General features: G+C 40.6%; 53 protein-coding genes, 2 tRNA genes and 1 pseudogene (2 of these 56 only partly in view). 52 read left to right on the top strand and 4 right to left on the bottom strand.

Annotation, left to right across the window (positions count from 1 at the left end; translation table 11 throughout):
* Positions 1-198, top strand: the end of a protein-coding gene (locus RB604_RS01260) for an aldo/keto reductase (protein ID WP_055295339.1). 1197 nt of this gene lie to the left of the window's left edge; 198 of the gene's 1395 nt are visible here — the last part of the coding sequence; the start codon falls outside the window, past its left edge; the stop codon is at positions 196-198.
* Positions 199-247: 49 nt separating this feature from the next.
* Here RB604_RS01260 and RB604_RS01255 read toward each other — a convergent pair whose 3' ends face one another.
* Positions 248-700, bottom strand: a complete 453-nt coding sequence (locus RB604_RS01255; RefSeq protein WP_007482579.1) for a copper resistance protein NlpE — start codon at positions 698-700, stop codon at positions 248-250.
* Between the two features lie 104 nt (positions 701-804).
* On the opposite strand from RB604_RS01255, the gene yaaA reads away from it, so the two are divergent.
* From yaaA to RB604_RS01240, 3 genes and pseudogenes are all read left to right on the top strand, one after another.
* The gene (yaaA, locus tag RB604_RS01250; RefSeq protein WP_007482576.1) at positions 805-1578 is read left to right on the top strand and encodes a peroxide stress protein YaaA; all 774 of its coding nucleotides are present in this window, start codon (positions 805-807) and stop codon (positions 1576-1578) included.
* A 9-nt stretch (positions 1579-1587) separates the two neighbouring features.
* Positions 1588-2139: a sugar O-acetyltransferase gene (locus tag RB604_RS01245; RefSeq protein WP_005934174.1), complete on the top strand. Its 552-nt coding sequence runs from the start codon at positions 1588-1590 to the stop codon at positions 2137-2139.
* Positions 2140-2219: 80 nt separating this feature from the next.
* Positions 2220-2324, top strand: a pseudogene (locus RB604_RS01240) (AAA family ATPase); the annotation flags it as partial.
* A gap of 96 nt (positions 2325-2420) precedes the next feature.
* On the opposite strand, the gene RB604_RS01235 reads toward RB604_RS01240, so the two are convergent.
* Positions 2421-2915, bottom strand: coding sequence for a hypothetical protein (locus RB604_RS01235; protein ID WP_005934170.1), 495 nt, complete (start codon positions 2913-2915; stop codon positions 2421-2423).
* 1065 nt (positions 2916-3980) lie between these two features.
* On the opposite strand from RB604_RS01235, the gene RB604_RS01230 reads away from it, so the two are divergent.
* From RB604_RS01230 to tsf, 39 genes are all read left to right on the top strand, one after another.
* Positions 3981-4532, top strand: coding sequence for a UpxY family transcription antiterminator (locus RB604_RS01230; protein WP_005934164.1), 552 nt, complete (start codon positions 3981-3983; stop codon positions 4530-4532).
* A gap of 58 nt (positions 4533-4590) precedes the next feature.
* Positions 4591-5076, top strand: coding sequence for a UpxZ family transcription anti-terminator antagonist (locus RB604_RS01225; RefSeq protein ID WP_055295337.1), 486 nt, complete (start codon positions 4591-4593; stop codon positions 5074-5076).
* A 42-nt stretch (positions 5077-5118) separates the two neighbouring features.
* Complete coding sequence (locus RB604_RS01220) at positions 5119-5910, top strand: polysaccharide biosynthesis/export family protein (RefSeq protein ID WP_055295334.1); 792 nt, start codon at positions 5119-5121, stop codon at positions 5908-5910.
* A 21-nt stretch (positions 5911-5931) separates the two neighbouring features.
* On the top strand, positions 5932-8379 hold the full coding sequence (locus tag RB604_RS01215) for a GumC family protein (protein ID WP_122282099.1): 2448 nt from the start codon (positions 5932-5934) through the stop codon (positions 8377-8379).
* A gap of 674 nt (positions 8380-9053) precedes the next feature.
* Positions 9054-10103, top strand: a complete 1050-nt coding sequence (locus tag RB604_RS01210; protein ID WP_055295330.1) for a polysaccharide biosynthesis protein — start codon at positions 9054-9056, stop codon at positions 10101-10103.
* 4 nt (positions 10104-10107) lie between these two features.
* Positions 10108-10491: a WbuC family cupin fold metalloprotein gene (locus RB604_RS01205; RefSeq protein WP_055295393.1), complete on the top strand. Its 384-nt coding sequence runs from the start codon at positions 10108-10110 to the stop codon at positions 10489-10491.
* Between the two features lie 6 nt (positions 10492-10497).
* On the top strand, positions 10498-11712 hold the full coding sequence (locus tag RB604_RS01200; protein WP_055295327.1) for a polysaccharide biosynthesis C-terminal domain-containing protein: 1215 nt from the start codon (positions 10498-10500) through the stop codon (positions 11710-11712).
* Positions 11713-11716: 4 nt separating this feature from the next.
* A complete protein-coding gene (locus RB604_RS01195) occupies positions 11717-12910 on the top strand; it encodes a UDP-N-acetyl glucosamine 2-epimerase (protein WP_055295325.1) in 1194 nt (397 codons plus the stop codon).
* A 143-nt stretch (positions 12911-13053) separates the two neighbouring features.
* The gene (locus tag RB604_RS01190; RefSeq protein ID WP_055295322.1) at positions 13054-14028 is read left to right on the top strand and encodes an NAD-dependent epimerase/dehydratase family protein; all 975 of its coding nucleotides are present in this window, start codon (positions 13054-13056) and stop codon (positions 14026-14028) included.
* A gap of 39 nt (positions 14029-14067) precedes the next feature.
* Positions 14068-15336: a nucleotide sugar dehydrogenase gene (locus RB604_RS01185; protein WP_055295318.1), complete on the top strand. Its 1269-nt coding sequence runs from the start codon at positions 14068-14070 to the stop codon at positions 15334-15336.
* Between the two features lie 85 nt (positions 15337-15421).
* On the top strand, positions 15422-16285 hold the full coding sequence (locus RB604_RS01180; protein WP_070102091.1) for a glycosyltransferase family 2 protein: 864 nt from the start codon (positions 15422-15424) through the stop codon (positions 16283-16285).
* A gap of 16 nt (positions 16286-16301) precedes the next feature.
* The gene (locus RB604_RS01175; protein ID WP_055295313.1) at positions 16302-16865 is read left to right on the top strand and encodes an acyltransferase; all 564 of its coding nucleotides are present in this window, start codon (positions 16302-16304) and stop codon (positions 16863-16865) included.
* A complete protein-coding gene (locus RB604_RS01170) occupies positions 16865-17407 on the top strand; it encodes an acyltransferase (RefSeq protein WP_055295311.1) in 543 nt (180 codons plus the stop codon). The genes RB604_RS01175 and RB604_RS01170 overlap by 1 nt, the downstream gene beginning before the upstream one ends.
* A 6-nt stretch (positions 17408-17413) precedes the next feature.
* A complete protein-coding gene (rfbA, locus tag RB604_RS01165) occupies positions 17414-18337 on the top strand; it encodes a glucose-1-phosphate thymidylyltransferase RfbA (RefSeq protein ID WP_055295309.1) in 924 nt (307 codons plus the stop codon).
* The gene (locus tag RB604_RS01160) at positions 18337-19485 is read left to right on the top strand and encodes a dTDP-glucose 4,6-dehydratase (protein WP_055295307.1); all 1149 of its coding nucleotides are present in this window, start codon (positions 18337-18339) and stop codon (positions 19483-19485) included. Before rfbA ends, RB604_RS01160 begins: the two co-directional genes overlap by 1 nt.
* 517 nt (positions 19486-20002) lie before the next feature.
* Positions 20003-21151 carry a DegT/DnrJ/EryC1/StrS family aminotransferase gene (locus RB604_RS01155; protein WP_055295304.1) on the top strand — a complete coding sequence of 383 codons (1149 nt, stop codon included), beginning with the start codon at positions 20003-20005 and terminating at the stop codon, positions 21149-21151.
* Positions 21148-21696 (top strand): acyltransferase, encoded by a 549-nt coding sequence (locus tag RB604_RS01150; RefSeq protein ID WP_229103625.1) that lies wholly within the window; start codon positions 21148-21150, stop codon positions 21694-21696. Before RB604_RS01155 ends, RB604_RS01150 begins: the two co-directional genes overlap by 4 nt.
* A gap of 3 nt (positions 21697-21699) precedes the next feature.
* Positions 21700-22710, top strand: coding sequence for a glycosyltransferase family 2 protein (locus RB604_RS01145; RefSeq protein ID WP_147398887.1), 1011 nt, complete (start codon positions 21700-21702; stop codon positions 22708-22710).
* Complete coding sequence (locus tag RB604_RS01140) at positions 22711-23856, top strand: EpsG family protein (RefSeq protein WP_055295300.1); 1146 nt, start codon at positions 22711-22713, stop codon at positions 23854-23856.
* Between the two features lie 4 nt (positions 23857-23860).
* Positions 23861-25363: an oligosaccharide flippase family protein gene (locus RB604_RS01135; protein WP_055295298.1), complete on the top strand. Its 1503-nt coding sequence runs from the start codon at positions 23861-23863 to the stop codon at positions 25361-25363.
* Complete coding sequence (locus RB604_RS01130; protein ID WP_055295296.1) at positions 25363-26571, top strand: glycosyltransferase; 1209 nt, start codon at positions 25363-25365, stop codon at positions 26569-26571. Before RB604_RS01135 ends, RB604_RS01130 begins: the two co-directional genes overlap by 1 nt.
* A 24-nt stretch (positions 26572-26595) precedes the next feature.
* A complete protein-coding gene (locus tag RB604_RS01125; protein WP_055295293.1) occupies positions 26596-27579 on the top strand; it encodes a glycosyltransferase family 2 protein in 984 nt (327 codons plus the stop codon).
* 3 nt (positions 27580-27582) lie between these two features.
* Positions 27583-28857, top strand: a complete 1275-nt coding sequence (locus tag RB604_RS01120) for a glycosyltransferase family protein (RefSeq protein ID WP_055295290.1) — start codon at positions 27583-27585, stop codon at positions 28855-28857.
* Positions 28858-28865: 8 nt separating this feature from the next.
* Complete coding sequence (locus RB604_RS01115; protein ID WP_172680697.1) at positions 28866-29315, top strand: hypothetical protein; 450 nt, start codon at positions 28866-28868, stop codon at positions 29313-29315.
* A 50-nt stretch (positions 29316-29365) separates the two neighbouring features.
* Positions 29366-30478 (top strand): glycosyltransferase family 4 protein, encoded by a 1113-nt coding sequence (locus RB604_RS01110; protein WP_055295286.1) that lies wholly within the window; start codon positions 29366-29368, stop codon positions 30476-30478.
* A gap of 368 nt (positions 30479-30846) precedes the next feature.
* The gene (locus RB604_RS01105) at positions 30847-31836 is read left to right on the top strand and encodes an MraY family glycosyltransferase (protein WP_055295284.1); all 990 of its coding nucleotides are present in this window, start codon (positions 30847-30849) and stop codon (positions 31834-31836) included.
* A gap of 782 nt (positions 31837-32618) precedes the next feature.
* Positions 32619-33098 carry an HU family DNA-binding protein gene (locus RB604_RS01100; RefSeq protein WP_005934105.1) on the top strand — a complete coding sequence of 160 codons (480 nt, stop codon included), beginning with the start codon at positions 32619-32621 and terminating at the stop codon, positions 33096-33098.
* 9 nt (positions 33099-33107) lie between these two features.
* Positions 33108-33458, top strand: coding sequence for a hypothetical protein (locus RB604_RS01095; RefSeq protein WP_007482533.1), 351 nt, complete (start codon positions 33108-33110; stop codon positions 33456-33458).
* A gap of 23 nt (positions 33459-33481) precedes the next feature.
* On the top strand, positions 33482-34408 hold the full coding sequence (locus RB604_RS01090; RefSeq protein WP_055295389.1) for an N-acetylmuramoyl-L-alanine amidase: 927 nt from the start codon (positions 33482-33484) through the stop codon (positions 34406-34408).
* Between the two features lie 103 nt (positions 34409-34511).
* Positions 34512-34586: transfer RNA gene (locus tag RB604_RS01085), tRNA-Val, on the top strand.
* 31 nt (positions 34587-34617) lie between these two features.
* Positions 34618-34692: transfer RNA gene (locus RB604_RS01080), tRNA-Val, on the top strand.
* 149 nt (positions 34693-34841) lie between these two features.
* Positions 34842-36188 carry an adenylosuccinate lyase gene (purB, locus tag RB604_RS01075; protein WP_005934100.1) on the top strand — a complete coding sequence of 449 codons (1347 nt, stop codon included), beginning with the start codon at positions 34842-34844 and terminating at the stop codon, positions 36186-36188.
* 56 nt (positions 36189-36244) lie between these two features.
* Positions 36245-37666 carry a pseudouridine synthase gene (locus RB604_RS01070; protein ID WP_055295282.1) on the top strand — a complete coding sequence of 474 codons (1422 nt, stop codon included), beginning with the start codon at positions 36245-36247 and terminating at the stop codon, positions 37664-37666.
* 115 nt (positions 37667-37781) lie between these two features.
* A complete protein-coding gene (gene asnS / locus RB604_RS01065) occupies positions 37782-39185 on the top strand; it encodes an asparagine--tRNA ligase (RefSeq protein ID WP_005934095.1) in 1404 nt (467 codons plus the stop codon).
* A gap of 144 nt (positions 39186-39329) precedes the next feature.
* Complete coding sequence (locus RB604_RS01060) at positions 39330-39821, top strand: DUF4488 domain-containing protein (RefSeq protein ID WP_005934092.1); 492 nt, start codon at positions 39330-39332, stop codon at positions 39819-39821.
* A gap of 314 nt (positions 39822-40135) precedes the next feature.
* Positions 40136-40597: a 50S ribosomal protein L13 gene (gene rplM, locus RB604_RS01055; protein ID WP_005934089.1), complete on the top strand. Its 462-nt coding sequence runs from the start codon at positions 40136-40138 to the stop codon at positions 40595-40597.
* Between the two features lie 6 nt (positions 40598-40603).
* Complete coding sequence (gene rpsI, locus RB604_RS01050) at positions 40604-40990, top strand: 30S ribosomal protein S9 (RefSeq protein ID WP_005934085.1); 387 nt, start codon at positions 40604-40606, stop codon at positions 40988-40990.
* 123 nt (positions 40991-41113) lie between these two features.
* Entirely contained in the window at positions 41114-41950 is an 837-nt protein-coding gene (rpsB, locus tag RB604_RS01045; RefSeq protein WP_005934084.1) for a 30S ribosomal protein S2, read from the top strand.
* 144 nt (positions 41951-42094) lie between these two features.
* Entirely contained in the window at positions 42095-42919 is an 825-nt protein-coding gene (tsf, locus tag RB604_RS01040; protein ID WP_055295280.1) for a translation elongation factor Ts, read from the top strand.
* 115 nt (positions 42920-43034) lie between these two features.
* On the opposite strand, the gene RB604_RS01035 is transcribed toward tsf, so the two are convergent.
* Positions 43035-43385: a translation initiation factor gene (locus RB604_RS01035; RefSeq protein ID WP_021936175.1), complete on the bottom strand. Its 351-nt coding sequence runs from the start codon at positions 43383-43385 to the stop codon at positions 43035-43037.
* Positions 43386-43623: 238 nt separating this feature from the next.
* On the opposite strand from RB604_RS01035, the gene RB604_RS01030 reads away from it, so the two are divergent.
* The 6 genes from RB604_RS01030 (at position 43624) to ispF (ending at position 53250) form a co-directional block, all read left to right on the top strand.
* Positions 43624-46257: a DUF5686 and carboxypeptidase regulatory-like domain-containing protein gene (locus RB604_RS01030; RefSeq protein WP_055295278.1), complete on the top strand. Its 2634-nt coding sequence runs from the start codon at positions 43624-43626 to the stop codon at positions 46255-46257.
* A gap of 101 nt (positions 46258-46358) precedes the next feature.
* A complete protein-coding gene (locus tag RB604_RS01025) occupies positions 46359-47021 on the top strand; it encodes a redox-sensing transcriptional repressor Rex (RefSeq protein ID WP_025819308.1) in 663 nt (220 codons plus the stop codon).
* Positions 47021-47635 carry a fumarylacetoacetate hydrolase family protein gene (locus RB604_RS01020; protein WP_005934072.1) on the top strand — a complete coding sequence of 205 codons (615 nt, stop codon included), beginning with the start codon at positions 47021-47023 and terminating at the stop codon, positions 47633-47635. The genes RB604_RS01025 and RB604_RS01020 overlap by 1 nt, the downstream gene beginning before the upstream one ends.
* A gap of 81 nt (positions 47636-47716) precedes the next feature.
* On the top strand, positions 47717-51457 hold the full coding sequence (porU, locus tag RB604_RS01015; RefSeq protein WP_055295276.1) for a type IX secretion system sortase PorU: 3741 nt from the start codon (positions 47717-47719) through the stop codon (positions 51455-51457).
* A 45-nt stretch (positions 51458-51502) separates the two neighbouring features.
* Entirely contained in the window at positions 51503-52693 is a 1191-nt protein-coding gene (porV, locus tag RB604_RS01010; RefSeq protein WP_005934069.1) for a type IX secretion system outer membrane channel protein PorV, read from the top strand.
* Between the two features lie 77 nt (positions 52694-52770).
* A complete protein-coding gene (ispF, locus tag RB604_RS01005; RefSeq protein ID WP_055295273.1) occupies positions 52771-53250 on the top strand; it encodes a 2-C-methyl-D-erythritol 2,4-cyclodiphosphate synthase in 480 nt (159 codons plus the stop codon).
* A gap of 112 nt (positions 53251-53362) precedes the next feature.
* Here ispF and RB604_RS01000 read toward each other — a convergent pair whose 3' ends face one another.
* Positions 53363-54241 (bottom strand): exodeoxyribonuclease X C-terminal domain-containing protein, encoded by an 879-nt coding sequence (locus RB604_RS01000; RefSeq protein WP_055295271.1) that lies wholly within the window; start codon positions 54239-54241, stop codon positions 53363-53365.
* A 586-nt stretch (positions 54242-54827) separates the two neighbouring features.
* On the opposite strand from RB604_RS01000, the gene RB604_RS00995 reads away from it, so the two are divergent.
* From RB604_RS00995 to mnmA, 3 genes are all read left to right on the top strand, one after another.
* Positions 54828-55544, top strand: a complete 717-nt coding sequence (locus tag RB604_RS00995) for a hypothetical protein (protein WP_055295269.1) — start codon at positions 54828-54830, stop codon at positions 55542-55544.
* A 13-nt stretch (positions 55545-55557) separates the two neighbouring features.
* Positions 55558-56547, top strand: a complete 990-nt coding sequence (locus tag RB604_RS00990; protein WP_005934057.1) for an agmatine deiminase family protein — start codon at positions 55558-55560, stop codon at positions 56545-56547.
* 101 nt (positions 56548-56648) lie between these two features.
* Positions 56649-57671, top strand: partial view of a tRNA 2-thiouridine(34) synthase MnmA gene (gene mnmA / locus RB604_RS00985; protein ID WP_005934054.1) — the 5' portion only. The gene runs 63 nt beyond the window's last position; 1023 of the gene's 1086 nt are visible here — the first part of the coding sequence; its start codon is at positions 56649-56651; its stop codon lies beyond the right edge, outside the window.

Below are 57671 nucleotides of genomic sequence, written 5' to 3'. Positions count from 1 at the left end.
AGTCAGGACGAGAATTATCGTAAGGCCCGTCGTGCTTTTTTGGTAGGTTATGACCGCAGTGTGCCGCGTTTGCGTCAGGCGAACCATTGCATCGGATGCAACCAGTGTGTGCATCATTGCCCGCAAAATATAAAGATTCCCGAAGTATTACATCGCATCGACCGGTTTGCAGAGCAATTGAAGCAAGGTACATTGTAATAAATCCGGGAAAGTTGGCGGGCACACATCAGGTGGCGTAGCCTGGATGTCAGAATACTTTTTCCTGTTTCAATACGTACATGTCGGCAAGTGCCCCGGTAATGGGTTGTTTGTCGGCATCGAGTATCACTATCCGGCCTTCCTCTACTTTATAATACGACTTTTCGCCGTTTTTGGAAGTAGCGGTCAGGATATTGCCTTCTACCTTGAAAGTTCCTGTTTCATTGAACTCTCCGTCTTTCCGTTCAAGGTAGATGTATTTTTGTGTATAGGTACGGTCTTTATTAAAAATTAAGGTGACTTCTATTCCCGGGCAGTCTGCGGCCGGGATGGTTCCTTTGTATTCTCCGAAATAGTCGAGTGAGGTTTCTGCATTGTGCATGTCTGCCACCTGCATGGTATTTGCAACTACGTTGTCACTGTTAGCTGACTTTTTGTTGTTTGTGCATCCTGTTGCAATGATCATGCAAAATGCTGCTGCCAGATAAAGCTTCTTCTTCATGTTATTGTTATTTTTGTATAAGTAAAAAACAAAGATACAATTAAAAAGTTTAACTTTGTTCAAAAGTAATATTCGTAGTAAATCGTAAAATTGTAAATTTTCCCATGCTTATACTTCTATCTTGTGCCAAAACCATGAGTGATGTTTCGAAAGTAAAGGTTCCCTTTATTACACTTCCCCGTTTTCAGAAGGAGGCTTCGGAAGTTGCATTACGGATGTCTCAGTTTTCTGTGGAAGAACTGGAACGGCTGTTGCGGGTCAATTCGAAAATTGCCGTGGAGAATTACAAGCGTTATCAGGCTTTTCATGCGGAAGACACCCGTGAACTTCCGGCGTTGCTGGCCTACACCGGTATTGTGTTCAAACGTCTGAATCCTAAAGATTTCTCGGAAGCTGATTTCCGGTATGCCCAGGATCATCTGCGGCTGACTTCATTCTGTTACGGGCTGCTTCGTCCGCTGGATGCCATCCGCCCGTATCGTTTGGAAGGTGATGTGAAACTGCCTGAGCAGGGAGACCAAACGATGTTTTCTTATTGGCAATCGCGTCTGACGGATGAATTTTTAGAGGAGATCAAAGCCCATGGAGGAATTCTTTGCAATCTGGCCAGTGATGAAATGCGTGGTTTGTTCGATTGGAAACGTATAGAAAAGGAGGTTACGGTTATCACCCCGGAATTCCATGTATGGAAAAATGGTAAACTTGCTACTGTCGTTGTCTATACCAAAATGTCACGTGGCGAAATGACGCGTTTTATTTTGAAGAACCGGATAGAGTCTCCGCAGGATTTGAAATCTTTTCAGTGGGAAGGATTTGAATTTAATGAACGGTTGTCTGATGACAGAAAATTAATATTCACTAATGGAGTAATGGAATAATATCATCCTATGAATGAAGTAGAAAAAATGCGCAGTGGGCAGTTGGCCGACATGTCTGTGCCTGAGATGCAGGTACGTTTTGAAAGAGCGAAGAAATTATTGGCCCGTATGCGTGGGCTGAGTACCTATGACGGCGAATACCGGCCTTTGCTCGAGTCGCTTGTGCCGGGTATTCCTGCCACATCCGTTATTTGTCCTCCTTTCTATTGTGATCATGGTGACGGTATCCGGTTGGGCGAACATGTGTTTGTTAATGCCAATTGTACATTCTTGGATGGCGGGTATATCACTATCGGAGCACATACTTTGATCGGGCCTTGCGTGCAGATCTATACCCCCCATCACCCGGTGGATTATGTGGAGCGGCGTGAACCGAAAGAATATGCTTATCCGGTGACGATCGGGGAAGATTGCTGGATTGGAGGCGGGGCGGTCATCTGTCCCGGAGTGACTATTGGGGATCGTTGCATTATCGGAGCCGGCAGTGTAGTGACCAAGGACATACCGGCTGACAGTGTTGCAGTGGGGAATCCGGCACGGGTGATAAAGAAGTCGAAGTAATGCATTATTTGGTCACAGGGGTATCTTAAGTGAAAATTATCCTGTATATTTGTTGTAGAATAACTAATTGCGAATGAATTATGGCTAAGCTTTATCCGATTGGTATACAGAATTTTGAGAGTTTGAGGAATGATGGATACTTTTATGTCGATAAGACACGTCTGATCTACAAACTTGCGTGGACAAAGCACCCTATTCTTCACCTTGATTTTATAAAAGATAAGAATCTGTCAAGAGGTGCACATGTCTCCTTACATAACGGACATGTGCACCTTTTGACTTTACCGTTGCGTCACCATATTTTCATTCATTCTCTTTTTTCCTTCTTCCTCTATTTTCTTTCTCCATCTCTGAAATGCTTTCATGAGAGCATCTTCGTGTTTGTCGTCGATGTGATATTTATCCATAAATGATAGCAATGATTTTTTATACATGATGCCGTTCCGGAATTTATTTTTCAGCATCATGCTGTGTAGCTCTGTTTTCAGCATTGTTTCTATTTCTTCTTCAATGATAATGATGCTGTCGTGTCCCAGGTAATTGTATGTTTCAGGATCTTTCCCATATCTTGGGTCGGGGATTATGAGGGTCAGGTTTCCGGTTTCTCGCCACGACACATTCCTTGGTCGTTTAGCTGTGAGGTTTTTGATTACGTGATACAGGTTTTCGATACTTTTTAGCCTGATGGCATTGAACTCCGTGACTACGCTGTTTTGGTAGCGTACATACATGTAAGCCGCCAGATAGGGCTTTACATAGATGGTTGTAGTGACCATTCTGATTAGATTTTGATGTAACAATTCTTTTATCTTCGTGGCCGTCTTTGACGGTTGAATTCAGTGCCATTGTGTTGAGAAAAAATCAACACTTTTTGGAACTCTTTGGCACTTCTGTAAGAAGTTGTATATCAAATGGTTACAAGGTCTATATTTTTCTCATAGAGAATCGTTGCTTTTCTCTACGAGGAACGGGTCCTTTCTCTACGAGGAATCGATTGAATCTCGTAGAGAAACATGTGCTTTCATTAAATCCAAACTGCAAAAGTAAAATAAAATCTATTTTATATATTCTCCTGTTTTGGCTTGCATTCGTTGTTTTGTTGTAAAATATGGACGCGTTGCGGTATGTTTATTTATATCGCGCATGTGTATGAGCGAATGTTGGTAAAAGAGATGGCTTGTCCTGTTCGATTTATTAACTAAAATTAAACAAGGAGTTTTAAAATAAGGTTGAGCTTGTTTTGTTGGAAAAGTACGTGTTTTATTTATGCTTTCTGAATAAAAAAATATAGGCATTTATAGTATTTTAGAAAATACTATTTTTAATATATGCTGAGAATAAAATTGAGGGTTTAAATATCTGATTAAGAGCTGTTTGATTTTAGCGTCTTATTTGAAAAGTGTTTCAATAAACGTTCGTTTATTGGCACAAAAATATGTCCTTTTTTTTAATGTACAAAATATTTTTCAATAAAAATAATTTGATCATATTTTAAACGGAACATATCTTATTGATTTATAGCAGATTGTATTATATATGAAAAAATAATTAATTCGTTTTTAATTTAACCTGAATGGAGATAAAAGTCTTTCTAAAATAGTGTGCCAATAAACGAACGTTCATTGAAACACTTTTTGGTGTTAAGTAGTTTGTTTATAGTTATTTATGTACTAATTTAAAATGAAAATGGTACATAACACATATTTCCCCTCTTTATGTTTTGTCTCCTGCGATAGGGAAACTATTGAGGGCTAGTGTATCTGAAGAATTAATAATCCATTTTATACACGCTTGACCGGAAGGAGCTTCATTACCCCGGTGTCCCTAAAGAATATTCTATTGTGAACAAATCCACAGATATCTGTTGGTATCCGCTTCGTGTCACCTATAGTCGTGAACTACAGTTGAAGGAAGTGCTTGATGCCGAGTGTATAGAGAACTTCATCCCGATGCATTATGAATACGTGAAGCAGGGAGAACGTAAGATACGAAAGTTAGTTCCTGTAGTACATAACCTTGTGTTTGTCCACAGCTCTTTTGCTTGTATTGATCGTGTTAAACAGTCTCTTGGTTCTTCCTTATCTGTGCGTTATATCATTGATCGTGAGACGAATCGTCCTCTTATCGTTCCGGATTCGCAGATGCATAGCTTTATCGCTGTTTCGGGAAACTACGAAGAACAGATTGTTTATCTTGATCCGGCCCTTACCTCTTTACGGAAAGGAGATCGTGTGCGCATTATTGGTGGTGTTTTCGAAGGGGTGGAAGGAATTGTCATTCGTGTAAAAGGCGATCGGCGTGTTTCTGTTTGCATCAAGGGCATTATGGCTGTAGCCACTGCATATATTCATCCTTCTCTGATAGAGCTTATACCCGACGCTGCTTGTGAGTAAGAAGCCGGTTTATTCTCCAGCTTTTCATTGTTAATTATTTCATTGTAAATTTATATATATGTTGTCTTTTCAATCACAAATTGATACTTTGTACCGTATAACCCGTGATCTTCTTAATATGGGTTTTGACGGGACTCCTCTTTATTCCAATGAATTTTGTGCACTCAATACAGAAGTTTACCGTCAGGCTGAGGCGCTTTTTGTGTTGCGAGGTTCCAATGTTGAAGAAGAGGCACGGCGTTGCTATGTTTTATTGACGGCCTATCATGCTACCATCTATGATCATGGTAATAAAAATCTGAAAATCCAGTCTTTGCTTGACCGTAGTTGGCAATTGCTTGGACAGCTTTCTGCTTCTTTGCTAAAGTGTCAGCTTTTGGTGGCTTGTTATAGTGAAGTTTTTGATGAAGATCTGGCCCAGGAAGCACATGCAATTATGAACAGTTGGACCGGCCGTGAATGGACTAAGGCGGAATGTGAAGTTTCTGATTATTTGGAAAGTCTGGAAGCCAATCCTTGGCCTGATTGGGAGGTTGTGGAGTAAGATGTATTGTAAATTTTGCGGAATCATTTAATAGCTATTATAATGAGAATGAGATTTTTGAATAAATGTTTGCTGTGTTTGTTGGCGATTTTGGCATCCTGCTCTGCCCCCAAAGAGGTACTTTATTTGCAGGATATTGCTTCTCTGAAAGAGGAGGTTATTGATAAGAACTATGAGGTAATCATCCATAAGGATGACCTATTGGCTATTTTAGTGAATAGTAAAGACCCGGAATTGGCAATGCCGTTTAATATGCCTATGGTTAGTTTCCAGATAGGTAGTACTACTTCCGGACAACAACGCCTTTTGGGCTATCTTGTTGATCAGAATGGTGATATTGACTTTCCTATTTTAGGCAGACTCCATGTGGAGGGATTGACCCGTATGCAGGTGACGGAATTGATAAAACAAAAATTAATGAATGAGGATCTGATCAAGGATCCTATCGTCACTGTTCAGTTTTTGAACTTTAAAGTTTCTGTGATGGGTGAAGTAGCCCGACCAGGTACATTTGATATTTCCGGTGACCGCATTACTTTATTGGAAGCTTTGAGTATGGCCGGTGATTTGACTATTTATGGCCGTCGCGACCGTGTGGCTGTTATCCGTGAAAAAGACGGCAAACGGCGTATATTGTATCATGACCTTCGCTCTTCCGATATTTTTCAGTCTCCCTGCTATTATTTACAACAGAATGATATTGTGTATGTAGAACCCAATAAAGCCAAGACTGGTCAGAGCCGTATCAACTCCAATAATTCTGTGGGCGTTTGGTTGTCCGCCGTTTCGGTATTGGCTTCCATCACTTCGTTAATGGTAACCATGTTTAAATAATCCGGATATAAGAAAAAGATAATGAATACTGAATATAAAAACAATGATGTCCGCAAACAGGAGTCGGAAATTAATATCAGCGATATCTTCCATCTTATATTAGCTAATTGGTACTGGTTCGTACTTTCTGTTTTGGTCTGTGGTGGGGTAGCTTGCTTTTATTTAAAATCTTCTTCTAAAATATACAGCCGTAAGGCATCCGTTCTTATCCGCGATGATTCTAAGGGTGGTGGAATGAGTGAATCGGCGGCTTTTTCCGACCTTTCTCTTTTAGGTGGTAAACGTAATGTAGACAATGAAGTACTTGTTTTCCAATCCCGTCATCTGATGGAAGAGGTTGCCCGGCGTCTGCATTTGGATATGAGTTATCAAGTGAAGAATGGTCTGCGTAATGATGAACTTTACACCCATGCTCCGGTAACAGTTTCTTTTCCTGAGGCGGAGGAGCGTCAGGTTATAAAAGTAGTGGTTACTCCTGTTGATTCCGCTACGGTACGTCTTTCCGGTTTTTCTTTAGCTGTAGGTGGTGGGGGAGTCCGTTCGGAAGAGGTTTTGGATGTACATCTGAATGACACGGTTTCTACTCCGATCGGTCCGATGGTTATCACTCCTACGTTATATTATACAGATGTCTTTTATGATAAGTCCGTAAATGTAGTCAAATCCAATATGGAGAGTGTCATCGAAGGGTATCGTGGCAGGTTGAAAGTTTTTCTTGCCAGCAAGACGGCTACCATTATCAATCTGGTTTTGGATGATGTTTCCACAGCTCGTGCAGAAGATATTTTGAACATGCTTATCGCCGTTTATAACGAAGATGCTATCAATGACAAGAACCAGATAGCTGTAAATACCTCCAAATTCATTAATGAACGTCTGATTATCATCGAACGTGAATTGGGTAGCGTGGATGCCAATATTGAAAGTTTCAAACGCGAGAACCAGTTGACGGACATTACTTCCGAGACGGGTATGTATCTTGCCAATACAAGTCGTTATCAGCAGGAGGGGCTTAGTTTGGAGAACCAGTTAAGTATTGCCAAATACATTAAAGAGTATTTGACGGACCCTCAAAAAAGTTCGGATCTGATTCCTGCCAATACGGGTATATCGGATAACAGTGTCGAATCCCAGATCAAGGAATACAATGATATTCTTTTGAAACGTGATAAACTGGTGGTAGGCAGTAGCAGTAAAAATCCGATTGTGATGGATTTGAATAATTCTCTGAGTGCTATGAAGCAGACGATTATTCGTTCGGTAGATAATCTGATTGTCGGTCTGAATATCCAGTTGAAGAATATCCGTGAACAGGAAGAACAGACTTCGAAACGTATTGAAGCCGTGCCTGCCCAACAGAAATATGTACTTACAGTGGAACGTCAGCAGAAGATCAAGGAGGAACTTTATCTTTACTTGTTGAATAAACGTGAGGAGAATGCCTTGACACAGGCTATTACGGAGAGTAATGCCCGTATCATAGATGCCGCTTCGGGCAGTAGTGCTCCGGTAGCGCCTAAAACAATGACAATTTTCTTGGCTTCCATTGTTTTGGGATTAGCTATTCCTATAGGTGTATTTTGGTTATTGAATGTGACGGATACGAAAGTCCGTACCCGTAAGGAGTTGGATGGAGTACTTACCATTCCTTTCTTGGGTAATATTCCCCGTCATGGTAGTAATAAGGGTGAGGATTCGGATGGTATTGTTGTTCGTGAAAACAGTCGTGATTCTGTCTCCGAGGCTTTCCGTATTATTCGTACGAACATGGACTTTATGCGTGTGAAGTCTGAAAAGTTACAGGTGGTCATGTTTACTTCTGCCAATCCTGGAGCAGGTAAGACTTTTGTTTCAAGTAACCTCGCTATGAGCATTGCTCAGACAAATAAAAGAGTTGTCTTAATTGACGTTGATATTCGTAAAGGTACCTTGAGTGGTATTTTTTCTAATTCTTCCAACCGTATGGGACTGACACATTACCTTTCGGGAAGTACGGATAAGTTGGATGATATCGTAGGTAGGAGTGAGGAGTATGATAAATTGGATGTTATTTTCTCCGGTCCTGTTCCTCCCAATCCTGCCGAATTGTTGTTGAGCGAACGTTTTGATCGTCTGATAGCAGAACTTCGTAAACGTTACGATTATATTATTGTTGACAATGTTCCTGCCGGTATGGTGGCCGATGCTTCTATTGTCAATCGTGTAGCCGATCTTACCATTTTTGTAGTCCGTTCAGGTGTAATGGATCGTCGTCAGTTACCTGAATTGGAGAATATGTATCGTCAGGAACAGCTTCGTAATATGTCTGTGATACTAAATGGTGTCTCTTTAGATCATAAGGGCTATGGGTATGGTTACGGTTATGGCTACGGTTATGGTTATGGTTACGGAAACGAAAGTCATGGTCACAAACATGGAAAACGCAAAAGCTTGAAGAAGCTTTTCTCCCGTTTTTTGAAACGTTCGTAAGAATTGGGCGTTTGTGACATACTTAATAAAACAACTGTAAATATTCAAATTAGAACTCCATAATAAAAGAATTTCAGTATGAACCAGAGTTTTATCTCATGGAGAATTTTTCCAGTTGTCCTGTGTGATACACAAAACATTTTATAACATCTTTCAAAAATGATATACGGTTCGTGAAAAGTCGTATAAGTTAGAGTAGATGATGTTTCTACTGATGAAGATGAGTAAGTACATTTACCAGTTACCAAATCTAATAAGGTATTGATCGTTGTCACTAATTCTGCTCGTATTTGGATTGATCTCTGTACAAGTAGCGGTTTGTATTTATCTTAGAAAAATTTTAGCTATTAGGAATTGGTTTGTATGTTCTTTTTGCAGGATACCCTTGAATCGAGTTTGAATGAAAAGATGGATGAAACGAACGGTCTGACAGCAGTTTGTTGTGACGATGGCGGGTAATGTTAGTGTTTTACTTTCTGATTCCTTGAAAGAAGTTCTTGTCGGAACTCTCTATGCCAAGTTTGAAATACAAAAGTAGCAACTCGTTGCAACCTGTACCTGGCAATTTGCAGCTAAGGGTAATTAAATTTCTAAATAATTTATAAAACAATCATAAAAATAAATCCTTTAGGGCTGTTACGGGGTCTAAGGTAACCTTTTTATTAGTAATAATTATGAGCATTTTTGCAGGTAAAACCCTCATGATTACCGGGGGGACAGGTTCGTTCGGTAATGCAGTACTTAATCGTTTTCTGAAGACAGATATCGCTGAGATTCGTATTTTCAGTCGTGATGAGAAGAAACAGGATGATATGCGTCATGAATATCAGGCTAAGATGCCTGAAGTTGCGAGTAAAATTAAGTTCTTTATTGGTGACGTTCGCAATCTCCAAAGTTGTCGTAATGCAATGCCTGGTGTTGATTACATTTTCCATGCTGCTGCCCTAAAACAGGTTCCTTCATGTGAGTTCTTTCCAATGGAGGCAGTAAAAACAAATGTAATTGGAACAGACAATGTGCTTACCGCAGCCATTGAATATAAGGTAGGTGCTGTAATCTGTCTCTCTACTGATAAGGCAGCTTATCCTATCAATGCTATGGGTATCACTAAGGCTATAGAGGAGAAGATTGCAGTAGCAAAGTCACGCTATTCAGGAGATACCAAGATCTGCTGCACTCGCTATGGTAATGTTATGTGTTCTCGTGGTTCTGTTATTCCTCTGTGGATTGACCAAATTCGCAACGGCAACTCTATAACGCTAACGGAGCCTTCAATGACACGCTTCATTATGTCTCTTGAAGAGGCGGTTGATTTGGTGCTATTTGCATTTGAACATGGTCAGAATGGTGATATCTTCGTTCAGAAAGCACCTGCCTGTACCATCCAGACTCAGGCAGAAGCAGTTTGTGAGTTGTTCGGTGGCAGAAAAGAAAATATCAAGGTTATAGGTATCCGTCATGGCGAGAAGATGTACGAAACCCTTCTTACCAACGAGGAATGCGCTAAAGCCGAGGATATGGGTGATTTTTATCGCGTACCTGCTGACAATCGTGGTTTGAACTATGATAAGTTTTTTAAAGAAGGTGAACACGAGCGTGCAACATTGTCTGAGTTCAACTCAAATAACACACGCATTTTGAATGTTGAAGAGACTAAGACTAAGATTGAGGCTCTTGAGTACATCAAGAAAGAACTCTCAGGTGAAGGTAACTTTGTTCAATAAATATATGAAGCTCAACAAAGGACTATACAAATCCTTGCTTGACCAGGCGAAGAATAATCCACGCCTGCGTCAAGCTTTGGATTTACGTACCTCTTCTGACGATCAAAGCCAGCGAATTCTCAATGCCTTAATTCCCGATACAGAAGTACCCGTCCATCGTCATCCCTCGTCTGCAGAAACCGTAATTGTTCTTTATGGCTGTATTGATGAGATGTACTATGATGAGAATGGTAATGAGATAGAACGTTATACACTTCATGTTGGAGATGGTCTTCAAATTGCTGCTGGCCAGTTTCATACAGTAGAAGTTAAGGAACCTTCTATTCTTTTCGAAGCAAAGGATGGCCCTTATATTCCTGCGAAACCAGAAGATTTCATTCAGAGATAATCAATTATGCGTATACTAGTAACTGGTGCGAAAGGTTTTATCGGTAAAAACCTGTGTGCACAACTCAATAATATCAAAGAGGGTAAGGCAAAGTACTATGGAGATCTTGTTGTAGATGAGATTCATGAGTACGATCTTGATTCTACACCAGAACAACTAGATTTGTGGTGCAAGGAGTGTGACTTTGTTTTCAACCTTGCTGGCGTTAATCGTCCCAAGGATCCCGAAGAATTCATGAAAGAGAACTTTGGCTTTACCACAATTTTGCTTGATACTCTTAAAAAGTATAAGAACGACTGTCCTGTCATGATAAGTTCTTCTATTCAGGCTACCCTCGCAGGGCGTTTCGGTACTTCTGAGTATGGAAAGAGTAAGAAGGCAGGTGAAGAACTTATGTTTCGGTATGGTGAAGAGACAGGCGCCAAGGTTCTCGTTTACCGCTTTCCTAATCTCTATGGCAAGTGGTGCCGTCCTAACTACAACTCAGCCGTAGCTACCTTTTGTAATAATATTGCTAATGGTCTCCCCATCCAAGTTAATGACCCTAACGTAATCATGGAACTTCTCTATGTGGATGATCTCATAGAAGAGATGATCTGTGCATTGCAGGGACAGGAACATCATTGTGAATTTGATGGTGTGGAAACTGTTATGAAAGAAGATGGTCGCTATTGTGCTGCGCCTATTACTCATCATGTTAAGCTTGGTGAAATCGTTGACCTCCTTCATCAGTTCGCTGAAATGCCAAATACTTTGATGATACCTGAGATTCCTGCCGATAGCTTTGCAAAGCGTCTCTACAGTACTTATCTAAGTTACCTACCAAAAGAGAAAGCAATTTTTGATCTGAAGATGAATGTGGATTCTCGTGGTTCATTTACAGAGTTGGTGCATACGTTCAACTGCGGTCAGGTAAGCATCAATATTTCTAAGCCTGGTATTACCAAAGGAGAGCATTGGCACCATACCAAGTGGGAGCAGTTTATTGTCGTAGCAGGTCATGGCCTTATCCAACTCCGTAATGAGAACGATCCTAATGCTGAGATTCTTAATTACAAGGTAAGCGGCGATAAGATCCAGTCTGTTATCATGCTCCCTGGCTATACCCACAACATCATAAATCTCAGTGACACTGAAGACCTTGTGACAGTTATGTACTGCAACGAAATCTTTAATCCTGAGCGGCCTGATACTTTTTTTGATCCAGTAGAAAATAAATAATTCAATGGAAAATAAACTCCCCAAATTCGATTATAGTGATGTTCATTGGCAAGAAAATGGTAAGCTCAAACTTATCATCATAGTTGGTACCCGTCCCGAGATCATTCGTCTCGCAGCCGTCATCAACAAGTGCCGCAAGTACTTCGATGTTATCCTTGCCCACACCGGTCAGAATTACGACTACAACCTCAATGGCGTTTTCTTCCGTGATCTCAAACTATCCGATCCTGAGGTTTACATGAATGCCGTAGGCGATGACCTTGGTGCTACCTGTGGCAACATCATTAACTGTTCATACAAGCTCTTCGTACGGACCTGTCCCGATGGTGTCCTTGTTCTTGGTGATACCAATAGTTGCCTTTCGGTCATTGGCGCTAAGCGACTCCATATCCCTATCTTTCACATGGAAGCCGGTAATCGCTGTAAGGACGAATGTCTTCCGGAGGAAACTAATCGCCGAATTGTCGATATCATTTCTGATGTCAATATGGCATACTCCGAGCACGCTCGTCGCTATCTCGCAGAATGCGGTCTCCCACGCGAGCGTACTTATGTTACTGGTTCACCTATGGCAGAGGTGTTACATCAGAACTTGTCGGAAATTGAAAATTCCGATATTCTTAACCGTCTTAACCTCAAACCTCAAAACTACATTCTTCTCTCAGCTCACCGTGAGGAGAACATTGATACCGAGAAGAATTTCCTCTCCCTCTTCGCAGCTATTAACCAGATGGCCGAGAAGTACGACATGCCTATTCTCTATTCGTGTCACCCACGTTCACGTAATCGTCTTACCACATCAGGTTTCCAACTCGACCCTCGCGTACGTGTTCAGGAGCCTATGGGTTTTCATGATTATAACAATCTCCAGATGAACTCCTTCTGTGTCGTTTCCGACTCAGGCACTCTCCCAGAGGAATCCTCATTCTACACCTCTATTGGTAAGCCCATATCAGCCGTCTGCATTCGCACCTCTACTGAGAGACCGGAAGCATTAGATAAAGCCTGCTTTGTCCTAAGTGGTATTGATACCAGAGGGCTCCTGCAGTCAGTTGATCTTGCCGTAGAGATGACAAAGGATGGAAATCACGGTATTCCAGTACCTAACTATACAGATGATGTCAGCAACAAAGTTGTGAAAATAATTCAGAGTTATGTGGGAGTGGTGAATAAGATGGTTTGGAGAAAGGAGATTTGATCTCTTTCGCCTACCGCAAGGAGATATTTAAAGCTGGCAACACAGGTGGCTGATATCTTTTACCTGCAATTTTTTGATCTGCAAAATTCAATACTTCCTACCAGTTCAAGTCTTAGTTCGCTAATATAAATAACTTATACGATATGGCATACAGACATCTTAAATTTCCTGAGGATTCTCTTTTCCTTGTTACCGGTGCAGCAGGCTTTATTGGCTGCAATCTTTGTGAAGCAATCCTCGAAATGGGTTACCGTGTACGTGCTCTCGATGATTTCTCTACTGGAAAGCAGAAGAACATCGATATGTTCATTCACAATCCTCGTTACGAATTTATCAAGGGTGACATTAAAGACCTTGATACCTGCATGAAGGCTTGTGAGGGTGTTGACTATGTACTCAATCAAGCTGCATGGGGCTCAGTTCCTCGTTCTATCGAGATGCCTTTGTTTTATTCCCTCAATAATATTCAGGGTACCCTTAATATGCTGGAGGCTGCTCGGCAGAAAGGTGTTAAGAAGTTTGTTTATGCTTCTTCTTCATCTGTTTATGGTGACGAGTCAAACCTTCCGAAGCGTGAGGGTATCGAGGGCAATCTGTTGAGTCCTTATGCAGTTTCAAAACGTTGTGACGAGGAGTGGGCAAAGCAGTACACATATCACTATGGTCTTGATACGTACGGCATGCGCTACTTCAATGTGTTTGGTCGTCGTCAGGATCCAGATGGTGCTTATGCTGCAGTAATTCCAAAGTTCCTCAAACTTCTGCTCAAAGGTCAGAAGTGTCGTATCAATGGCGATGGTAGGCAGTCTCGCGACTTTACTTACATCGAGAATGTGATTGAGGCTAACCTCAAGGCATGTTTTGCTCCATCTTCTGTAGCAGGTCAGGCATTCAACATCGCATACGGTGGACGCGAGTATCTCATCGACATCTACTATGGACTCACTAAAGCTCTTGGTGTTGATATCGAACCTGAATTTGGCCCTGATCGTGCTGGTGACATCAAGCACTCTAATGCTGATATAAGCAAGGCCAAGGAACTTCTTGACTACGATCCGGATTGGTCATTCGAAAGAGGTATTGAAGCTGCTATTCAGTGGTATAAAGAAAACTTGTAATCAATATAATAAAATCACAATATTTAAAATTTCATTAAGATGAAAGAGACAAAAATCTGTGTTATCGGTCTTGGTTATGTAGGCCTTCCACTTGCTCGTTTGTTTTCAACTAAGTACAAGACTGTCGGTTTCGACATGAACGCAAAGCGTTGTGAGGCTCTTATGGCTGGTCATGATGCAACTTTGGAGGTTAGCGATGAGCTTCTTCAGGACGCTATCAATAATTATGGTTTCGTTTGTACAGCCGACATCGAACAGATTCGTGACTGTAACTTCTATGTCGTAGCCGTTCCTACTCCAGTTGACGAAAATAACAACCCAGACCTCACACCTCTATATGGTGCATCAACTACAGTTGGTAAGGTTATCAGCAAGGGTGATGTTGTAGTTTACGAGTCAACTGTTTACCCTGGTGTAACAGAGGACGAGTGTCTTCCTGTTGTCGAGAAGGTATCTGGTATGAGGTTCAATGTTGACTTCTTCGCTGGTTACTCTCCAGAGCGTATCAACCCAGGTGACAAACTCCATACTGTCGAGCACATCAAAAAGGTTACTTCTGGTTCAACTCCTGAAATTGGTGCTTACGTTAACGAGGTTTATTCTTCTGTAATTACAGCAGGTACCCACCTTGCACCTACGATGAAGGTTGCTGAGGCAGCTAAGGTTATTGAGAACAGTCAGCGCGACATCAACATTGCTTTCGTAAACGAACTCTCACACATCTTCACTAAGATGGGCATCGATACTCTCGATGTTCTCGAGGCTGCTGGTACCAAGTGGAACTTCCTTCCATTCCGTCCAGGTCTTGTTGGTGGTCACTGTATTGGTGTTGATCCCTATTATTTGGCTCAGTGTGCACAGCGTCATGGTCATAACCCTGAGATCATCCTTGCTGGTCGTCGCATGAACGATGGCATGGGCGAGTACGTTGCTACCGAGACTGTCAAGCATATGCTCAAGAAAGGTATTCAGGTGCTCAACTCAGAGATTATCATTCTTGGTTTCACCTTTAAGGAGAATTGTCCTGACGTTCGTAACACCAAAGTTATCGACATCTATCGTGCCCTCAAGGAGTACAATGTCAACGTAACTGTTTACGATCCGTGGGCTAATCCTGCTGTAGCTAAGCATGAGTATAGTATTGACGTTATTAATGAATTCCCTTCACAGAAGTTTGATGCTGCAATTGCTGCAGTAGCACACAAGAAGTTCGAGGGGATGGACGTACCTGCTCTCCTCAAGGATAAGCATGTTATCTTTGATGTGAAGTGCACTTTGGATAGAAATATTATTGACGCACGTTTGTAATATTAAGGATAAAAAGGTGTACAGGTGATCGAAAACGATGCAGTTCAATACTGCCACCTGCTTCAAAAATACAACTAATAAAAAAATGAAAGTAGCAGTACTTCTTACGGCATTTAATCGCAAAAATACAACCCTCAAATGTTTACGTTCTTTTTTCCCCTTATGCAATGAACTTGTGGATTATTTCTTTGATGTTTTCATGACAGATGATGGTTGTACAGATGGCACGCCTGATGCTGTGAAAGCAGAATTTCCACAAATAAACATAGTTCCAGGAGATGGTACACTCTTTTGGAGCGGGGGCATGCGTACTGCATGGGATGCTGCAGCAAAGCATGATGACTACGATTATTATCTTTGGCTAAATGATGACATAAATCTCTATCCACACGCTTTGAAGGAAATCTTTCAGATGTCGGTAGAGTTGAATGATAACACTCTTATTTGTGGTGCTTTCTGTAACACAAAGGGGGAGTTTACTTATGGTGGCTGTTTAAAAGACAACACACGTGTCATCCCCAATGGTGAGCCTCAGGATGTTTTCTTTACCAATGGAAATCTGCTTCTTATTCCAAAAACTATTTACAGTGTGTTAGGTAATATTCCTAAATATTTCCGTCATGATGGTGGTGACAATGATTATGGACTTCGTTCTATAGAACATGGTTTTCGAGTTGTTACAACCCTTTCTTACCTTGGTGAATGTGCTAATAATCCGAAGAATAAATATGGTAAAGGACGTAAAATGGGTGTGTCATTCTGGAAAAGATTTAGATATCTATATTCGCCATTTGGGGTTAATCCTAATATGGTATTTCGATATAATCTATCACATTTTGGGTTGAAGAAAGCTATTTATACATACCTTGGACTTCTTTATAATACAATGCTTCCGGATTCATGGTATATAAAGAAACACGAATCTAAAATAAAAAAAATCACTGAGTAATTTATAGTCTATTCAAATGAATATTGTCGACAAGATAAAGAGACGTTTAATATATGAACGTGATAAACGGTCCATTTTTAAGACATTCAAGGATAAAGGTGGGCGTTTAGCTCTAAATACAAAGCTGTCAATTCAAGGAACCTTTTCAATTGGACGAAATGTTGTAATACAAAATGAAGGTATTGACAATATCACACGTTCGCAGATTGTTGTACTACCAGGAGCTTTACTTGAGATAGATGACAATGTTGGTATGACACAAATATCCATAACTTGCAAGAATTATATACATATAGGAGCGAATGTAAAAATAGGTGCGGGTACAATGATATATGATACGAACTTCCATAATACAGATTGGCAAGTTCGTAGAAATCATGAACAGGACCTCCTTACCGCAAAGAATGCACCTGTAGTTATTGAAGACGATGTTTTCATCGGTGCTCGAAGTATAATAGGAAAAGGAGTCACAATCGGTGCTCGTACAATAATCGCAGCAGGTTCTGTTGTCGTTAAAGGTATACCTGCAGATTGTATTGCTGGTGGAAATCCTTGTCAAGTAATTAAACAGATTTTATAATGAAATTGTTTTATTTTGTATACAGAATCGGGTGCAAAGTTAAAGCTTTCTTTCGTAATAAATACGTAAATAGTTGTTGTACATCAGTTCTATCTTCTCCTCCCCGAATTCTTGGTGATATTACAATAAACGCAAAAAACGTCAAGTTTGGTAGTAATGTGGTCATATATCCAGGTGTTTACATTTGGGGTGAAAACATAGAAATCGGCAATAATGTTAACATAGGTGTTGGCACTATAATTTTTTCGTGCAAGCGCGTATATATTGGCGATGACACTATTATTGCAGGTCAATGCTACATTATAGACTCAAACCATAGTATAGATAAGAATATGGTTATTCAAAAACAATCACTAAAAACAGCAGTGGAGGGAATATTCATCGGTAAAGATGTATGGATTGGTGCACAATGTTTTATTCTCAAAGGTGCAAAAATTAATAATGGTGCTGTTATTGGGGCTCAATCTTTAGTTAATAAGGAAATACCATCTTATGCAGTTGCTTTTGGCACACCTGCTGAAGTGAAATCATATAGAAAATAATATATAATGAAAGGTATTGTATTAGCCGGAGGATCCGGTACACGTCTTTATCCTATTACCAAGGGTATCAGTAAGCAATTAATGCCTATTTATGATAAACCAATGATATACTATCCTGTATCAGTATTAATGCTTGCGGGTATTCGTGAGATTCTCATTATCTCAACACCATACGATCTTTCTGGCTTTAAGCGTCTCTTGGGAGATGGTTCTGATTATGGGGTTGAGTTTACTTATGCTGAACAGCCTTCACCGGACGGTCTCGCTCAAGCATTTACTATTGGTAAGGACTTTATAGGTGAAGACAGTGTCTGTCTTGTGCTTGGAGATAATATTTTCTTTGGCAGTGGTTTTACAAAAATGCTTTCTAATGCAGTAAAGGCCGTTGAAGAAGAAAACAAAGCAACAGTATTTGGTTATTGGGTTGCTGACCCAGAACGATATGGTGTGGCAGAGTTTGATATAGAGGGTAATTGTCTCTCTATCGAGGAGAAACCTGTAAATCCAAAGTCGAACTATGCGGTTGTTGGTCTTTACTTCTATCCAAATAAGGTGGTAGATGTAGCTGCCAATATCAAACCGTCTGCTCGTGGGGAGTACGAAATTACTACCGTTAACCAGCAGTTCCTTGAGGATGGTGAGTTGAAGGTTCAGACGTTAGGACGAGGTTTTGCTTGGTTGGATACTGGTACACACGATTCGCTCTCTGAGGCATCAACATATATTGAGGTAGTTGAAAAGCGTCAAGGACTAAAGATTGCTTGCCTTGAAGCTATTGCTTATCGCAAAGGCTGGATTTCTGATGAACGTATGCGTGAACTTGCGCAGCCAATGCTCAAAAATCAGTATGGACAGTACCTCCTTAAAGTGATTGCTGAACTAAAGGAGGAAGTAAACTCAACAAATATTTTATCTAAAACAGGAAAATAATGGGGAGGAATATAGTAATTACTGGTGGTGCTGGATTCATCGGTTCTCACGTAGTACGTTTGTTTGTAAACAAGTATCCAGGGTATAATATCATCAACTTAGATAAACTCACTTATGCAGGTAATTTGGCTAACCTCAAGGACGTCGAAGATAAGCCTAACTACAAGTTTGTGAAGATGGATATCTGCGATTTTGATATGTTCTATCAGCTGATGCAGGACGAGAAGATCGATGGCATTATCCACCTTGCAGCTGAGAGTCACGTGGATCGCTCTATCAAGGATCCATTTACCTTTGCTCGTACCAATGTGATGGGTACGTTGTCGCTCCTTCAGGCTGCAAAACTGTATTGGGAATCACTTCCTGAAAAGTACGAGGGCAAACGCTTCTATCACATTTCTACCGATGAGGTATATGGCACACTCGAGATGACAAATCCAGAGGGAATTAAACCTCCTTTTACAACTACTGCATCAAGCTCAGAGCGGCATCTCGCTTATGGTAAGGATTTCTTTTATGAGAATACCAAGTATAATCCTCATAGCCCTTATAGTGCATCTAAGGCCTCGAGTGATCACTTCGTTCGTGCTTTTCACGATACCTACGGTATGCCCACTATCGTGACCAACTGCTCGAACAACTATGGTCCTTACCAGTTTCCTGAGAAGTTGATTCCACTCTTCATCAACAACATTCGTAACCGCAAGCTTCTCCCTGTATATGGTAAGGGCGAGAACGTACGCGACTGGTTGTATGTAGTGGATCATGCTCGTGCTATTGACATTATCTTCCATGAGGGTAAGGTGGCAGAGACTTATAATATCGGTGGTTTCAATGAGTGGAAGAATATCGATATCATTCATACCGTTATCAAGACCGTAGATCGTCTCCTCGGTCGTCCAGAGGGCGCTGACCTTGATTTGATTACATACGTAACTGATCGCTTCGGGCATGATGTTCGTTATGCGATTGATTCTACCAAGCTCCAGCATGAATTGGGGTGGGAGCCAAGTCTTCAGTTTGAGGAGGGTATTGAGAAGACTGTGAAGTGGTACTTGGAGAATGAGGAGTGGATGAACAATATTACTTCTGGTGAGTACGAGCGTTATTATCAGGATATGTATAAAATAAATATTGCAAATAGCTGAATATTAGTAATTATAGAGGTAGTAAAACACCGCGAAAGATCCTCCAATTTAGAGTTGCATAGAATTGCTCGTGATTGTTGCTCGTCATTTTGTTGTGAGTTCTGGATTAATTGGTACAGATTCCAATGTTTAATAATCCTCATTCATGAGTTGCCGAAACAAATAAGCTATTCTCCGTTGCATGTGTTTATGTGATTTAAAAATATGGATTTATCTTATAGTCGGGTAATAAATATTTGGCGCATCTACATTTGTCATTTTGTTAATACATGCAAACTCTGGTTTAACAATAGAATTTATATGGTATAAGTGCTTCGATGTGTTGAGCACTATAATGATAACCTTATAAATTTATTGTTGTATAGTATTGGAATCGTTATTGCTGTCTTTGACGTATGCTCAATCATTGATATACTAAGAATTAAAATAATAGAGAAGAATTTCTTTAAATGGTACGATTCCAGACAGAGATTCGTACATGCAATCAAATGTCTACAGAACATAAAAATATAATTATATGGACAATAAACTTATCACAGTAACCAGTCCGTTACTTCCTAATCTTGAGTATTTTACTGCTGAACTTCAGAAGATTTGGGACAGTAAGTGGATTACTAATATGGGACAATATCACCAACAACTCGAAAATGCTTTGGCCGAATATCTCCATGTACCTTATGTTTGCCTCTTTACAAATGGTACGCTTCCCTTGATGACTGCTCTTCAGGCACTTCGCATTACAGGTGAAGTCATTACTACCCCTTATAGTTTTGTTGCAACTACTCACTCTATTTGGTGGAATAACTGTAAACCTGTATTCGTTGATATTGATCCTGCTACTGGCAACATTGATCCTGATAAGATTGAGGCAGCCATCACGCCTGCTACAACGGCAATTATGCCTGTTCACTGTTATGGCAAACCTTGTGACACCAAACGCATTCAGCAGATTGCTGATAAGTACGGACTTAAGGTTATTTACGATGCTGCACATGCATTTGGTCTTGAAGTTCCTGCTGAGGAGTATGATCTTCCTGCATATGACGAGAAAGGACTTGCCGGTATCATGAATGCTGGTGATATGTCTACCCTATCTTTCCATGCAACTAAGGTGTATAATACCATAGAGGGAGGTGCTCTTATCGTAAAGGATGAAGCTACAAAGAAACGTATTGATTATCTCAAGAACTTCGGTATTGTTGACGAGGTAACCGTTGTTGCCCCAGGAATTAATTCTAAGATGGACGAGATGCGATCTGCTTACGGACTTCTCAACCTTCATCAGGTTAATAATGCAATTTTTGAGCGTCAGAAGGTTGCAAATATCTATCGTGAAGCCCTCCGTCCTGTTGAAGGTGTTGCATTCTTTGATGATATGCCTGGAGTCCGTCACAACTACAGCTACTTCCCAATCTTCATTGATTCAGAAAAGTACGGAATGACACGTGATGGACTCTATTACAAAATGAAGGCTGAGAACGTATTGGCTCGTAGATATTTTTATCCTTTGATTAGCGATTTCCCATGTTATCGTGGACTTCCTACTGCTGGTCATGACAACCTTCCTAAGGCAACGAAGATGGCTGATAACGTACTCTGTCTGCCAATGCATCACAAGTTGTCTGCAGAAGATATGGAACGAATCATTGGTTTGATAGTAAAATGATGGTACAATCATCATTTTATTCAGACGAAGAACTTTTGTCGATGGGCTTCAAGTCCATTGGTAAAGGTTGTATGATTAGCCGCAAGGCCAGTTTCTATGGCGTGGGTAGAATGTCTATCGGAAATAATGTCCGTATAGATGATTTCTGTATACTTTCGGGCAGTATCACCTTAGCTAACAATATTCATATCTCAGCATATGTTGCACTTTATGGGGCTGAGGGTATTGAGTTTGAAGACTATACTGGTATATCTGCTCGCAGTACCATCTACTCTGCTATGGACGACTTCTCTGGTGAGTATCTTGTAGGTCCAATCCATCCTGAAGAATATACTCGTGTTACAGGCGGTAAAGTTACCGTCAAGGCTTATACGCAGATTGGAGCCAATGTACTTGTATTCCCAAATCTTACAATTGGAGAGGGTTGTGTGGTAGGTGCTTACTCTATGGTACGTAAAGATCTTGCTCCATGGGGTGTCTACTATGGTCTTCCTGTGCAACGAGCGAAAGATAGAAGTAAGGAAATGTTAAAGTATTGCTATTAACTAATGAATACTACAATAACCACATACGCACCAGTTATTATTCCAACGCTGAATAGGAATGTACATTTTGAGCGATGTCTGGAGTCTTTGGAAAGGTGTAGCGGTGCGGATCAAACAGAAGTCTATGTCGCTCTAGACTACCCACCTTCTGAAAAATACAAGGAAGGTTGGAAAAAGATAGACGATTATCTTCGCCTTAAAGAATCACAGAATGGATTCAAGAAGTTGCATGTGATTAGACGTGACCGCAATTATGGTATTTGTCACGAGAACGGGAATTATGAGACCCTTATACGTGAAATAAAAAAGTCTTATGATCGATATATATTATCAGAGGATGATAATGAATTCTCTCCATGCTTCCTTGAGTTTCAGAATAAATGTCTTGAACGTTTCAAGGATGACCCTCGCATTAATCTGGTGTGTGGATATAATTATGTGATGGATTTCCCTGAAATGTACAAAAACAACTTTTATCTGACGAAGTGGGGGTGTCCGTGGGGTACAGGAGAGTGGACTTCAAAACAACACCTACTAGAACGTTTCTGTAGTTTAGAGGGTTTATCTTCTATATTGAAAGATAAGGAAATGTATGCTTTGCTTAAGCGACGGGACCCAGACTCTATTGAAAAGATAGTAACTATGTTGAAAATTGGTAGGATTTGGGGTGATGCCGTTAAAGGAATCTGTAAAATTATTTATGACACATATTGCGTAATGCCGAGAGAATCTATGGTGAGAAATTACGGCAATGATGGTACAGGTGATCATAGTAAGCGTTTGAATAGTGACCAGAATAATCATTATTTGATGCAGCCAATTTCTGAAGAGACGCATTTTGAGTTTACGGATGATGTTTTTACCTATGAACCGATATATCTTGAAAGACACCACTACACTACCACATTTATGCCATATACTTGGTTGAGAAGGATATATAAGAAGTTCGTCTTTAAAACCGATTTATTTCTTTTTAGGCACTTTAATTACATACCAAAATCAAAATATCTATAGATGCTATTTCAATTATTCATATTTGTTGTATTACTACTGTTAGTCAATAGAGGTAACAACAGCAACTATAGCGATAAATTAAAGGAGAAAAATAGAAAGACATTTATTTTCGTTGCTATGGTGTTGCTTACCGTCCAGTCTGGTTTTAGGAATCTGGCGGTTGGTTCGGATACGTTTCAATACTACAACCATTTTGAAATGGCAATTACTTCTTCTTGGACATCCTTGATAGACAGTTTTATTGGTTTTATTCATGGAGGTGAAGGAAAGGACCCAGGCTATGCATTACTTCAAAAGACGTTCGGTACTTTCTTTCCGAGTTATCGTTTGTTTCTTATTATGGTTGCAGTCTTCTTTTTTTACGCTTTAGGTAAAACATTTAAGGAGTATACCTCATCAAATATGGAGGTTCTTATTAGTATCGCACTTTATCAATGCTTGTATTACACGTTTTTTTCTATTACGGGTATTAGACAAACCATTGCATCTGGCATTTTATTATTTGCTTTACCATATGTATTTGAACGGAAATTGTGGAAATTTCTCCTACTGTTAGTTCTTGCAGCTACTCAGCATAAATCAGCATTATTATTCGCCCCGTTCTATTTACTTCCTTTGGTCAAGGATAGCCGTAAGTTTATATTGCTGGCTTTTGTTTTATTCGCACCAATGTGGATATTCGGAGATCAGATTGCAAAGTATTTGGTGATGGGTTCGATTTTTGAGCAATATGCAAGCTATCTTGAACAGAATGAGATTGCTGGTGCTTACACTTTTGCTTTGTATATGATTATCTTGGGTGTTTTGATGTTTGGGAACTACAAGCAGATTGTGAATGCAGATGGGAGGAATAATGTGTTTGTCTGTGCGGTTTCAATTGCCATCATGCTTACTCCTCTAACTATGATTGATCCAAGTAATATGCGTATAGTTCAGTACTATTCGGTATTCGGATTATTGGTATTGCCGAAGTGTTTAATTTCCATACAGTTCAGGTATAATATGGACCTATCCATGATTGTGTTCTTGTTTTTAGCGGCATATACTCTTTACAGAATGGAACCATATGCGTTCTTTTGGCAGGATATGGAGCTGGGAATAAACTATGGTGGTGGAATAATTAACGATAATAGTATAAGATATTAAGTCAATGGTAAATCAGATAAAATATGGCGCTGTTATCTCTTATGCAGCATTGTTTATCAATATTCTAATCGGATTGGTTTATACACCATGGATGATTAATAGTATTGGTAAGGCTGATTATGGTCTATACACATTGGCCTTTTCTGTTATTCAGATCTTTGTGTTTGATTTTGGATTAAGTCAAGCGGTTACACGTTTTGTTGCAAAGTATCTTGCTGAAGGTAGGCAAGATAAAGCAAATCAACTTATTGGTGTAACCTATAAATTATATCTTGTTGCTGATGTTGTAATCTTCACGTTGTTAGTAGGTGTATTCTTTTTTATACCAGATATTTATAAAGGTCTTACTCCGGAAGAGCTACACAAATTCAAGGTTGTGTATGCTGTTGCTGCCATTTTTAGTGTCTTCTCATTTCCATTTATTCCATTAAATGGTATTATTTCTGCTAATGAGAAGTTTATACAGCTTAAATTTTGTGATCTCGCTCATAAGATTATTACAGTTGTCTTAATGACAGGATGTCTCCTATTAGGATATAGTTTGTATGCACTGGTAATTGTAAATGCTATTTCGGGTATTGCTACTATTTTGCTGAAACTTATAGTTGTGCGTAGAAAAACTCAGATGCGCATCGAATGGCATTTCTGGGATAAGGATATGTTGAAAGCAATTCTTGGTTTTTCTGTATGGGTAACAGTAGCAGCACTGGCTCAACGATGTGTTTTGAATATTTGTCCTTCAATTCTGGGTATGGTTTCTGATAGCCAGAATATTGCAATATTCGGTATAGCGATGACTATCGAAGGGTATGTGTACACATTTGCCTCTGCCATAAATGGATTATTCCTCCCAAAGGTTACGCGAATGGTAGCAAATAATCAAAATGATGATATTTTACCATTGATGATAAAGGTAGGTCGTATCCAGTTTTATATCATAGGAATGATTTTCCTTGGATTTATATGTGTAGGACAGAACTTTATAAATGTCTGGGTTGGCGGTGACTTTTCGGATGTCTACCTCTGTGTTATCTTAATGATTGCTCCATCCTTTATTTCCTTAGCTCAAGAGATAGGCGCAACAACCGTGATTGTGCAGAATAAGGTGAAGAAATCTGCAAAGATTAGTGTCATTAAAGCTGTCTTAAATTTGGGCTTAGGATATCCGTTGGCAAAGGTTATGGGTGTACAGGGTATGGCGATTTCTATTTTTATATCCTATGCAGTATCTACTGCTTTATTTAATCGTTTGTACCATTACGATTTGGGTATCAATATCCCATTATTTTTTAAAGAGTCACTATTTAAGATGGGGGGCTTTATGATCATAGTTTGTGCCTTATGCTATTCTATGAATATAGTCCTCAATAATAATGGATGGATACATTTTATTATAAAATTTATGATATTTATCTTAGTCTACAACGTAATAATGTTTGCTATGTGTCTAAATAGAGACGAAAAGAACTTATTGACAAGTCCTCTTAAAAAATACATAAGTAGATAATGAAAATTGTCCAGATTAATTGTGTGTACGAATATAGTAGTACAGGTCGTACTACTATGGAGATGCATGAGTATTGCATGTCCTATGGTATTGAATCTCATGTCTTTTGTATGAATAAGTCTGATGCGGATAATAATGTTTATTATGTAGGAACGCAATTGGATCATAAGCTTCATGCGCTTTGGTCACGTATTTGGGGTATGCAGGGCTTTTTTTCAAAGAGTGCAACCCGGAAAATGGTGTCTCAATTGAAAAGGATTCAGCCTGATGTCGTAATTCTGAGAAATCTACACTCTAATTTTGTTAACCTTCCTATCCTTCTTGGTTATCTTGCCAAATATGATATTCCTACAATCGTGGTACTACACGATTGTTGGTTCTTTACTGGTCATTGTACCCACTATACTGCTCATAAATGCTACAAGTGGCAGTCTGAATGCAAAAATTGTAAATTGATGAAACTTGATAATCCAAGTTTGTTCTTCGATACATCACGCAAGATGTTTCGTGCAAAGAAGGAACTGTTTGTTTCGATTCCACGCTTGGCTGTAGTTGGTGTTTCTGATTGGATTACAGATGAAGGTCATAAGGCTCCAATTTTTCAGAATGCAAAAATTTTTCAACGAATATACAATTGGATTAATCTCAAGCCTTTCCATCCCAAGGATACAATACTACTTCGCAAGAAGCTGGGGTTAAAAGACACCGATTTCGTTGCTCTTGGAGTATCAATGTCATGGGACTATCGTAAGGGAATGGAAATATTCTTTGATATTGCCGAACGGATCCCTGATATTACAATAATTATGATTGGTTGTTTACCAGATTGTGAGTTACTACCCAATATCCTCAATGTACCACCTATGGGGGCTGTTGATGAATTGGTCGAATACTATTCATTAGCTGATGTTCTGTTTAATTTCTCCATACAGGAAACTTTTGGCAAGGTAGCGGCGGAAGCGCTTGCGTGTGGCACTCCACTGATCGTAAACGAGACTACTGCAAACCCAGAACTTCCTGGCGAATGTGGCTTTGTGGTTAAAAATAATGATGTCAATAATATTATAAGTGCCGTAAATACAATTCGCTCAAGGGGTAAAGGCTATTATCAGCAGATGTGTGTTGAGCGGGCACATAACTTATTTGAGAAAGATAAGAATATCGAACAGTATATTGAATTATTTAATATACTGAATGTTAATAGTTGAGTAGGACATTTATCTTGTATAAATATGAAATTTAGTATAATTATCCCAATATATAAAGTCGAGGTTTATCTGCATCAATGTGTGGATAGTGTTCTTGCGCAGTCATATAAGAATATTGAAGTCATTCTTGTGGATGATGGATCACCTGACTCATGTCCGCGGATATGTGATGAATATGCAGCGAAAGATGAGCGTATCAAGGTAATTCATAAGCCAAATGGGGGCTTGTCTGATGCGAGGAATTCTGGTTTAAAAATAGCCAATGGTGATTATGTTATTTTTTTGGACTCTGACGATTATTATAATAACACACAGTTCCTGCAGGATATTCATGACCAATTATTTTTTAAGAATGCCGATGTGTTGTTCTTTAGAAGGATTTATTTCATTGATGGTAATAACAATTCTTTTAATCGGCAAACTCCATACGACAAAAGTATGATTACAATAAGTAATAAGGGTAAACTTATCAAGAAAATGTCAGCTGCTGGTGTGTTAGATGCTAGTGCGGCAATGAAGGTAATCAAGAGGGAAATACTTATTACCAATAATCTTTATTTCAAATCTGGTATAGTGTCTGAGGATGTAGAGTGGTTTATGCGTTTGGTGCCATCGTTATGTACTATATTAGTATCTAATAGTATAGCCTATTGCTACAGAGTTCGTTTGAATTCTATCTCACATTCTATTTCATATAAAAACATTAATGACCTTTTTTCGACAATTGAAAGTTATGCGGGAGAATTGTGTATGTTATCAGACAGGGAAACAGGCATCGGTTTATTGAACTATCTTGCTTACCAATATTCTATAGTATTGGGCTATACATCAAAATACCTTATTGGTGTAGAAAAACAAAACATGCTTGATCGTTGTGCAAACTACAAATGGATAATGAAATATGCTTTGAACAAGAAAACGAAGGTATGCAAGTTGTTAATTTTCATTTTTGGTTTAAAATTTACATCATATATTTTAGGTAAATATCTCGCTTCAATTAATCGATAATTTATGAAAGTATTGGTTATATCAAGATCACCATGGGATGATAGCAATAGTTTTGGTAATACCTTCAGTAATTTGTTTGGAGGGATGAAAGGTGTTGAGATATTCAGTATCTGCTGCCAGGATGGTGTAAATAATAATGGTATTGTGTCCAAAACTTATCAGATGACAGATAGATCTGTTCTTAACTCACTTATGGGTAAGCATGCAGGCTCTGTTATGGCGTCTGCTACAGTACAAGATTACGTAATAAGCAAAAAAAAATCCAATAAGTTTCCTAAGAAGCGCTATACTGTTTTTTATATTGCAAGAGACTTGATATGGAACTTTGGACATTGGTGGGATAAGGATTTTAAATCCTTCCTTGACGAAATAAAGCCTGAGGTAATTTATCTTCCGATATATGCTTCATGGTATATGTGTGATGTTCAACAGAAAGTAGTAAACTATTGTAAAGTTCCAGTTGTAGGTCATATAACTGATGATAATTATAACTATCCACCAAATGGTTGGAATCAACCTCTTGCATATCTCTATCGAGCAAATGTACGTAGAAAGGTACGAAATTTAATAGCTAAGTGCTCATACATTGAGGTATTTGCTGAGAATATGGCACATGAATATGCTGAGATTTTCAAAAAGCCTTTTTATGTTATTGGAAAAGGAATCGATATATCAAAGGTTGATCAGATAAAAGTCGAGACTCCAAAAAATAATCCTGTAAAATATGTTTATACCGGTAATATAGGTAATGGTCGTTATCTTGAACTTGCTAAATTGGGTAAGGCTCTTGATGTTGCTTATCATGATGGTGGGGCAGAACTACTAATCTATACCCAATCTATGATGGAGGTTGGTATGCAGGAAGCATTCTCCTATTGCAATAGTTTGAAACTTTGCGGAAGTGTATCAAGTATAGAAGTATTAAAAATACAACAAGATGCTGACGTTCTTGTACATGTGGAGAGTTTCTCCAAGCAGTCTGTTTTTGAAACAAAGATGTCTTTCTCTACGAAACTAGTGGACTACATGATGGCTGGCAAAATAATATTTGCAATCGGTCCGATGGAGGTAAATTCTTTAGAGACGCTACGCAATCATAATCTAGCTATTACAGCATGTTGTGATGATGAGGTTAAGAAACAAGTTTTGGCAATTAAAAACGGTGAGGTAGATACAAAAAGTCTTACTGCATCTATTCACAAATATATTACAACGTATCGCGACAAGATTATAATCCAAAAAGAAATGTTTAATCGTCTGTCCGAATTAATGAAATAGCAATGCATATGGTTATTGAAATACTACATGCATCTCAATGGTGTCATAGATATAAATTTCGAGTTGGCGAAAGATTCTTTGATGGTTTGATGCATTTGCTATGTGCTGCCGATATTCGTGGCTGCTCAGACATTCATCCATCAGTAAGTTTTTCACATGGAGCTCATGGTGTAATAATCAATAAAGATGCTATTGTTGGAGAAAAATGCATAATTGGTGCAAAGGTAACCCTAGGCAATGCTTTTCCTCATGGAGGTGCCCCAAAACTAGGGAAACATGTTTACGTCGGTGTTGGTACTTTTATAGGGGGTGACGTTCAAGTTGCTGATTATGTAGTAATTGGAGCGAATTCTGTATTGACAAAAGATGTGCTTGAACCTGGAGTTATAGTAGCAGGTGTACCTACAAAAGTCATAAGAAAACTGACAGAAGAAGAAAAGAAAATGCTGGAATGGTAAATGTTTAAATTTCTTTTAGAAATTTGTTTGTAAAGTATACTATTTGAATAATGAAAGCATTATTATTATCAAGTCATACACCTTCGTTGTTCTGGTTTCGTGTGGATTTAATGAAGGCTATGCAGGCTGCTGGATATGAGGTGGTGGCTGCAGGACAGATGCCAGAGACTGATTGGACAGATAAGTTCAAGGCCTTGGGCGTAACATATAAGCAGATTAGCGTTGTCCGTAATGGACTGAACCCAATGGGTGATCTGGTCACACTGAAAGATATAAAACGACTCTTGCGTAATGAGCGTCCTGACAAGATTTTTGCATTCCAGGCGAAAACTATCAGTTATGGCGCGATAGCAGCAAAGGATATGGGTATTACGGAGTTTTATCCTATGGTAGCGGGGTTGGGTAGTATCTTCCGTGGAACTGGCTTGAAGAATAAGCTGGTGCGTACTGTAATGAGTGTACTCTACAAGCAGGCGTTTAAGAAGAGCAAGAAAGTGTTCTTTCAGAACAACGATGACAAGAAGGTATTGGTTGATGCAGGGCTGTTACCAGAGAGCCAAATTGTGGTGATTCATGGTTCTGGTGTTAATCTGGAAAAATTTGTGCCAACAGAGATGCCTGAGATACCTACGTTCCTCTATATTGGCCGTCTGATAAAAGACAAGGGGGTCGGTGAATATTTGGAGGCTTGTCAGAAGATTAAGCGATTGTATGGCAAAAAGGTTCGTTGTCTGCTGGTTGGTCCGTTTGATTCTAATCCTTCGGCTCTGAAGCCGGAAGAATTGCAACCCCTGATTAATAGTGGCGTACTGGAGTATTTTGGCGAGCAGAGTGATGTGCGCCCATACATTAGTCAGTGTAGCATCTATGTATTGCCATCTTATCATGAGGGTACGCCTAAGACCGTGTTGGAGAATATGGCCATGGGTAGAGCAATCATTACTACTGATGCTCCAGGATGTCGCGAGACCGTTGTAAATGGCGAGAACGGTTATCTGGTAGAGGTAAAGAATGCGGATGCAGTAGTAGCAGAGATGCAGTATCTAATGGAACATCCAGAGACTGTAGTAAAGATGGGCAAGAAGAGCCGTGAGATGGCTGAAAATATCTTTGATGTAAACAAGGTGAATCACGCTATTTTGTCTACTATGGGCATGATCTAATGGATGTATTGTTGGGGCTTTTGCGTTTTGCTTTGGGCAATGTTGAAACTACGACTACAGTTGGCATTTGTGTTAATTGAAAGGAGATGATGGCTTTGACGGATTGGAAAAGCTTAAAAATAAGGAATCATCAATTGATATCTCTAAAATGGAAGCTATGCATAAGAACAGTCATTTGATGCTCATTGTTATGTTGGGCTCGGATTTAGAAATGAATTAGATGTAGATGCCAAACGCTTCTATGGGATTTCAAGATATGTGCCAAATCATTAGGAATAGACGAATTGAATGAAATTCGAAATGAAAATAAGAAGGCTTTCAATATGAGAAATAGAGAGAGTGAACTTTGAATCGTAAATAGTATAAACATGGCAACTTACTTTATTATCTTTATTCTGCTTCTTTTAGTGGAACTAATTTATTTTTGTATTGCGGATAAGTATAATATTATTGATAAACCCAATGAACGATCGTCGCATTCTACGATAGTATTGCGTGGTGGTGGTATTATCTTTTTGATAGGTGTATGGGTATGGAGCGTATTCTTCGGATTTCAATACCCGTGGTTCTTGGTCGGATTTACGCTTGTGGCTGGCGTAAGTTTTGTGGATGACATTCATTCGTTGCCCGACTATGTGAGGCTGGTGGCACAGTTTATGGCGGCTGCAATGGCTTTCTATCAGTTGGGGATTTTACACTGGTCAATGTGGTGGATAGTGTTATTGGCGCTCATTGTCTATGTGGGAGCAACAAATATCATAAACTTCATGGATGGCATTAATGGTATAACAGTAGGATATTCGTTGGCAGTATTAGTACCGTTGGCTGTGGTGAACATGAAAAGTAATTATGTAGAACAGAGTCTGATAATATCAACTATTCTTGCTTCGTTAGTATTCTGTATTTTCAATTTTCGGCCGAAGGGAAAAGCAAAGTGTTTTGCTGGCGATGTAGGTTCCATTGGAATTGCATTTATTATGTTGTTCCTTTTGGGCAATGTCATCATCAAGACTGGGGATATTACGTGGCTGATATTCCTGTTGGTCTATGGTGTGGATGGCTGTTTAACTATTGTGCACCGTATTATGCTACATGAAAATCTCGGTGAAGCTCATCGTAAACATGCCTATCAGTTAATGGCAAATGAATTGAAGATTGGCCATGTAAAAGTGACATTGTTATATATGGTTCTTCAATTGATTGTTTCTTTTATGTTTATCTATATCATACCGGATAGATTAGTGGCTCATTGGGTATATCTTGGGACAATAGTAGGTGTACTGACAGCAGCTTATTTATTATTTATGAAGAAGTATTATCATTTACATGAAGCATATCTTGTTTCGATAAATAAGTAGTAGTATCCAATTTGGGCATCTATTAATTTGATCGGAAACGTATGTTTTTTGCAAGAAGAATTGGATAAGTTAACCCAACATTGAATTCGTTCAATGCTTTCTTCCTTACTAATAAAGATTTAGATGACGTAAGGAATGCCGGATTATTCTGATGCGAATCATGGTAATTCTGCTTAATATTATTGTTTGTTTGTGTAGCCCTCCTTTATAAGGTCTGGCGTGACCTATTACATTAAAGGAGGGCTTTTTATTTAGATTTAGGTGTATCCTTTTTGAAATAATGATTGCTACATTCTTTTCATCTCAAATGTAGCTATCAATAGCCAAATTTCTCTGCTTTATGGAGGAGTTTGGCTATCTTTGATTTTTGAAATCTTAAGAGTCATATTTGTATTCCATTTTTTTATATGAAAGATTTATTTTTTGTATCCGTTATTAAAATGGGAATAATCCTGCATATTTATGAGTGAAGCGTTAATTGAATAAGTGTTATATAAATCAGGAAAAAAGGCCGGAACTGTTAGTATGCAGTTCCGGCTTTCTTGTTATTATATCTCTATGGTACAATTTTGGGTGATACTCGTCCGGAAATATGGAAAGATTTCCTTTATTACCTTCCCTTTCTCCTTTGCTTGTCCTGTAATTGTCTCTTTTACATGCTAAATCGTATCAAGACGATGCTGTAACTTGTCTTTTTGCCTCTGATGGGAATGTCGCACCTTTGCAATGTTAACGTTAGCAAGGTAATAATCATTAGTATTTATTTAACAAAAAAGAAAATTATGGCAATTAGATTTAAAAGAGTTTCACGGTTGAGTGATCCGACAAATCAAGATTCAGTTAAGAGAACGTATCCTATTATTTCGTATAAGTATGACACTCCGGCAACTCTGAAAGAGGTGGCACAGGAAATCAGTGGAAACTCTGGTGTGAGTGAAGGTGAGACAATCAGTGTACTGAAAGACTTTCGGACATTGATGCGTAAAATTCTTTTAGGAGGACGCTCGGTAAATATTGACGGAATAGGTTATTTCTATCTGTCGGCACAAAGTAAAGGGACGGATAAGGCGGAAGATTTTACAGCAAGTGACATTACCGGATTGCGCATCTGTTTTCGTGCAAACAAGGATATACGTCTTAATGCGGGCGCATCGTCTACTCGTACGGATGGGCTGATGTTTAAAGATCTGGATAGGCTGAACGATGAAGGCACCGATGCTCCTTCCGGTGGCGACGGGGAAGGGGAAGACCCGGCTGCATAACGCAGATAGATGCAACTGACTACAATTATGGCCTTCATCACTGCCCTTGGCGGGTTGGAGGCCATTAAGTGGCTGGTGCGGTTTGTGACTTTCCGTAAGATGGATGTCCGGAAGGAGGAGGCATCGATAAATAGTATGGAAGCAGAGAACCGCAGGAAAACGGTGGACTGGTTTGAGGAGCGCCTGGAACAGCGTGAAGAGAAAATCAACGGACTTTATGCGGAGTTGCGGAAGGAACAGGAGGAGAAGATCAGTTGGATGATTCGCTGTCATGAAGTAGAGTTGATACAGAAAGAATCGGAAATAAAAAAGTGCGATATAAGAGGATGTGTGAAACGTATTCCTCCATCGGATTATTGATTTGAAAGAAAGGATTTATGATTATGAGAAAGATTGATTCTGTGATTATACATTGTTCGGCTACGAAAGCCGGAATGGATTTTAGTGTTGCGGATATAGACCGTTGGCATCGCGCCCAGGGGATGAACGGGATAGGTTATCATTATGTAGTCCGGCTGGATGGAACCGTGGAAAAGGGGAGAGAGGTGGAAGTGGCGGGTGCGCATTGCTTGGGATGGAACGGGCGGAGTATAGGCATTTGCTATATCGGGGGACTGGATACGAACGGAAATCCTGCCGATACACGGACGGATGAGCAGAAAAAATCGATGAAGGGGCTTGTGGAAGAGTTGAAGTTGCGGTATCGGATTGTGACGGTGATGGGGCACCGGGATACTTCGCCGGATTTGAATGGGAATGGGATTATAGAACCGGGTGAGTTTATAAAATCCTGCCCCTGTTTTGATGTGAAAAAGTGGTTGATGGTCTGGAGCCTTTCGCTTCTCTTTTGGGCTTGCGGGACTACCGAGTGTATGGAAAATCATCGTACGGAAATAGATGCCACTGTGTTGGAGACCGGAACTGAGAAATTTTCCGGTATACAAAAGAGATTGCGGAAAATGCAGGAAAGGATGAATGAACATGTGGAGGAAACGATTTTTGTGTGGACAGAGGATATTGCGGAAATGGTTGGACTTAAGGAAAGAGTATCACCACGAAAGAAGTTGCTTTCTGTAACAAAAAGGACTGTAGACAGGGACGGAAGGAGATTGCAAGAGGAGAAATTTGATGGTGCTGTTATAAAAACCGATTCATTGCAGGTGGCAGAGTATGCACGGGTGAAAACGGAGGATCGGGTGGATAAGCAGGAGAAAAAAAGAGGAGGATGGGGGAAGTTGGGATTGTTGGCTGGAATTTGTGTAGTATGTATCTTATTTTTTAGAAAGATTTTTATTGTTGATAATCAGTGAGTTTTTGTCTTTGTGGATAAAAAAGTGAAAAAATAATCATCAAAAGTTTTGGCAGTCTCAAAATAAGCTGTACCTTTGCATCGCTTTTGAAACGGAAGTGTACGGGCGTTTAGCTCAGCTGGTTCAGAGCATCTGCCTTACAAGCAGAGGGTCGGCGGTTCGAATCCGTCAACGCCCACTATAAAACCGAAACACTTCCGCCAATAAAAGGGCGTTTAGCTCAGCTGGTTCAGAGCATCTGCCTTACAAGCAGAGGGTCGGCGGTTCGAATCCGTCAACGCCCACAAAAAATGGATAAAAAGGTGCCTTGCAATATTTATTGTGAGGCATTTTTGTTTTCTTACCTCTTTTATATAAACTTTCTATCCTCTTTGTGCATTATAAATCAAGAAAAAGAGCTAATTTTGCAAACTGATAATTATCTGAACGACATATGGAACTTGATTTATTAACGGCTATTTCTCCTATTGACGGCCGATACAGAGGCAAAGCAGAAGCTTTGGCTGACTATTTTTCTGAATACGCACTGATAAAATACCGCGTGCAGGTAGAAGTGGAATATTTCATCACTCTGTGTGAATTGCCTCTACCACAACTCAAAGGAATCGACAAAAGTGTATTTGAAGCTTTACGTGCTATCTATCGTAACTTTTCTGAAACAGATGCCCAGCGCATTAAAGAAATAGAAAGTGTGACCAATCACGATGTGAAAGCGGTGGAGTATTTCCTTAAAGAAGAATTTGATAAGTTGGGCGGATTGGATGAATACAAGGAATTTATTCATTTCGGCCTGACATCGCAGGATATTAATAATACCTCTATTCCGCTTTCGATCAAGGAGGCGTTGGAAAAAGTGTATTATCCCCAGATTGAAGAATTGATCGCTCAACTGAAAACATATGCTGCAGAGTGGGAAAATATTCCGATGCTTGCGAAAACGCATGGACAACCGGCTTCTCCAACGCGGTTGGGTAAAGAAGTAATGGTGTTTGCTTATCGCATGGAGCGGCAATTGGCTACTTTGAAAGCCTGTCCTGTTACTGCTAAATTCGGTGGGGCGACAGGTAATTACAATGCGCATCGTGTGGCTTATCCGGAATATGACTGGAAGGCATTTGGCAATCGTTTTGTGGCTGAGAAACTTGGTCTGGAACGCGAAGAGTATACTACGCAGATTTCAAATTACGATAACTTATCGGCTATTTTTGATGCAATGAAACGGATCAATACGATCATGATCGATATGAACCGTGATTTCTGGCAGTACATCTCTATGGAATACTTCAAGCAGAAGATCAAAGCCGGTGAGGTGGGGTCGAGCGCTATGCCGCATAAAGTAAATCCGATCGATTTTGAGAACGCGGAGGGAAATTTGGGTATAGCTAATGCTATTCTGGAACATTTGGCGGTAAAGTTGCCGGTATCGCGCTTGCAACGTGATTTAACGGATTCGACTGTGTTGCGTAATGTCGGTGTTCCTTTCGGACATATCGTTATTGCTATTCAGAGTTCTTTGAAAGGATTGCGTAAGTTATTGCTGAATGAAGCAGCTATTTATCGTGATCTGGATAACTGTTGGAGTGTAGTTGCCGAAGCGATTCAGACTGTTTTGCGCCGGGAGGCTTATCCGCATCCGTATGAAGCGTTGAAAGCATTGACAAGAACCAATCAGGCGATAACGGAAAGCTCTATCAAAGAGTTTATCGAAGGTTTGGATGTTAGCGAAGATATAAAGAAAGAATTAAGAGTAATTACCCCGCATACTTATACGGGACTCTGAGAAATCTCTAAATACCGGCCGTGAGGCCAATGTTTAATTTTTATTCGAATAAAGTAATGAGTACAGAAAACGAAGAATGGCGTGACAGCTCTAATGAAGAGAACACAGGCGCCGGCCGTGATGGTAACAGGTCTTACAACAGGGAAGGTGGGTACAATCGCCCTTCTTACAATCGTGAAGGTGGCGATCGTCCGTATCGTCCGAGATTTAATCCTAATAGTGAAGGAGGCGAACGTCGTTCGTATGGTGATCGTCCTCAGCGTCCTTCTTACAATCGTGAAGGCGGTGATCGTCCGTATCGTCCGCGTTATAATAACAATGAAAGTGGTGAGCGCCCGCAGCGTTCGTATGGTGATCGTCCGTCTTATGGTGACCGTCCGCAACGTCCTTCCTACAATCGTGAAGGCGGTGATCGTCCGTATCGCCCGCGTTTCAATAATAATGAAGGTGGCGAACGTCGTTCATATGGTGATCGTCCTCAGCGTCCTTCCTATAATCGCGAAGGGGGAGACCGTCCGTACCGTCCGCGTTTCAATAATAATGAAGGTGGCGAACGTCGTTCGTATGGTGACCGTCCGCAGCGTCCTTCTTATAATCGCGAGGGTGGTGATCGTCCGTACCGTCCGCGTTTTAACAATGGCGGCGAGGGACGACCTCAAGGATTTGTCCGTCCGCAACGCCGTACCGGTGATTATGATCCCAATGCGAAATACAGTAAGAAGAAGCAGATAGAATATAAGGAACAGTTTGTAGACCCTAACGAACCGATTCGTTTGAATAAGTTTTTGGCCAATGCCGGAGTTTGTTCACGACGGGAAGCTGATGAGTTTATCACGGCAGGAGTTGTTTCGGTAAACGGTGAAGTGGTAACGGAATTGGGTACTAAGATCAAACGTTCTGATGTGGTGAAATTCCATGATGAACCGGTAAGCATCGAGCGTAAAGTATACGTTTTGTTGAACAAACCGAAAGATTGTGTGACTACTTCTGATGATCCTCAAGCGCGTCTAACTGTGATGGACCTTGTGAAAGGAGCTTGTAATGAGCGTATTTATCCGGTAGGTCGTTTAGACCGTAATACGACAGGGGTGCTGTTGCTGACCAATGACGGGGATCTGGCTTCTAAACTGACGCATCCGAAGTTTTTGAAAAAGAAAATATATCACGTTTATCTGGATAAGAATTTGACGAAGGCGGATATGGATCAGATTGCGGCAGGGATACAACTGGAAGACGGTGAGATTCATGCAGATGCTATCAGCTACGCGGATGAGAATAAACGTGACCAAGTAGGTATCGAGATTCACTCCGGTAAAAACCGTATCGTTCGTCGTATATTCGAATCATTGGGATACAAAGTGGTTAAGCTTGACCGTGTATTCTTTGCCGGTCTCACTAAAAAAGGACTGCGTCGTGGTGAATGGCGTTATCTGACGGAACAGGAAGTGAATTTCCTCCGTATGGGATCATTTGAGTAACGGAAAAGAACTTAAGTAACGAGTAGTCAAGTAGTAAGTGGTTAAGTAGTAAGTAGTAAGTAGTTAACTACTCCCTACTTGACTACTACTCTATAATAATGTATATAAAATAGTTATGGAAAAGATTAGTAGAACAAAAATTGTCGACCTGATGAAGCGCGAGGATTTTGGCGCGATGGTCAATGTGAAAGGATGGGTTCGTACCCGCAGAGGTAGCAAACAAGTAAACTTTATCGCACTGAATGACGGTTCTACAATAAATAATGTGCAGGTGGTAGTAGACCTGGCCAACTTTGACGAAGAGATGCTGAAGCTTATTACTACAGGCGCTTGTTTGAGCGTGAATGGGGTAATGGTGGAATCGGTCGGTTCCGGTCAGAAAGTGGAAGTGCAGGCTCGTGAAATCGAGGTGCTGGGTACTTGTGATAATACGTATCCGTTGCAGAAAAAAGGGCATTCTATGGAGTTCCTCCGGGAGATAGCTCACTTACGTCCCCGTACCAATACATTTGGTGCCGTGTTCCGTATCCGTCATAATATGGCGATCGCTATTCACCGGTTCTTCCATGAGAGAGGCTTTTTCTATTTCCATACTCCGATTATCACGGCTTCGGACTGTGAAGGTGCCGGGCAGATGTTTCAGGTTACTACCAAGAACCTGTATGATCTGAAAAAGGATGAGAACGGTTCTATCATTTATGATGATGACTTTTTTGGGAAACAGGCAAGTCTGACAGTATCCGGACAGTTGGAGGGTGAATTGGCGGCAACGGCTTTAGGAGCCATTTATACGTTCGGGCCGACATTCCGTGCGGAAAATTCAAATACCCCCCGTCATCTTGCCGAGTTCTGGATGATTGAGCCGGAAGTGGCATTCAATGATATTACGGATAACATGGATTTGGCGGAAGAGTTTATCAAATACTGTGTGAAATGGGCTTTGGATAACTGTGCCGATGATGTGAAGTTCCTGAATGACATGTTCGATAAGGGGTTGATAGAACGTTTGCAGGGCGTACTGAAAGAAGATTTCGTACGTTTGCCTTATACTGAGGGTATTAAGATACTGGAGGATGCCGTAGCAAAAGGACATAAGTTTGAATTCCCTGTTTATTGGGGAGTGGATTTGGCTTCGGAGCATGAACGTTATTTGGTGGAAGAGCATTTCAAGCGTCCGGTGATTCTGACGGATTATCCGAAAGAGATCAAGGCTTTCTATATGAAGCAGAATGAAGATGGAAAGACGGTTCGTGCTATGGATGTGCTGTTCCCGAAAATTGGTGAAATAATTGGCGGTTCGGAACGTGAAGCGGATTATGACAAGTTAGTGACACGTATTGAAGAGCTTCATATCCCGATGAAAGATATGTGGTGGTATTTGGATACGCGTAAGTTCGGTACTTGTCCTCATTCCGGTTTCGGGCTTGGATTCGAGCGCTTGTTGCTTTTCGTGACAGGTATGGCTAATATTCGCGATGTTATTCCGTTCCCGCGTACGCCACGCAATGCGGAATTCTAACGAATTACCCTGAAATAATATAAAAGCCTGCATTTTTTTTGAGATGCAGGCTTTTTTATTGCCTTACAATTGTTATAACCTCAAAAGATTTCTTTATATTTGTAAGCGACAGGCCTTGAGAATGTTAACTAAAACAATACGGCGATGAGAAAACTCTATTTTTTTACCATGCTGACAGTGATGCTGTTTGCGGTAACAGGTGCTATGGCTCAGAAAAAAGCGAAGTTTCAGCCTGCCAATCTGAAAGGAATCTGGCAGTTGTGTCATTATGTGTCGGAGGTTCCGGATGTTCCGGGAGTGTTGAAACCCAGTAATACATTCAAGGTCTTGAGTGATGATGGACGGATTGTGAATTTTACCATTATTCCGGGGCAGAGTGCTATCATTACGGGATATGGTACTTATAAGCAAGTGACAGGGAGTTCCTATAAAGAGAGCATTGAGAAAAATATTCATCTGCCTATGTTGGATAATAAGGATAATATCCTTGAATTTGAAATTGAAGATGACGAACTATTGCATTTGAAGTATTTTATAGCGAAAGATTTGAACGGCAATGAACTGAATTCCTGGTTTCATGAAACATGGAAGCGTGTGGAAATGCCGGCGGTATTTCCGGAGGATATTGTGAGATAGGGGGGCGGATAAGTTTTTGGTATACATTTCTCTGTCCGGGCAACGGATCATTCTTGCCCGGATGGAGTTTTTTTGTTTATCGGCCCTCTGTTCGTTTTTTCTTTTCGCTCTTCTTCTTTGTGTGTCAATCCGATAAATCTAAAAAAAGGTAGAAAATGTTTGCCAATTCAAAGAAAAGCCGTACTTTTGCAAGCCGATTATTATCTCAAAAGGATAAGAGATTAATTCATAGCAAGTTAATCTTCCTTTGTCCGGGGAAGGTTAATGAGTGGTGAGAAAATTTTTAGTAGTAACATTTAAAAAATGAATTAAGAGTGGATACTTTAAGTTACAAGACCATTTCTGCAAACAAGGCAACTGTAACCAAAGAATGGGTTATCGTTGATGCCACAGACCAAACATTAGGTCGTCTGGGCGCAAAAGTTGCGAAACTGTTGAGAGGGAAGTATAAACCAAACTTTACTCCTCATGTAGACTGCGGTGATAACGTTATTATCATCAATGCAGACAAAGTTAAATTAAGCGGTAACAAATGGAATGACAGAGTTTATTTGTCATATACAGGTTATCCCGGTGGTCAGAGAGAGGTGACTCCTGCCCGTATGATCGCTAAGCCTAACGGCGAAGATAGATTGCTGAGAAAAGTAGTGAAGGGCATGCTTCCGAAGAACAGACTGGGAGCTAAATTGCTGAGCAATATGTATGTATACGCTGGTAGCGAACACAAACATGATGCACAGAACCCGAAATCAATTGATATAAACTTACTTAAATAAGAGATAATGGAAGTAGTAAATGCATTAGGCAGACGTAAACGTGCTATTGCACGTGTATTCGTAAGCGAAGGTACAGGAAAGATTACTATTAACAAGAGAGACCTTGCAGAGTACTTTCCATCAACTATTCTTCAGTATGTGGTTAAACAACCGTTGAGCAAGTTGGGTGTTGCTGAGAAGTATGACATCAAAGTAAACTTGTGTGGCGGTGGTTTCACTGGTCAGTCTCAGGCATTGCGTTTGGCTATTGCCCGTGCATTGGTTAAGATGAATGCTGAAGATAAAGCTGCTCTCCGTGCTGAAGGATTCATGACACGTGATCCGCGTTCTGTTGAACGTAAGAAACCGGGTCAGCCGAAAGCTCGTAGAAGATTCCAGTTCAGTAAGCGTTAATGTGCTGCCTGACGGAACATGTTTAGTATCTAAACTACCGGGACTCTTTATTTATTCTTAAGGCTACCCGGCGGTTGGTTTAGAAAAACAAAAAAGAAAGTAAACGATTAAAAGAAAAACAAGATGTCAAGAACAAATTTTGATACATTATTGGAAGCCGGTTGCCACTTCGGACACCTTAAAAGAAAGTGGAACCCTGCAATGGCTCCTTACATTTTCATGGAACGCAATGGTATTCACATCATTGACCTCCACAAAACAGTTGCAAAAGTTGACGAAGCTGCGGAAGCTTTGAAACAAATTGCAAAATCAGGCAAGAAAGTCCTTTTTGTTGCTACTAAAAAACAAGCTAAACAAGTTGTAGCTGATAAAGCTGCATCTGTAAATATGCCTTATGTAATCGAACGCTGGCCGGGTGGTATGTTGACTAACTTCCCTACTATCCGTAAGGCTGTGAAGAAGATGGCTACTATCGACAAGTTGACTAACGATGGTACTTACTCAAATCTGTCTAAGAGAGAAATTCTTCAGATTTCTCGTCAGCGTGCCAAGCTGGACAAGACTTTGGGTTCTATCGCCGACCTGACTCGTCTGCCGTCTGCATTATTCGTGATCGACGTAATGAAAGAAAATATCGCTGTTCGCGAAGCTAACCGTTTGGGTATTCCTGTATTTGGTATCGTTGATACTAATTCTGATCCTTCAAACGTAGATTTCGTAATTCCGGCTAATGATGACGCTACTAAGTCAATCGAGGTGATTCTTGATGCTTGTTGCGCTGCTATGCAGGAAGGCCTGGAAGAAAGAAAAGCTGAAAAAATCGATATGGAAGCTGCCGGTGAAGCTCCTGCTACTAAAGGCAAGAAGAGATCGACTAAGGCAAGACTCGACAAGTCTGACGAAGAAGCAATCAATGCAGCTAAAGCTGCTGCTTTCATTAAGGAAGACGAAGAAGCTTAATATACTGTAAGTAGTCAAGTAGTAAGTAGTTAAGTAGTAAGTAGCAATACTTCTACTTTTTGTAGCCAACATTTCTACTTGACTACTTAACTACTTAATACTTGACTACTTTTTTTATAAACGAACTTAAAATAGAAAAATATTATGGCTGTAACAATGGCTGATATAACCAAGCTGCGCAAAATGACCGGAGCTGGTATGATGGACTGTAAGAATGCGTTGACTGAAGCTGATGGCGATTTCGACGGTGCAATGAAGATTATTCGTGAAAAGGGACAGGCAGTTGCTGCAAAACGTTCGGATCGTGAAGCTTCTGAAGGTTGTGTACTTGTAAAGGTTGCCGATGGCTTTGGCGCTATAATCGCTTTGAAATGCGAGACTGACTTCGTTGCTCAGAACGCTGACTTTATTAAGCTGACTCAAGATATTCTGGATGCTGCAGTAGCAAATAAGTGTAAGACTCTGGAAGAAGTTAAGGCTCTTCCGATGGGTGACGCTACTATTGCTCAGGCTGTAACAGATAGAAGCGGTATCACAGGCGAAAAAATGGAATTGGATGGCTATATGACTTTGGAAGGTCCTGTTATCGCTACTTATAACCATCAGAACAAGAATTTCCTTTGTACAATGGTTGTTTTGAATAAGGTGGTAGATGCAAAAGTAGGTCATGAGATTGCTATGCAGGTTGCTGCTATGAATCCGATCGCTGTTGATGAAGCCGGTGTACCTGCTGATGTATTGGAAAAAGAAAAAGAAATTGCTGCTGACAAGGCTCGTCAGGAAGGTAAACCTGAGAACATGATTGAAAAGATCGCTATGGGTCGTATCAGTAAGTTCTACAAGGAAGTATGTTTGCTGAAACAGGAATATATCCAGGACGGTAAGATGACTGTTGCAGAATATCTGAAGTCAGTAGACAAAGATTTGACTGTAACTGCATTCAAACGTTTCACTTTAAGAGCTGAATAATTCGGTAATTAAAATATAATAAAGACGGCCGCTCGAATTTGTTTTCGTAGCGGCCGTTTTTTATGCTTTTAGCAACCTGTTCTCATCGTGTGGCGATTTCCCCACTTGGGAAGCACTATCCGATGGGTTTGGTTTGGGTGTAGCCTTCTTTTTTAAGGAGCTCCAGTATTTTTTGTTTAAAGTCGCCTTGTACAATGATTTCTCCGTCTTTGGCTGCACCGCCTACACCGCATTTGGTTTTGAGAAACTTGCCAAGATCTTTCAGGTCATTGTCGGTACCAACGAAGCCGGTAATGAGTGTTACTACCTTTCCACCCCGGTTTTTACGATCGAGCTGTACCCGTAAGTTTTGTTGGGCGGGGGCGGGGGTGACCTGCTCTTCATCATCGTCCGTCTCGTAATTGAAATTCGGGTTAGTGGAATAGACAACGTTCAACCGTTCCTTCCAATCGTTATTATTCTTCATGTTTCTTGTTTTTTAGTTCTTATTTTTGATTTCAATGAAAGAGGCCGGATTGTTTTCGGTGAAGAAAATATAAACGGATTCTTTATTAAATGGTCAAAAATAATATTTTGCAGTGAATCTTGCAATTATTTGCACTTTTTGTCGTCTAATACTTAATGATAAGATATGGAACGCCTTTATTAAGAGGTTGCCTGTATTTTTCCTTTAAGGCAATGATGATAATTTAAGATAGAATAGGATGAAGCGATATGTGTGGTTTGTAGTTTTGTGCTTTTGGACTTTGTCTTCCATTGCGCAAACTTTTAAAGGGCGGGTAACTGATGAGAAAGGAGAAGCGGTACCTTATGCCGCCCTTTATCTGAAAGAGCTGAAATGGGGATTTACTACCGATGATAATGGCTGTTTTCAGACAGAGTTGAAACCGGGGCATTATACTTGTGAGGTTTCTTCATTGGGATATACAGGGCAAAGTTTGTCCATACAATTATCGGCCCGGGGGGTGGAAAAGAATATCGTATTGGCTGAACGCATTTATTCGCTGAATGAAGTAAATGTGGTGAAAGGGGCGGAAGATCCTGCGTATGCAGTGATGCGGAGAGCCATAGCCAATGCACCTTATTACCGGACTCAAGTGAAAGGGTTTACTGCCGGAACCTATCTGAAAGGTACGGGAAAGGTGAAGAACATCCCTGCCGTATTGAAACTCTCCAAGGAAGTAAGGAAAGAATCTAAAAAATTATTAGGTAAATTGTTTCTGCTGGAGGAGCAGCGTGAGGTGATTTTTAAAGCCCCGGATGTATGGGAAAACAGGGTAAAGGCTTATAGTAATACTTTTCCCGATGAAATTCAAATACGATTAGGGCTGACCACGATTAATCTTTATGAGCCTACTGTTTTTGATAAAATTTCTCCGTTGAGTAAAGGGGCTTTTTCTTATTATCGTTTTAAATTGGAAGGTTGTTATGCCGAAGGAGAACACCTGATTAATAAAGTCAAGGTGATTCCTCGAAAAGATAATCCGAAATTGATAGCTGGCGATTTATACATCGTCGAAGGCCTTTGGTGTGTGTCTGCTGCCGATCTCTCTGTCCGCCAGAGCGGAATGAGAGCCACAATAAAAGTGACCTGCAAAGAAGTGCAACCTTCCGTTTTTCTTGCCACTTCCACCAGTATGGAGTGTTCGATCGATATGATGGGGCTCAAGGCGGAAGCTTCTTATCTGGCAGCGGTTCATTATGCTCGTGTGGAGGTAAATGATAAACTGGAGATAAAGAAGAAGAAAGAAGAAATGATAGCTAAAGTTGTCGCTGGTGCTACAGTACCGGTTTCCAGGCAGGTGAGAAGACAGCAGAAGTTGCAAAAACAGATAGAGAGCTTGGCGGGTAAAGAGGACTTGACGATGCGTGAAGCTTATAAGTTATCGAAGTTAATGGAAAAGTCGATTGAGAACGCAGATACATTAAAACCAGAACATAAATATGAGCGGAGGGCAGAGAGGAACCGTTGGAATGTGAAGACTGATTCGCTTGCGGATAAGAAAGATTCTCTTTACTGGGTGGCTGTACGTAGTGTGCCTTTGAAGCCGGAAGAGGTACAGAGCTATATCCATAAAGAAAAACTGACCGTTTCTAAAGATTCTCTTCAGAAAGACAGTGCAAAAACGAGGTCGGCCGGTGGGAAAATCATGCAGGCATTTTGGGTGGGGGATACATACCGGACAAAGAATAAGAAAGCCTGGATCAGTTGTTACGGGTTGCCTTCGTATATCCCGGAATATAATTTTGTTGATGGATTCTGGTTGGGAGCAAAGTTGGAAGCAGGGATTAAATTGTCTCGGACGGTGACTTTGCGCTTGGTTCCTTCCTTATATTATACAACAGCCCGTAAGGCACCGGTGGGACAGGGAAAGCTGATACTGGATTATGCTCCGCGCCGTAGGGGACAACTCACGTTTTCGGGAGGTGTCCTGTCTGCTGACTATAATGAAGAAAGCGGGGAAAGCCGGTTGATAAATGCGATCGCTTCTTCTCTCTTTGGACGTAATGAGGTGAAATTGTATGATAAACATTTTCTGTCTGCCGGGCATGAGATAGAACTTGCTAACGGATTGCTTTTTTCCGCTTCGTTTGCATGGGAGCAACGTAAAATGCTGGAGAATTATATATCGAAGAGTTGGTTCAAACGGAAAGCGGAACCTAACATTCCTGCCAATCGCTTTTTTGTGCCAATGCCGGAAAATGAGTTGCTGAAAGTTTCTTTTATGTTGGAATACACGCCGGCACATTACTATAGGATGGTACATGGAAAGAAAATCTATGAAGAGTCCCGTTTTCCTACTTTCACATTCCGTTACGATCGTGCTTTTTCAATGGGAGGGGTAAAGCTGTCTCCTTCTTATCATTTAACTGAATTTTCTGCGAAGCAGCGTATCGGGTTCGGTATGTTCAATCGTTTCAACTGGTATGTGAATGCGGGAGCTTTTTGGAAGGCTGTCGGAATGCAATTTCCCGATTTTAAGCATTTTGCAACAACAGCTCTTCCGTTTACGGAAAGAACATTCGATACGGGGTTTGCCTTATTGAATAATTATGCTTATTCTACCGATACCCGTTGGGCACAGACGAATATATCCTGGTATACTCCTTACTTATTGTTGAAACAATTGCCTTTTCTGAAGAAGAAAAACTTTGATGAGGCTTTACATCTTCGCTCTGTGGCGGTATATGACAGGAAAGTTTATACGGAAGTGGGCTATTCGGCCGGGCTTTACGAGATGGCACGTATCGGGGTATTCGCCGGCTTTGATGATTTGAAGTTCCGTTCCGTCGGAGTTTCCGTAAGTATTCCATTGTCAATGTTGAGAGAATACTGACCTTCTATGTAGAAATTATGTTAAGCTTCTGTGACATCCATGTTGTATTTCAGAAAAAATAATGTAAATTTGCCAATCTCTAATCTAAAAGCATGAAAGAAGTGACAATGGATCGTCAGATACAGCATAAAGATAATATGAGGGTGCCGGAACCTACTTTACGTAGATTGCCGTGGTACTTGTCTAATGTCAAGCTGCTGAAACAGAGAGGAGAACGTTATGTGTCTTCCACGCAGATATCCAAGGAAATCAATGTAGACGCTTCGCAAATCGCAAAAGACTTATCTTATGTAAACATCTCCGGGCGTACGCGTGTGGGGTATGAAGTAGATACTTTAATAGCCGTATTGGAACACTTTCTTGGCTTTACAGATATACATAAGGCTTTTCTTTTCGGGGTCGGTAGTCTGGGCGGTGCTCTGTTGCAGGATTCCGGTCTTAAGCATTTCGGTCTCGAGATTGTAGCGGCTTTTGATGTGAATCCCGCTTTGGTAGGAACCAGCCTGAATGGCATTCCTGTTTTTCATTCTGATGAATTTGTAAAGAAAATGCAGGAGTACGATGTGCATATAGGGGTGCTGACTGTTCCCATTGAAATTGCACAGTGCATTACTGATACAATGGTTGCCGGTGGCATTAAGGCTATTTGGAATTTTACTCCTTTCCGTATCCGGGTACCGGAGAATATTGTAGTGCAAAATACTTCGCTTTACGCTCATCTGGCGGTCATGTTTAACCGATTGAATTTTAACGAATTTAAATAATGAAGATTATAGCTGTAGGAATGAACTATGCCCAGCACAATAAAGAGTTGGGGCATACGTTAATAAACAAAGAGCCGGTTATCTTCATGAAGCCCGATTCGGCAATATTGAAAGACGGTAAACCTTTCTTTATTCCCGACTTTTCAGATGAGGTGCATTATGAAACTGAATTGGTAGTACGCATTAACCGCTTAGGGAAGAACATTGCTCCCCGTTTTGCGCATCGTTATTATGATGCGGTGACAGTCGGAATTGATTTTACTGCCCGTGATTTACAGCGCCGTTTCCGAGAAACTGGCGGACCATGGGAACTCTGTAAAGGATTCGATAGTTCGGCGGCAATCGGTACTTTTGTTCCGGTAGAACGTTTTGCTGATATTCAGCAATTGCATTTTAATCTGACGATTGATGGGCAGGAAGTCCAGAAAGGCTGTACGGCGGAGATGTTGTTTCATGTGGATGATATTATTGCGTATGTCAGCCGCTTTGTAACGCTGAAAATTGGTGACCTGTTGTTTACAGGCACTCCTGAAGGCGTAGGCCCCGTCAGTGTAGGACAACATTTGGAAGGATACCTTGAAGGAGATAAGCTGCTCGACTTTTATATCAGATAATGTGTCTGTTCGCCGATCGGTGATTGGCTGTGGCGTGATTCCGTATCGCAACCGGCATATTAGCGTATTAATCTATTGCTTATGCACAGGGTACTTTATATTCTTTTATTATTCGTTGTTTTTCCGGTTTCGGCACAGAACCGTTTTATAACGTTGAACTGGCAGGAATTACCTGCTGCCCAGACTCTCCCGGAGGTTGTGGAAAGCATACCTCTGCCCGATGATTTCCGTTTTTATACTTATCATGTGAAGATTGAATTCCCGGAATTTGTGGATCTCGATCCGGAAGCTGCTGCTGAACTGACTCGGAAGAAAGTGAATTTGCCGGATTATCCGCAAGCGGAAACTTCTGTCGGAGTGGCTGCATATGAGGGAATACTGAGTGTCCGATTTGTGCCTGTCGTGCATCGAGGAGGTGTCTATCAACGTATCAACTCTTTTAAATTATCGGTTATTTCTACGCCGGTTCCGGTGGCTGCCCGTGCAAATTATACTGTAGCAAAAACAACGGAAAAGTCTGTGCTTTCTTCCGGGAGGTTCGTGAAGATACGTGTCTCCGATTCGGGAGTATATCGTATTACAAGTGCAGAGCTTAGAGGAATGGGTTTTTCCAATCCTGATAAAGTGCGGCTTTATGGATATGGAGGTTACCTGTTATCGAATCGTTTCTCCGAGCATCCGGCGGATGATCTTCCGGAAGTGCCTTTATACCGTGGTGGAGACGGGGTGCTTTTTTATGCCCGTGGGACTCTGCACTGGCAGAAGAACGGTAATACGTTCGGGCGCATAAAGAATTTCTATTCGGATTATGCCTATTATTTCTTGACGGAAAGTGACGAAGCTCCTGCTGAGTTTCCGGTAGAGGACGGTACAGACGGTAGCGATGCAAATCGAATCGAGACTTTTGATGCTTTTGCCTTGCATGAAAATGATGCTTATTCTTGGTCGGGTTCCGGGCGGGAGCTGTATGACTCTTATGATTATTCGTTGGGAAATTCGCAGAGCTATTCTTTTAAACTTCCCGGTATAACGGATGGGGATGGACGTATCAAGGTGGCATTTACAGCAAAATCAACGGATGTGAATACTACGTTGAATGTTGCTATCAATGGGAAGAATATTGGAACGCAAACCATTGAAGGGATTGGTTCGAAGGATCCTAATGCGTATTATAAAAAAGCAGCCGAAGGAATTTTTGATCATGAATGGACAGGAAGTAAAACGGAATCTACAACGGTGACGCTAACTCACAATCGTTCTGCCGGTATTCCGGGAAGATTGAATTATATTGTGTTAAATTATAAGCGCCGACTACAGATGAATGGAGCATATCTTGTGTTCCGTTCGGAAGATTCTAAAAATAGAGAGAGTACATTTGTTATTTCCGGTGCTAATTCTTCTACAGTTGTGTGGGATGTTACTTCACCTGTCGGGTATAAGCAGATGAAAGGAACTTTGAATGGAGATACTTATACATTTACTATTCCGGCAAGTAGTACTTTGCGCGAATTTGTGGCAGTAAATACATCGGGTTCTTTTAGTGGGGTAGAAAGTATGGGAGAGATACCGAATCAGAATCTACATGCTCTTAATGAAATAGATATGGTGATCATTGTGCCCGATAGAACTGCTTTTGTACAGCAGGCAGAGCGTCTGGCGCAAGCACATCGTGAAAAAAGCGGACTAACGGTCGAGGTAGTAAAATCTTCACAGGTATACAACGAGTTTTCATCCGGCACACCGGATGCTACGGCTTACCGGCGATTGATGAAGATGCTTTATGACAGAGGGACTGCGGCAGATGAACACCGTATAAGGTATTTGTTGTTATTCGGTGATTGTAGTTATGATAACCGGATGATAACTTCCAATTGGAGAAGTTACAAGCCTTCTGATTTTTTGTTGTGTTACCAATTTGAGAATTCTGTAGATGAAACGCAATCATTTATGACTGATGATTATTTCGGATTTCTTGATGATAGTGATGGTACTTCTTTAGCTACTAATTTATTGGATATTGGTATAGGCCGTTTTCCTGTGCGTACTGTGGATGAAGCTATCATTGCTGTTGATAAGACAATTGATTATATAAATAATAAAAATACAGGTACTTGGAAACGTACAGCATGTTTTGTGGCTGATGATGCTGCCGGAGATGATAATAATGGATTTATGACGCAAGCCTGTGATTTAGCTGATTTGGTGCATGCAACTAATCCGATTATGCGTGCGGAACGTATTTTAGCTGATGCTTATAAACGTGAATCATCGGCTACGGGACATAGCTACCCTCAAGCTACGAAGCGTTTGTTGCAATTGTTCGAACAGGGGATGTTGCTTGTTAATTATACGGGACATAGTGGTACTACTTCTTGGTCAGCGGAAAATCTTTTGACTTCTGCTGATATTGTTAAGCTTTCTTCTCCCCGTCTGCCGATATGGTTTACTGCTTCGTGTGAGTTTACGCGTTTTGATGCTGCTGAAACTACTGCCGGAGAATTAGCTTTCTTAAATAAAAAAGGTGGGGCTATTGCGTTATTTTCTACTTCACGTGTCGTCTTTGATGGTCCGAATGATAGTTTGAACGAGGAATTTATAAAACATTTCTTTTCTTATAAAGAAAATAAGCGTTTACGATTAGGTGATATTACTCGTTTGTCTAAAACTACGAATAGTTATGTTAGCAGTGGTAGTAATAAGTTGAACTTTTGTTTGATAGGTGATCCTGCCTTGATACCTTCCTATCCCGATTATAAGGTCGAAGTCGATGAACTTGACGGCCCTTTGTCCGATGAATGGCCCTATGTGAAAGCCGGTGCCAAAGTAACAGTCAAGGGGCATATCCTTACCCCCGAGGGTGAACCGGCCGATGACTTCACCGGTACTGTTCATCCGTTGGTTTATGACAGCAAAGAAACGGTTTCAACTCTTGATGGTGTTGGTAAAGGGGCGGTTACTTACACCGATCATATGAAAGTTCTTTTTTCGGGAATGGATTCCGTACGTAACGGTCGTTTTGAATTGACCTTCCCGGTACCATTGGATATTAATTATTCCAATGAGCAAGGATTGCTGAATTTTTATGCGTGTGATACGAACAAGCGTGAGGCCGGCGGAGTTTTCAGTAACTTCCTCGTTGGTGGAACGGCGGATGATCTGCCTTCCGGAGGCGAAGGGCCTAAGATGATGGTTTATCTGAATACTCCTGATTTCCCATGGGGGGGGCAGGTGAACGAGACTCCTTATTTCGTTGCAGAGTTGGAAGATGAAGATGGTATCAATACGGTGGGTAATGGTATCGGACATGATCTTTCTCTTTGTATCGATGGAAAAATAACCTATTCTCTGAATGACTATTATACTCCGGTAGCCGGCAGTTATACCAAAGGTACGGTTGCGTATTCTATTCCTGCTTTGTCTGAGGGTAAGCATACTTTGACTTTCCGTGCCTGGGATATTATGAATAACTCCTCCGTACAGACACTTGACTTTGAAGTCGTGAACGGATTGCGTCCCGGATTGCTTTCTATAATGTGCAGTAAGAGTCCGGCTCGTGAGAGTACGACGTTTATTCTTTCTCATGATCGTCCGGGCTCGGAGCTTGACGTACGTATTGCCGTCTGTGACTTTGCCGGTAGTGAGCTTTGGGTACATACCGAACAGGGAATTTCTGCCGGTAGCTATTATTATGTCGATTGGGATCTGTGCAGTAATGGCGGTCAGCGATTGTCACCGGGTATTTATCTGTACCGTGCTTCCATCACTTCCGGTGGTAGTAAGGAGAGTACCAAAACCGAGAAAATAGTCATTCTGGCACAATAAATCAGTGAAAATCCGGTTTATATCTACACATCCATAAGATTGATTATGAAGAAAATATTTATAACATTTTTACTGTTCTTTGCTTTCTCTGTCAGTACATGGGCGCAGAAAGATGAGTTCAATCCAATTAACACAGGTGTCAATTCTCTCGGTATCGCTCCCGATTCTCGCGGTGGTGGTATGGGGGATGTCGGCGCCGCTACTGATCCGGATAATAACTCACAGTTTTGGAACCCTGCCAAGTATCCGTTTACTATCGGTCGTGCAGGGGTATCGATCTCTTATACTCCTTGGTTACGCAAATTGGTAAGTGATATCGACTTGGCCTATCTGGCCGGATATTATCGTATCGGTGATTATCAGGCTATCAGTGGTTCGCTCCGTTATTTTTCTTTGGGTGAAGTACCGGTAGGACAAGGCTCTGACGGTACCGGCGGTTACAATATCAGCCCTTATGAAATGGCAGTAGACGTGGCTTATTCGCGCATGTTGTCCGAGCGCTTTTCTGCGGCTGTTGCCCTTCGTTATATCTATTCCGATTTGGCTTATAAGCAGGACGAAGAAGTGTCTCCGGGTTCTGCGTTTGCGGCTGATATTGCGTTTTATTATACGAATTATATCATGCTTGCCCAGCGCGAGTGCATGCTTTCATTCGGATTGAATCTTTCCAATATCGGTACGAAGATCTCTTATGACAGTGGAGCCCACAGTCAATTCTTACCTACTAATTTCCGTTTAGGCGGTTCATTGCTTGCTCCGATTGATGACTATAATACGATTGCATTCAGTCTGGACTTGAATAAACTGATGGTGCCTACACGCCCTACCAAAGAACAATATCAAGCGGCAACCGGTGCGGAAGACACATCAGGATATAATGATTGGTTGGATGCAGAAGGATACAATGATATTTCTCCGATCAAGGGAATTTTCAAGTCTTTCAGTGATGCCCCCGGTGGTTTTAAAGAAGAACTTCAGGAAATCCAATGGTCGTTGGGTGTGGAGTATACTTATCACAATCAGTTCTCTGTTCGCGGTGGTTATCATTATGAACATGAAAACAAAGGTAACCGTAAGTACTTCTCTTTCGGTGCCGGCTTCAAGATGAGTGTGTTCTCGTTGGATGCTGCTTATCTGATATCTACGGCACAGAGTAACCCGCTCGACCAGACATTGCGCTTCACATTGGGATTTGATCTTGACGGTATCAGAGATTTGTTTGGACGCCGGCGTTAATAAATAAGGCCGGATATAAATATAGGAGGCAGATCGGTTTGGTCTGCCTTATTGTTTCAGATAATTAATGAATAAAAATGAAGATACGTGTAGGTTTCGGTTTTGATGTCCATCAGTTGGTGGAAGGTCGTGAGCTGTGGTTAGGAGGGATCCGTTTGGAACACGAAAAAGGTTTGCTGGGACATTCGGATGCGGATGTACTGATTCATGCTATTTGTGATGCTCTGTTGGGAGCTGCCAATATGCGTGACATTGGTTTCCATTTTCCTGATACTGCCGGTGAGTTTAAGGATGTTGACAGTAAGATATTATTAAAAAGAACGGTTGGTCTGATTGCTACAAAGGGATACCGTGTCGGTAATATCGATGCTACCATTTGTGCTGAGCGTCCTAAGTTGAAGGCTCATATCCCCGCTATTCAGGAGAAACTGGCTGAGGTGATGGAAACAGATACCGATGATGTTTCCATTAAAGCTACTACTACAGAAAAACTCGGCTTTACCGGCCGTGAGGAGGGGATTTCCGCTTATGCTACCGTATTGATTGAGAAAGTATAATATTTCTTTTCATTTATAGGACGGCCACTAACCGCCCCATTCGCTAAAGGAATATTGCCCAAATAAATGGGATTAAGAGACTGCCTTGAAGTAAGTATATTCAGTAAATGCTCTAAAAACGGTTAGCATAACTGTTGATTTCCTGAAGCTTTACATGGCTTAAGCGGGTATATTTCATGCCGTGTAATTCATAAATCCGTGCCACCCGTGCCGAAGCAATATGTATCAGTTCATTCACTTTGTATTCGCGTTCGGTAGCTGGCACTTGACACGATTCTTGGCTTGGGCTTTTGCTTGTAAACCGGATGACTACCCGGTTTGCTGACGGATCTGCCAATGTTACGATTTGCCGGACATAGAACAATACGGTGGTTCCGTTCACCCGGGTTTTGTACGGATCGTCTTCTATTCTTACTTTGAGAACTTTCAAAGTGAGATCTGTTACTTTCTCTCCTATATTTCCTAAAAATCGTCCTGCTTCCTGTTTCTGTCTGGCTTTTCGTTGCATCAGATCCAGATGTACCGAATGATAAACTTTGGCAATTTCGACAAAACGTTCCTGCTTGGGGATTTTTGGGGTGTACTTATAAGCGATCCAACTTAGATAGGCGGGATCTACTTTCAAAATTTCGTGCAGATAGTGGCCGCGATATTTCCCGAACGGGATGAGATCGTCTCCGTTGCTCTGCATCCTTTTGAGGTTATAATCCACAATAAGCAGGCAACGCTTTGAGAAATAGAACATGGTACTGGCCATTCGTAATGCCTCATAAATATCCGGAGACAGATCGTGTATGAATAATATGGATTGTTTTTCCGGTTCCGGCGAATAAACCCATAAGGAGTAATTACTATGTCCGGACCGTGGTAGCACGATAAGATAAGCACCTGCTTTTTTGAAGGATATTCTACCCCGGTTGTACTCATTTAGTTTGGCGTACAAGAGGGTTTCTTCGGTTTCGGATATTCCCGGTAGTCTTGGATTGGCCATATATGAGATTTATTATTTTCAAATATAAGGTTTTCTTTCGAATAATCCAACTTTGTAATCGTGAAAAAATAAGTTGTGACAGTGTCAATCAAAATCCATATACCTCCATCAATTAGTAACTCCTGTCTGCTTGAAGACGTAGCATCTTTTTCAAAAACACATAGCACCTTTCAAAAAAAGATGTAACAGGTTTCAACAGGAAGATGTGCAGGTTTCAAAAAAAGATGTAGCATCTTTTTTCCGGTGAATGTTTTTTATTCTTCAGAATGTCTTTTCTGTATATTTTTTGCCCCTTTCACCGGCTTCACCTTTTTTCATCAAGCTCCCTATTCATCGGTGATATAGGGTGAAGGCACATCCCGCTTTTCGGTCTTTTTGCAAATATCTCCCAAGTACCGGGTATACGGGTCGTAAGCATTAGGCATACGGGCGGTGAGCACCGGGTATACCCTGTCTTGGAGTGTCGCATACCACTTGAATAGTTGGAAGTGAATAAAAATGCTATGGAGTATTGAATTTCAAAAATAGGTTGTATTTTTGTACGTAAATTGTTATTAATTAATATATTAAATAATATGATTATAATATGGAATTAAAAGAAAAACTTATAAATTTTAGCATTGACGATGTTTTTAGACAGGAGGTAATTGAGAATGAAAATATCGCAGGGAATTTAGCTCCAAAAGAATTCTGGAAAATAGCTCAGGCCATACTTAGTGGTTACTTTTTGGTAATGAAAGGGGAAGATATGGTAAAGATACATCCGACTTGTGTGGAGATTTACTGTCACGAGGAACGAGAAAATGGGGTAAAAGATTATATAGTTTATCATCGTAACAGTCTTAAGGAGGATAAGCCTATTTTTCCATTAGGTGTATTACACAATCATGTTTCAGGCATAGATATCACTTTTGAGAAAGGCGAAAATGAAAAGAATGCTGTAAGACTGTCGGCTCTTGTAAGAGAATTCAGAGTGGATGGTAGTGGTAAAAAAAAGGAGAGATATAAAAATAAAGAATGGATGGATAAAAATAAAATAATAACTTATCCTACACATCTTTATGAAGCGATATATTCGCAGTTTTCAATATTTGACGGAGGATTTAATGTATCATGGGAAGACGGCGATGAGATAGAATTAGAGAAGATAGAAATAAATGTCCGGAAAAACGTGGCACGATTTATAGAAGTGAATGGCAAGTATATAAAGGACGTGTGTGATGATAAGAATGCTGAAGATAAAACACCGTCTGGTCATTATCAAGATACAAGAAAATGGTTATTTAAAATCAAAACGAATTAAGACAAAGTAGAAGATGATAGCGGATTATGAAACTAATGTAGTATATTTTTCTTCATGGCTGGAAAAAGAATATCCGAAAATATATATTGATTTGGTTACTGTTCTTAAGAAAAATAATGTAGCATACGATATAATACCATGTACTAATGATATATGGTGTAGAGATTATATGCCTGTTCAGATAGACGAGGATCGTTTTCTTTGTTATCGCTACTATCCGGATTATCTTCTTAAAAGGAAATCAGACAAGAGGTTCATAACAGATTCTCAGGAAGTTTGTATGCGTTTGGGCTTGAAAACTACAAATACGAATATAATCATGGATGGAGGAAATATTGTAAAGGTAGGTGATAAAGTAATCATGACGGAAAAGGTTTTTCAAGAAAATCCAGATATGTCACCATCTTCTCTTGGGAGTAAAATTGAAAAATTATTTGAATGCGAGGTTGTTTTTCTTCCATGGGACCGGTCGGAAATATATGGGCATTCCGATGGAATAGTAAAACCAATATCCGGTGACTCTGTGCTTATTACTAATTACGATGACTACGATACTGAATATTATGAAGAATGTAGTAGAAGGCTTTCAAAGGTGTTTAAGGTTGAGTCTTTGCATTATGAAGTAAAAGATGGAGATTCTCGTAACTGGGCATATATAAACTTCCTCACAGTAGGTAAACTTATGATCCTTCCTAAATTGAATATAAAAGAAGATGAACAGGCATTATCACAGATAAAACAGCTTTATCCCGATTGTTATATAGAGCAGGTGGATATAGAAGCTCTTGTAGCTGATGGAGGTGGGTTAAATTGTATTACTTGGTGCAGGAAAGTAGATCAGAACCATATCCGTTTTCTAAATTTGCTTAATAGATCAGAACTTGAAGAAGAGATTGTTTTTACGGATGAAGATATTAGATACATGTGTAAATATGACATTGTTCGTTTTGCAGAGAGAAATCCAGGTGTTGTTGAATACTATATGAAGTGTTTAAGTGATTAATAAGAGTATATGTGAATGCCATTTTTACTCTTTTTTCTACTCCGTATGGCTATCTGATGGGAATATTGTACATTTGCACGAATGCAATAATCAGATGTGGAATGAAAGAATCGAATAAGCGGGTATTAGTGGGCATGAGTGGCGGCATAGACAGCACTGCCACCTGCTTGATGTTGCAAGAGCAGGGATACGAGATAGTGGGAGTAACCATGCGGGTTTGGGGAGATGAACCGCAGGATGCCAGAGAGTTGGCGGCCCGGATGGGAATCGAACACTATGTAGCTGATGAACGTATACCTTTCAAAGATACAATCGTAAGAAACTTCATTGATGAATATCGCCAGGGACGGACTCCCAATCCATGTGTCATGTGTAATCCGTTGTTCAAATTCCGTGTGTTGACGGAGTGGGCAGACCGGCTGAATTGCGGTTGGATTGCTACCGGGCATTATTCCCGTTTGGAAGAACGGAATGGGAATGTATACATTGTGGCAGGGGATGATGAAAAGAAAGACCAGTCTTATTTTCTTTGGAGACTGGGACAAGAGGTGTTGAGGCGCTGCATTTTCCCATTGGGAAATTATACAAAGCTGAAAGTGCGTGATTACCTTCATGATAAGGGATACGAAGCAAAGGCGAAAGAGGGAGAAAGTATGGAAGTCTGTTTTATCAAAGGAGATTATCGGGACTTCCTGCGTGAACAATGTCCGGAATTGGATACGGAAATCGGCCCGGGGTGGTTTGTGAATGCCGAAGGGGTGAAATTGGGGCAACACAAAGGTTTCCCGTATTATACCATCGGGCAACGCAAGGGACTTGAGATTGCTCTGGGCAAACCGGCGTATGTGCTGAAGATAAATCCGCAAAAAAATACAGTAATGTTAGGGGATGTAGAACAACTGCGCACGGAATATATGATTGTCGAGCAGGATCATTTGATTGATGAACAGGAGGTTTTGGCCTGTGAAAACTTGGCGGTACGTATCCGTTATCGCAGCCGTCCTATTCCTTGCCGGGTGAGAAGATTGACGGACGGACGGCTTTTTGTGAAGTTCCGGACAGAGGCTTCGGCCATTACTCCGGGACAGTCGGCTGTGTTTTATGACGATCGCCGGGTGATTGGC

It is taken from the genome of Bacteroides salyersiae, from assembly GCF_031172035.1.
Taxonomy (GTDB): Bacteria; Bacteroidota; Bacteroidia; order Bacteroidales; family Bacteroidaceae; genus Bacteroides; species Bacteroides salyersiae.
Note: the sequence above shows the minus strand (reverse complement) of the source record. Positions and strands in the feature narration are given on the sequence as shown.

Bases quoted from the DNA above. Each gene is read 5' to 3' on its own strand.
- RB604_RS01255 (WP_007482579.1), bottom strand. From the start codon at position 700: ATGAAGAAGAAGCTTTATCTGGCAGCAGCATTTTGCATGATCATTGCA.
- yaaA (WP_007482576.1), top strand. From the start codon at position 805: ATGCTTATACTTCTATCTTGTGCCAAAACCATGAGTGATGTTTCGAAA.
- RB604_RS01245 (WP_005934174.1), top strand. From the start codon at position 1,588: ATGAATGAAGTAGAAAAAATGCGCAGTGGGCAGTTGGCCGACATGTCT.
- RB604_RS01235 (WP_005934170.1), bottom strand. From the start codon at position 2,915: ATGGTCACTACAACCATCTATGTAAAGCCCTATCTGGCGGCTTACATG.
- RB604_RS01225 (WP_055295337.1), top strand. From the start codon at position 4,591: ATGTTGTCTTTTCAATCACAAATTGATACTTTGTACCGTATAACCCGT.
- RB604_RS01220 (WP_055295334.1), top strand. From the start codon at position 5,119: ATGAGAATGAGATTTTTGAATAAATGTTTGCTGTGTTTGTTGGCGATT.
- RB604_RS01215 (WP_122282099.1), top strand. From the start codon at position 5,932: ATGAATACTGAATATAAAAACAATGATGTCCGCAAACAGGAGTCGGAA.
- RB604_RS01210 (WP_055295330.1), top strand. From the start codon at position 9,054: ATGAGCATTTTTGCAGGTAAAACCCTCATGATTACCGGGGGGACAGGT.
- RB604_RS01205 (WP_055295393.1), top strand. From the start codon at position 10,108: ATGAAGCTCAACAAAGGACTATACAAATCCTTGCTTGACCAGGCGAAG.
- RB604_RS01200 (WP_055295327.1), top strand. From the start codon at position 10,498: ATGCGTATACTAGTAACTGGTGCGAAAGGTTTTATCGGTAAAAACCTG.
- RB604_RS01195 (WP_055295325.1), top strand. From the start codon at position 11,717: ATGGAAAATAAACTCCCCAAATTCGATTATAGTGATGTTCATTGGCAA.
- RB604_RS01190 (WP_055295322.1), top strand. From the start codon at position 13,054: ATGGCATACAGACATCTTAAATTTCCTGAGGATTCTCTTTTCCTTGTT.
- RB604_RS01185 (WP_055295318.1), top strand. From the start codon at position 14,068: ATGAAAGAGACAAAAATCTGTGTTATCGGTCTTGGTTATGTAGGCCTT.
- RB604_RS01180 (WP_070102091.1), top strand. From the start codon at position 15,422: ATGAAAGTAGCAGTACTTCTTACGGCATTTAATCGCAAAAATACAACC.
- RB604_RS01175 (WP_055295313.1), top strand. From the start codon at position 16,302: ATGAATATTGTCGACAAGATAAAGAGACGTTTAATATATGAACGTGAT.
- RB604_RS01170 (WP_055295311.1), top strand. From the start codon at position 16,865: ATGAAATTGTTTTATTTTGTATACAGAATCGGGTGCAAAGTTAAAGCT.
- rfbA (WP_055295309.1), top strand. From the start codon at position 17,414: ATGAAAGGTATTGTATTAGCCGGAGGATCCGGTACACGTCTTTATCCT.
- RB604_RS01160 (WP_055295307.1), top strand. From the start codon at position 18,337: ATGGGGAGGAATATAGTAATTACTGGTGGTGCTGGATTCATCGGTTCT.
- RB604_RS01155 (WP_055295304.1), top strand. From the start codon at position 20,003: ATGGACAATAAACTTATCACAGTAACCAGTCCGTTACTTCCTAATCTT.
- RB604_RS01150 (WP_229103625.1), top strand. From the start codon at position 21,148: ATGATGGTACAATCATCATTTTATTCAGACGAAGAACTTTTGTCGATG.
- RB604_RS01145 (WP_147398887.1), top strand. From the start codon at position 21,700: ATGAATACTACAATAACCACATACGCACCAGTTATTATTCCAACGCTG.
- RB604_RS01140 (WP_055295300.1), top strand. From the start codon at position 22,711: ATGCTATTTCAATTATTCATATTTGTTGTATTACTACTGTTAGTCAAT.
- RB604_RS01135 (WP_055295298.1), top strand. From the start codon at position 23,861: ATGGTAAATCAGATAAAATATGGCGCTGTTATCTCTTATGCAGCATTG.
- RB604_RS01130 (WP_055295296.1), top strand. From the start codon at position 25,363: ATGAAAATTGTCCAGATTAATTGTGTGTACGAATATAGTAGTACAGGT.
- RB604_RS01125 (WP_055295293.1), top strand. From the start codon at position 26,596: ATGAAATTTAGTATAATTATCCCAATATATAAAGTCGAGGTTTATCTG.
- RB604_RS01120 (WP_055295290.1), top strand. From the start codon at position 27,583: ATGAAAGTATTGGTTATATCAAGATCACCATGGGATGATAGCAATAGT.
- RB604_RS01115 (WP_172680697.1), top strand. From the start codon at position 28,866: ATGGTTATTGAAATACTACATGCATCTCAATGGTGTCATAGATATAAA.
- RB604_RS01110 (WP_055295286.1), top strand. From the start codon at position 29,366: ATGAAAGCATTATTATTATCAAGTCATACACCTTCGTTGTTCTGGTTT.
- RB604_RS01105 (WP_055295284.1), top strand. From the start codon at position 30,847: ATGGCAACTTACTTTATTATCTTTATTCTGCTTCTTTTAGTGGAACTA.
- RB604_RS01100 (WP_005934105.1), top strand. From the start codon at position 32,619: ATGGCAATTAGATTTAAAAGAGTTTCACGGTTGAGTGATCCGACAAAT.
- RB604_RS01095 (WP_007482533.1), top strand. From the start codon at position 33,108: ATGCAACTGACTACAATTATGGCCTTCATCACTGCCCTTGGCGGGTTG.
- RB604_RS01090 (WP_055295389.1), top strand. From the start codon at position 33,482: ATGAGAAAGATTGATTCTGTGATTATACATTGTTCGGCTACGAAAGCC.
- purB (WP_005934100.1), top strand. From the start codon at position 34,842: ATGGAACTTGATTTATTAACGGCTATTTCTCCTATTGACGGCCGATAC.
- RB604_RS01070 (WP_055295282.1), top strand. From the start codon at position 36,245: ATGAGTACAGAAAACGAAGAATGGCGTGACAGCTCTAATGAAGAGAAC.
- asnS (WP_005934095.1), top strand. From the start codon at position 37,782: ATGGAAAAGATTAGTAGAACAAAAATTGTCGACCTGATGAAGCGCGAG.
- RB604_RS01060 (WP_005934092.1), top strand. From the start codon at position 39,330: ATGAGAAAACTCTATTTTTTTACCATGCTGACAGTGATGCTGTTTGCG.
- rpsI (WP_005934085.1), top strand. From the start codon at position 40,604: ATGGAAGTAGTAAATGCATTAGGCAGACGTAAACGTGCTATTGCACGT.
- rpsB (WP_005934084.1), top strand. From the start codon at position 41,114: ATGTCAAGAACAAATTTTGATACATTATTGGAAGCCGGTTGCCACTTC.
- tsf (WP_055295280.1), top strand. From the start codon at position 42,095: ATGGCTGTAACAATGGCTGATATAACCAAGCTGCGCAAAATGACCGGA.
- RB604_RS01035 (WP_021936175.1), bottom strand. From the start codon at position 43,385: ATGAAGAATAATAACGATTGGAAGGAACGGTTGAACGTTGTCTATTCC.
- RB604_RS01030 (WP_055295278.1), top strand. From the start codon at position 43,624: ATGAAGCGATATGTGTGGTTTGTAGTTTTGTGCTTTTGGACTTTGTCT.
- RB604_RS01020 (WP_005934072.1), top strand. From the start codon at position 47,021: ATGAAGATTATAGCTGTAGGAATGAACTATGCCCAGCACAATAAAGAG.
- porU (WP_055295276.1), top strand. From the start codon at position 47,717: ATGCACAGGGTACTTTATATTCTTTTATTATTCGTTGTTTTTCCGGTT.
- porV (WP_005934069.1), top strand. From the start codon at position 51,503: ATGAAGAAAATATTTATAACATTTTTACTGTTCTTTGCTTTCTCTGTC.
- ispF (WP_055295273.1), top strand. From the start codon at position 52,771: ATGAAGATACGTGTAGGTTTCGGTTTTGATGTCCATCAGTTGGTGGAA.
- RB604_RS01000 (WP_055295271.1), bottom strand. From the start codon at position 54,241: ATGGCCAATCCAAGACTACCGGGAATATCCGAAACCGAAGAAACCCTC.
- RB604_RS00995 (WP_055295269.1), top strand. From the start codon at position 54,828: ATGGAATTAAAAGAAAAACTTATAAATTTTAGCATTGACGATGTTTTT.
- RB604_RS00990 (WP_005934057.1), top strand. From the start codon at position 55,558: ATGATAGCGGATTATGAAACTAATGTAGTATATTTTTCTTCATGGCTG.